Origin of the sequence: Bradyrhizobium sp. S3.3.6, from assembly GCF_040546905.1 — a bacterium.
GTDB lineage: Bacteria > Pseudomonadota > Alphaproteobacteria > Rhizobiales > Xanthobacteraceae > Bradyrhizobium > Bradyrhizobium cytisi.
Map to the genome: position 1 here is coordinate 1 of NZ_JBEPOT010000022.1, position 50,485 is coordinate 50,485.

Consider the following 50,485-nt stretch of genomic DNA (forward strand, 5'->3'; position numbering starts at 1 on the left):
CTTGGCCGGCGCAATCAGCGGCTCCACCAACGCCCATTCCTCATCGGTCAAGTCGCTGGGATAACGTAGCCGGCTGCGGTCGTAACGACTGCGGTTCTCCTTCGTCCACATGGGCGCCCCTTCAAATTCGGACCGCCTCCCTTGAATCACAAACGATTCCGATGATTCAAGATGTTCTCGGACAGACACTTAGAGATCGGTCGCCCTTCGCTCGATCACTCCGTACCTGAGAAACGGACTTCCCGCTCATCCTACTCGCTCGCCCCACTATTTTGAAAGCGCTGCAAGCGAGCGTAAAAACCACTTGGCGGGTGCGGCGTAGTCATTCGCTGAGCCCCGCGGCTCAGGCGCGCGGCGGTGCAGGCCGCCGCGGTTTCGAGAATTCGGGTGGGCCGTTCGAACCACGGCGGTGCCGGCAAGCGGCTGGGCTCAGGCAATCGATTATCGCGCACCATGCACGCCGGTAGGGAGCATAGCTTCGCCTAAGGGCCAGCCCGAACCAAACAGATGCGTCCTCGATCATCCATGCCGCAAAACAATATCCATGAACCATTTAGAAAAGATGCCGGCTGTTCCCGATCCGTAACTGATCTTAAACGGTGCGATGGCAACAAACGGCCATGGAAACCGAACGCCCGCGCAGGCCGCTTTTTAATCAGTATCACCGGCAAATGCTCGACCCTCTTCGTGACCGCGATTGGGTGTCTTCTTCGAAGCTTCCCGACCACCCCGGAACAACGCTCGCTCTTTTACGAAACGGATGGATGGAGCGACGCTCAACCGGCGACGGTGTCGAATATCGTATGACCGAAGCCGGTCTGACAGAACTTAGCCGCCCCCGATAACCCGCAAACCGGTGGGAAACGACGAACGTGTCAAAGGCCATGGAATTGATCGTCGCGGGCTACGTGAAGGTGCGGGACCGACGCGCTCTAGCCGACTTGCTGGCGCATCGGCGCAAGGTGCTCGCCCAGCTGCAAGCCATATCGGGCATCAACCCAGAAAACGCAGTAAGAGCAATTTAAGAGGAATTGGCGGTGATCGAAGCCGACCTCGAAGCACTTAAACCTCCGCCCGGTTCGCTGCCTGAGAACGAGTTGAGCTAGGATGCGCGTTAACAAGATCAATTGGGACAAAATCGGCCGGGTGACGCAGCCGGGTCGATATAAGTGCTTTTTCGGATATCTAAACGTCACTTCAGAGGACATTGCGGTGTGGACGCGCTACCCCGATGCGACGTTCACTTTGATCCCGCGGCCGATGACTGAGCATTCGGTGGGTGAAGATTACCGTCTAGGCGCGTTCGACATCGGCAATCCTGAACAGTAGGACGGTCCGCCGCCGTCGCCCTGCGGCACAGCCCCGACGGGCGTTGTCTCCAAGAGGATGTCGTCCCGCGCTATCTCACGGGTCGTGAACGGACCGGTAGCGGTCAAGAGCCCCAAGCATTTGGCAGGCTCGCGCAGTCACAGCTCACGATGCATCTCGATGTTTCGCAGCTCAGTCAGGAATTCCGACGCAGTGGTTTGGTCAAAAAAATCTCTGCTGTCGCCTGTGTGGTCCATCACGATCTGGGTAGCCATGGAAGAGAACTCCGCAAGTCCTAGCCCCTCCCGCGGAAGAACCTCGCGGCGCCGGCTGGTGTTCCTAGTCCGGGGAAATTTGCTGTGTTTCCCATTAGGCGCCCCTGACCGGCATCGACGAGAGCCTGGTCCGCCGCGACCTGACCCCACCGCAGCGCACTGAGCTGATCGCGAAGCAGAAGGCGGCATATAGAGCCCTGCATCCGGAGACGAAGCACGGCGCGAGCGGGCGCCGCGGGAAAAAGACCGCCACAAGACAGGAAAACCAGAACGGACGATCCAGCGCGACGCGAACCGCGCCAAGGCCCTAGGCCCCGATCTGGACCGTGTTTCAAGACGTCGCGTACCAACCGACAGGAAAGTCGTCGTGCCCGCGATCCTGCTCTATTTGATCTTCAGCCCTGGCTAATCCGGCGCCCCTTAAATGGGGCGAGACACCTAAACGTCGTTGATTGCGCAGCCGTTTCCGCGGGAATGCGGGGCGGATAGACAAGATACAAGGCTGATCGTGCGACCTCAAAAGGAAGATCTGCTTCCAGGTGTTGTGCGGAGGTACCTAGCAGCGAATCGGGCCATCACGAATCGGAGATTGAAGGGGCGTTCGCCTGAAGAAATCGCCTTGCGCGACCCAGCGCTCGCTCGAGTGACGCTGCTGTTGGTCGGACCACCATCCAGCTGTTTGGATAGGGGCGGTGCCGTACCACGCGCATCGCGCTTGCCATGGAGCAGCGGACGCGCGCTGCGGCTGTCGGAGCCGTTCTGCGACAAATCGCGCGAGCTCCCCGACGGAAGCTATGTCGGGTTTGTCGAGTCCGCCCGCGGCAGTCTCGGGCACTGGATGGCGGTGCGCGACGGCAAGATCGAGCGCTACCAGATCATCGCGCCGACCACCTGGAATCTCTCGCCGCGCGATTCCTTCGACGTCGGCGGCCCGCTGGAGCAGGCGCTGGTCGGCACTGATGTCGGCGACGCCGGCCCGCGTGCGGTTGCGATCCAGCACATCGTGCGCTCGCTCGATCCCTGCATGGTGTGCATCGCGCATTGACCGGAAACTTCGTTGCCGGCTGCAAATCGAATTGTTTCCGCTTCTCGTGTTGGCAGCGTCCTCGCGTACCGTTCATGAAAGTGGTTCAAATTCGCAACGTTTTGGAATCTCTCCACTTTTGAATCTCTCCAGGCTGTTGGCCTGCTTCTTGCTACCCTTTGCGTCATCGAAAAGTCAAAGCCGAAGGCGGGAGGATTCATGGGCGCGGCGACGGAAACGTTTTACAGCGTGATCAGGCGGCAAGGCATCACGCGTCGGAGCTTTCATAAATTCTGCAGCCTGACGGCGACGAGCCTCGGCCTCGGAGCTCTGGCGGCGAGCCGCATCGCGAACGCGCTCGAACTTAAGCCGCGCGTGCCCGTGATCTGGATGCACGGCCTCGAATGCACCTGCTGCTCGGAAAGCTTCATTCGCTCCGCGCATCCACTGGTCAAGGATGCGGTGCTGTCGATGATCTCGCTCGACTACGACGACACCATCATGGCGGCTGCGGGCCACCAGGCCGAAGCCATCCTCGAGGAGACCCGCGCCAAGCACAAAGGCCAGTATATCCTCGCGGTGGAAGGCAATCCGCCGCTGAACGAAGGCGGGATGTTCTGCATCGACGGCGGCAAGCCGTTCGTCGAGAAGCTGAAGATGATGGCCGAGGACGCGATGGCAATCATCGCCTGGGGCGCCTGCGCCTCCTGGGGCTGCGTGCAGGCGGCAAAGCCCAATCCGACACAGGCAACTCCGATCGACAAGGTGATCACCAACAAGCCCATCATCAAGGTGCCGGGATGCCCCCCGATCGCCGAGGTGATGACCGGAGTCGTCACCTTCATCACCACCTTCGGCAAGCTGCCCGAGCTCGATCGCCAGGGCCGACCGAAGATGTTCTACTCGCAGCGCATTCATGACAAGTGCTACCGGCGCCCGCATTTCGACGCGGGGCAGTTCGTCGAGGAGTGGGACGACGAGGCCGCGCGCAAGGGCTATTGCCTCTACAAGATGGGCTGCAAGGGGCCGACCACCTACAACGCCTGCTCGACCGTGCGCTGGAACGGCGGCGTCTCCTTCCCGATCCAGTCGGGTCATGGCTGCATCGGATGCTCAGAGGACGGCTTCTGGGACAAGGGCTCATTCTACGACCGCCTCACCAACATCAAGCAGTTCGGCATCGAGAAGAATGCCGATCAGATCGGCATGGCGGCAGCCGGCGCCGTCGGCGCGGCGGTCGCGGCGCATGCCGCGGTGACGGCGGCGAAGCGCCTCGCCAACAAGCGCGACGATGCGAACCAAGATCACTAATCGAGTTCAGGGGAGATAGCGATGGGCATCCAGACACCCAATGGGTTCAAGCTCGACAATTCCGGCAAGCGCATCGTCGTCGATCCGGTCACCCGCATCGAAGGTCACATGCGGGTCGAGGTCAACGTCGATTCCAACAACATCATCCGTAACGCCGTATCGACCGGCACGATGTGGCGCGGCATCGAGGTGATCCTCAAGAATCGCGATCCGCGCGACGCCTGGGCGTTTACCGAACGGATTTGCGGCGTCTGCACCGGCACGCATGCCCTGACTTCGGTCCGCGCGGTCGAGAATGCACTTGGGATCACAATTCCGGAGAATGCCAACTCGATCCGCAATCTGATGCAGCTCGCGCTGCAGGTGCACGACCATGTCGTTCACTTCTATCACCTGCACGCGCTGGATTGGGTCGACGTGGTCTCCGCGCTCTCGGCCGATCCGCGGGCGACCTCGACGCTGGCGCAGTCGATCTCGAGCTGGCCGCTGTCGTCACCCGGCTATTTCAAGGATCTGCAGACCCGTCTCAAGAAGTTCGTCGAGTCGGGGCAGCTCGGTCCGTTCAAGAACGGGTATTGGGGCAGCAAAGCCTACAGGCTACCGCCCGAGGCCAATCTGATGGCGGTGGCGCATTATCTGGAGGCGCTCGATTTCCAGAAGGAGATCGTCAAGATTCACACCATCTTCGGCGGCAAGAACCCGCATCCTAACTGGCTCGTCGGCGGCGTGCCCTGTCCGATCAATGTCGACGGCACCGGCGCTGTCGGCGCCATCAACATGGAACGGCTGAACCTGGTCTCCTCGATCATCGACCGTCTGATCGAGTTCAACGAAATGGTCTATCTCCCCGATGTGGCGGCGATCGGCTCATTCTACAAGGATTGGCTCTATGGCGGCGGCCTTTCGAGCCAGAGCGTGCTCTCGTATGGCGATGTGCCAGAACATGCCAACGACTATTCCGCCAAGAGCCTGAAGCTGCCGCGCGGCGCCATTATCAACGGCAACCTGTCCGAGGTGCTTCCGGTCGACCACGCCAATCCCGACGAGATCCAGGAGTTCGTGGTGCACTCCTGGTACAAATATCCCGACGAGACCAAGGGACTTCATCCCTGGGACGGCGTCACCGAGCCGAATTACGTGCTGGGACCCAACGCGAAGGGCACCAAGACGGCGATCGAGCAGCTCGACGAAGGCGGCAAGTACTCCTGGATCAAGGCGCCGCGCTGGCGCGGTCACGCCATGGAGGTCGGCCCGCTGGCGCGCTGGGTCGTCGGCTACGCGCAGAACAAGGCGGAGTTCAAGGATCCCGTCGACAAGTTCCTTCGGGATCTGAACCTGCCGATGTCGGCGCTGTTCTCGACGCTCGGCCGCACGGCGGCGCGTGCGCTCGAATCCGTCTGGGCCGGGCGCCAGATGCGCTACTTCCAGGACAAGCTCGTCGCCAACATCAAGGCCGGCGACAGCTCGACCGCCAATGTCGACAAGTGGAAGCCGGAGAGCTGGCCGAAGGAGGCCAAGGGAGTCGGCTTCACCGAGGCGCCGCGCGGCGCGCTCGCGCACTGGGTCAAGATCAAGGACACCAAGATCGACAACTACCAGTGCGTGGTGCCGACGACTTGGAACGGGTCGCCGCGCGACCCCAAGGGAAATATTGGCGCCTTCGAGGCGTCGCTCATGAACACGCCGATGGTCAATCCCGAGCAGCCGCTGGAGATCCTGCGCACCATCCATTCCTTCGATCCGTGCCTGGCCTGTTCGACGCACGTCATGAGTCGGGACGGCCAGGAGCTTGCCAAGGTCAAGGTCAGGTAGGAGAGGATCATGATGGATGCAGTTGCTCCCGCCTCGGACGCCAGGCCCGACCTCGCAGCGATCGCAGCCGATGCTTCCGGAGAACGTGCGGTGGGTCGTCCTAGCGTCTATGTCTACGAAGCGCCGGTACGGATCTGTCACTGGGTGAACGCGTTCTCGATTATCGTGCTTATGGTGACCGGCTATCTGATCGGAACGCCGTTGCCGACGGTCGCGGGCGAGGCGTCCGACAACTTCGTGATGGGCTACATCCGGTTTGCCCATTTCGCGGCGGGGCAGGTGCTGGCGGTGTTCTTCCTCGCCCGCATCCTCTGGGCCTTCGTCGGCAACCACCACTCCCGGCAGATTTTCTATCTGCCGGTGCATCGCAGGCAGTTCTGGAAAGAAGTGCTGCATGAAATCCGCTGGTACGCGTTCCTGGAGCGCGAGCCCAAGATGTATGTCGGCCATAATCCTCTGGCGCAGATTGCGATGTTCACGGGATTCACGCTGTTCGTGGCTTTCATGATCATCACCGGGATTGCGCTCTATTCGGAAGGCACCGGCATCGATAGCTGGCAGCATAAGCTGTTCGGCTGGGTGTTTGCGATCTGGCCGAACAGCCAGGACGTGCACACCTGGCATCATCTCGGCATGTGGGCGCTGGTCGTGTTCGTGATGGTGCACATCTACACCGCGATCCGCGAAGACATCATGTCGCGCCAGAGCATCATCTCCTCGATGATCTCGGGCGAACGGCAATTCCGCGGCTGAAACGGGAACGCCAAGTGAAGCCGACATTCTCGCAAGACGATCGCATCCTGGTGCTCGGCATCGGCAATATCCTGTGGGCCGATGAAGGGTTCGGCGTCCGGGTGGTGGAGGAATTCCACCGCCGCTACGCCGTACCCGACAATGTCACCATTCTCGATGGCGGCACGCAGGGGCTCTATCTCGTCAACTATCTGGAAGAGGCGGACCGCCTGATCGTGTTCGACGCGATCGACTATGGCCTCGAGCCCGGCCAGTTGAAGCTTGTGCGTGACGACGAGGTGCCGCGTTTCACTGGCGCCAAGAAGATGAGCCTGCACCAGACCGGCTTCCAGGAAGTCATCAGCGCGGCCGACCTGCTCGGCCGCTGCCCGAAACATCTGGTGCTGATCGGCTGCCAGCCGCTCGATCTCGAAGACTGGGGCGGGCCGCTGACGCCGCCGGTGCGCGACCAGATCGCGCCGGCGATCAATCTCGCTTGCGCCATCCTGGCCGAATGGGGCCTCACGGTGAGCCAACGCGCCGAGCCATTGGCAGATATCGAGCGGCTGCTCGCCAATGACATCGATCATCTCCATTACGAGACGCCGCCGGCCTGATCGGCCACACTTTCGGAGACTTGCCCATGTGCCTCGGCCTGCCCATGACGATTGTCGAGACCGACGGGATCTCGGCGCTGTGCGCGTATCGCGGCGAGCAGCGCCCCGTCTCTGTGCTGCTGCTCTCGAATCCTCCGGTCGGCGCCAAGGTGCTGGTCTATATCGACACCGCGATCCGGCTGCTGGACGAGGACGAGGCACGCCTGATCGCGAATGCGATCGAAGGTCTCAGCGCGGCGCTCGACGGCGAGGATTGCGACCGCTTCTTCGCCGACCTCATCGACCGCGAGCCGCAACTACCCCAGCACCTGCGGTCCGACTAGGATCGCCGCTGCTTCTCCCGTTTGATGCGTTGACGACATCAGTGACCGGCCGGCCTCGGCGGCCGCTGCGCGCCTGGAAGATCGATTTCTACCTGCAAAGACAGCTCTCACCAGATATGGCAAGTATCTTTCCATTGAAGCCTGGCTTACAGTCGGCGCCAAGAAATACATGATCTGGATCAATGGGATAAATCCGAACATGTGATAACCGATCCTGGCACGTGGCTTGCTAACCTTTAGTTCGGCAAAAACACAAGCTTGTCAGGAGAGGTTCGATGGAATTCCAGGTGGGAAAGCATGATCTGGCGCGGAGTGGTCTGCCCGAGGTCGATGCTGCGACGGTCGATCATTTTCTTGGCGGAGCGGACGAGGCCGGTGCGGTCGCGGTGCTGCTGTCGGCGGGCGATCCCAACCGCTTTCCGGAGGCAATCGATGTCGCCGTGGTGCTGCCCGAGCTTATCGCAGCGTTCGGCAATCGGCTGCGCGGTGCGATCATCGCACGCGACGCTGAGCGTGTGCTCGGCGAGCGCTTCGAAGTGCGGGTGCAGCCGACGCTGATCTTCGTCGCCAACGGCAAGACGCTGGGGTTGATCGCCAAGATCCAGGACTGGTCGGTGTATGCCGACCGCATCACCAAGCTGATCGACCGGCCGCGCGGGCAAGGCGCCGCAGTCGCCGTCACCATCGTTCCCCAGCATCGCGCACAAGAGGTCGGGCTATGAAGGCTGGCTTCTGGGATGCGCCCGAAGGCGCCGGGCAACCAGTCAACGTGTTTCCGATCGGCGACGAGAGTCTCAATGCAGCGAAGGGAAGCCTGACGGCGGCCGGCGCGCTCGCAAAGCTTGCAACGCTCGACAGTGCGGAGCTTGCAAAGAGCTGCCCGAACGCGGTCGCGCTGCTCTCGAGGATCGCGGATGCCATCGTGGATCAAAAGGCGAACGCGCCGACAAGACTGTTTCGGCTGGCCAATCTCAACGATCTCGAGAGCAAGCTGGTGGCCGACGTGCTCGGCGAAGGCGAGGTCGCCGGCGTCGTCGCGCTGCCGGACGGATCGCTGGCGCAGATCCAGGAATCGGTGCTGGCGGGAATTTGGCGTGTGCGGCTCGAGACCGACGCCACTTCCGAATATCTCGAGATCGGCGCGGTTCCCGAGATCGTCAAGCGCGCGGCTGCCGACCTGACATCCGCCGATTTCGAGATCGGGCAGGTGCCGGAGGGCGCCATGAACGTGCTGCCGGTGCTCGCCGAAATCCGCGAGTGGGCACAGGCCTGGCGGCCCGGCATTCGCTCGCAGATCATCAATTTCACGCTGCTGCCGATGAGCCCGGTCGACATGAGCTTCCTGCAGGACACGATCCGGAACGGACCGATCCAGCTGGTGTCGCGCGGCTACGGCACCTGCCGGGTGCTCTCCACCGGCATCCGCAATGTCTGGTCGGTGCAGTTCTTCAACGCCATGGACACTATCATTCTCGATACGCTCGAAGTCGGCGGCGCGCCGACGGTTGCGCTGGCAGCGGACGAGGATTTCGAGGATTCCGCCGAGCGGCTGCAGGAAATCATCGAGGCCTACTTCAAATGAGCGCCTTCGAGAATATTGGCGTGCGCCAGGACGTCGCCGACGTCACGCGGCTGGAATGCGGCATCTGCTGGACCGTCTACGATCCGGCGGATGGCGATGAGGTAGCGCAGATCGCGCCGGGCACGCCGTTCGCGGCGCTGCCGGAGGAGTGGCACTGCCCGAATTGCGACGCGCCAAAATCCAAGTTCATGGCGATCGAAACATGATAGGCAGCGCGCCAGCGAGTGCGTCAGGTCCTGCCGGCGACCCCGACGCCGCGGCGTGGGGCGAGCTTCTGGCCGCAAGCTACCGCGAGATCGGCGAGCGCGCGATGCGCGATCTACCCATCTACAACGATGCGCTCGACGTCGAGCCGGTCGGTTTCCGTCCCTTCAACGGCACGATCGTCGGCATCATGGTCACGTCGTGGTTCATGAACGTGGCGATGCCGGCGGGCGCGGTGACGCCAGCCACCTCGGGCGCGACCGTGCGAATGCGTTTTCCCGCGGGCGATATCGAATTCACCCTCAGCGAGGTCGCCCGGATCGGCCGGATCGCGAGCTGCTCGCTGTTCTCGCCGATGTTCCAATTCGCCGACATGGATGCCGCGCGAGCGACGGCCGAAGCCGCGCTTGCCGAATTGATGCTGCCGGCGGACAGCGAGGAGGCGGTTCGCCGCCGCGAGCCCGCGACAAGCCCGATCGATCGGCGTAACTTCCTGCGGGGTGCTGCCTTGACGGAGCGGCATGGATGAGTCTCTCGTTTCGCAACGAGATCGATATTACGGTGCTGTTGTCCGGCGCCACGATCGCCGACGTCGCGATCAAGCCGCGCAACCGGCCGCCGCTGACGCGGCTGTTTGCGGGAAAGCCCGCGGCTTCGCTGCTTCCGGTGCTGCCGCGTCTGTTCTCGCTGTGCTCGATCGCCCATCACGTGGCGTTCCAGTCGGCGGTGGAAGCCGCGCAAGGGCGGGAGGCGGCTCCCGCAACGGTGCGGCGCCGCGTCACCGCAGTCGTGGTCGAGCGGCTGACCGAACTGCTGCGCGGCCTGTTCGTCGGACGGCTCGCGCTCGACGGCACAAACGCTCCGGCGGTGCGCGCCGTAATGCAGGCAAGCGCGCTGCTTGGGGGCGCGGACGAGGCCGTCCCGCCGGCCTTGCATCGCGACGCGGTGGTGCAGATCAAGGCCGCGCTCGGCGCGATGGGGATCGCCGGCGAAGAAGACGAGACGCTCGCGCCGGGCAGCCCGCTCGCCGCCTCCGTCGCGGGATGCCACGGCAAGCTGGTGTCAGAGCCCGAGGCCGATCCATCCTTCCTGACGGTGGCGGACGATTTAGACATCGTCACGCGTCTGCTGGCGGACGGTGCGGCCTATTCCGATGCGCCGGACCTCTGCGGCCGGATTCCGGAAACCGGCGTCTGGGCGCGCAGGGCACGCCGTGAAGCGGTCTCGGCGGCGGAAGCGGGCTCCGCCGCGCGTCTGAAGGCGCGGATTGCCGAGGTCGCGCGGCTCTGCGCCTGGCTCGATCGTGGCGATGCGAATCTCGATGAAGGCGTCGTCGCGAGCTACCGGCTCGGCGCGGGCAAGGGGGCAGCCGCGGTCGAATGCGCACGCGGGCGCCTCCATCACGCCGTCGCACTGGACGACGAGGATCGCGTCGTCAACTTCGAGTTCCTGGCACCGACCGAGTGGAATTTTCACGCCCGCGGACCGCTGGTCAGGAGCCTCAAGGGCGCGACGCTCGCGACCGGCCGGCAGGGACAGGACGCGGTTCGCGCGCTGGTCGGCTCCTTCGATCCCTGCGTCGGCTTCAGCCTGCAATTTCGCGAGGCCAGCCATGCATGAGATGGCGCTGTGCGAAGGCATCGTCGGTATCGTCGAGGAGGAAGCGCGCAAGCGCGCTTTCACCAAGATGAACGTCGTCTGTCTGGAGATCGGTGCGCTGAGCCATGTCGCGCCGGAGGCGCTGAAATTCTGCTTCGAGGCCGTGGCCGCGCGAACCATCGCGCAAGGCGCGCGGCTCGAGATCGTCGAGACGCCCGGCACGGCTTGGTGCATGGCCTGTTCCAAAACCGTTGAGATCGGGCGGCGTTACGAGCCGTGCCCGTCCTGCGGCGGCTACCAATTGCAGGTGACGGGCGGCGAAGAGATGCGCGTAAGGGAATTGGAGGTCGACTGATGTGTACGGTCTGCGGCTGCAGCGACGGCAAGGCATCGATCGAAGATGCGCATGGTCATCATCATGATCACGGCGATGGCCATGAGCACGGCGGGCACCATCATCATCACCGCGGTCATGGCCACGACCACGGTCACCACCATCGCCACGGTGGTGCCCACGACCACGCCCCCGATGAGGCCGGGCTGCTCGACTGCGGCGCCAATCCCGCGGGCCAGAAGATCGCCGGCATGAGCAGCGACCGCATCATCCAGGTCGAGTGCGACATCCTCGGCAAGAACGACCGGCTTGCGGCCGACAACCGCGCCCGCTTCGCGGCCGACGGCGTGCTCGCCTTCAACCTGGTCTCCAGCCCCGGCGCCGGCAAAACCTCGCTGCTGGTCCGCGCCCTGTCCGAGCTGAAGGTAAGCTTTGCGATCGGCGTGATCGAAGGCGACCAGCAGACCTCCAACGATGCCGAGCGCATTCGCGCGACCGGCGTGCCGGCGATCCAGGTCAATACCGGCAAGGGCTGTCACCTCGACGCCGCCATGGTCGGCGAGGCCTATGACCGGCTGCCCTGGCTGAACGGCGGCCTGCTCTTCATCGAGAATGTCGGCAACCTGGTTTGCCCGGCGGCGTTCGATCTCGGCGAGGCCTGCAAGATCGTGGTGTTCTCGACCACCGAGGGCGAGGACAAGCCGCTGAAATACCCCGACATGTTCGCAGCCTCGTCGCTGATGCTGATCAACAAGATCGATCTCGCGCCCGTGCTCGATTTCGATCTGGCGAAGACCATCGACTATGCGCGCCGGGTCAACCCGAAGATCGAGGTGCTGACGGTGTCGGCGCGCACCGGCGAAGGCTTTGCGGCGTTCTTTGCCTGGATCCGCAAGCGGATGGCGGCGACGACGCCTGCCGCGATGACGGCGGCGGAGTGACGATGGGCGGCGAGGCCACGGCGCGGGACGGACGGCGGCTGCGCCTGCACGTGCGCGGCGCGGTACAGGGCGTCGGCTTTCGCCCCTATGTCTACGGCCTCGCCACGCGCTACCGCCTCGGCGGCTTCGTCGCCAACGATTCCCATGGCGTCGTCATCGAGGTCGAGGGCGAGCGCGCGTCGGACTTCGTCAGGGCACTGCCGCTGGAAAAGCCGCCGCTCGCCCGGATCGACAAGATCTCGGTGCAGCCGGTCGGGGCGGTGGCGAGCGAGGGGTTTTATATCCGCGCGAGCGACCAGGGCAGGGTGTCGACACGCATCGTCGCCGATGCCGCGACCTGTCCAAAATGCCTAAGCGAGCTGTTCGATCCAGCCAGCCGGTTCTATCGCTACCCCTTCGTCAACTGCACCCATTGCGGTCCGCGCTATACCATTGCCGAGCGGCTTCCTTACGACCGCGCGACCACGGCCATGAAGCGCTTTGCGATGTGCAAGGCCTGTGCGGGCGACTATGCCGATCCCGACAGCCGCCGCTTCCATGCTGAAGCGATCGCCTGCCCGCAATGCGGCCCGCGGCTCAGCCACGGTATCGAGGACATCGCTGCCGCGATCGCCGCAGGCAAGATCGTCGCAGTCAAGGGGCTCGGCGGTTATCAGCTCGTCTGCGATGCCCGGGACGAGGCGGCCGTACAGCGCCTGCGCCAGCGCAAGCAGCGCGACCAGAAGCCGTTTGCCGTCATGGTCGGCTCGGTGGACGCGGTCGCCGGCATCGCCGACGCCGATGCTGCCGAGCTCGCCTTGCTCGAGACGTCGCCGCGGCCGATCGTGCTGATGACATCGCGCCATCGGCTCTCGCCAGCGATCGCGCCGGAGCTGGCGCGGATCGGCATCGCGCTGCCGGTCACTCCGCTCCTTCATTTGATCTTCGAGGCGCTGGATGCGGCCTATCCGCTCGCCGGCGAGAGCTGGGCGATCGTCGCCACCAGCGCCAATCCCGGCGGCGAGCCGCTTCTGATCGACAATCGCGAGGCCGAGCTGCGGCTTGCCGGCATCGCCGACCTCATCGTCAGCCATGATCGCGACATCGTCACCCGCGCCGACGATTCCGTGGCGGCCGTCGTCGCCGGCCGGACGCAGTTCAGCCGCCGTGCCCGCGGCTACGTGCCGGAGCCGGTTCGGCTGACGCGACCGGTGCCGCCGATCCTTGCGGTCGGCGGCGCGTTGAAGTCGACCGTGACGGTCACGCGCGGCAGCGAGGCCTTCGTTTCCCAGCACGTCGGCGACCTCGACACCGCCGAAGGCGTCCGTGTCTTCGAGGAAACCATCGGCCACCTGCTGTCGACGCTGGACGTCGAGCCGGCGGTTATCGCCCATGATCTGCACCCGAACATAGCCTCGACCCGCTTCGCCGAAGCGAGCGGGCGGCGGCTGATCGCAGTCCAGCACCATCATGCCCATGCCGCCTCCGTGATGGCGGAGCATGGCCTCGCGGGATCTGCGTTGGCACTGGTGCTCGACGGCTTCGGCCAGGGCAGCGACGGCGGCAATTGGGGGGGCGAGCTCCTGCTGTGCGAGCGCGCGCAGTTCCGGCGGCTCGGCCATCTGGCGCCGATGAAGATGGCGGGCGGCGATCGCGCCGCGCGCGAGCCGTGGCGCATGGCTGCAAGCGCATTGCATGGCCTGGCCCGCGGCAACGTGATCGCGACCCGGTTTGCGGCGCAGCCGCAGGCTGCGCGTCTCCATGCCTTGCTCGACCAGCCGGGCGTACCGGTGACGACCAGCGCCGGCCGGCTGTTCGACGCGGCGGCGGGGCTGCTCGGTCTCTGCCAGGTGCAGAGCTATGAGGGCGAAGCCGCGATGAAACTGGAGGCGCGGGTTCGCGCGCCGCGCTCCATGAAAGACGGCTGGAGGATCGAGGATGGGGTGCTGTCCCTGTTTCCGTTGCTTGCGCGCCTCGCGGCCGAGGGCATCGATCCGGTCGAGGGGGCCGGGCTGTTCCATGGCACGCTCGCCGCTGCCTGCGTCGACTGGATCGCCCGCGCGGCGCGCGAGACCGGCGTCACGACCGTCGCCCTGAGCGGCGGCTGCTTTCTCAACGCGATCCTCAGTTGCGAGATCGAGCGCGGCTGTATCGCCGCCGGTCTCTTGCCGCTGCTGCCGCGGCAAGTGCCGCCCAATGACGGCGGTCTCAGCCTCGGCCAGGCCTGGATCGCCACGCTCCAACTCGAACAGTACGGCCTGGAAGGAACCGCCTGATGTGTCTCGCGATACCTGCTGAGGTCACGCGGCTCCTGCCCGACGAGATGGCGATCGTCTCGATCGACGGCGTCAGCAAGGAGATATCGGTCGCCTTGATCGAGAATCTCGCCGTCGGCGACTATGTGATCATCCATGTCGGCTATGCCCTGACGAAGATCGATCCCGAGGAGGCAATGCGGACGCTCAAGCTGCTGCGCGAGCTTAGCGCCGAGGGGCAGGGAGCCGCGTCATGAAATATGCCGACGAGTTTCGCGACAAGGAGATCGCGCTCGGGCTTGCGAAAGCGATCCGCGCGGAAGCCGATCCGCAAAAGCTCTATCGCTTCATGGAATTCTGCGGCGGCCATACCCACGCGATCTCGCGTTACGGCCTCGAGGACATGCTGCCGAAGACCGTGCGGATGATCCACGGCCCCGGCTGTCCGGTGTGCGTGCTGCCGGGCGGACGCATCGACATGGCGATCCGGCTCGCCGAGCGGCCGGACGTCATCCTGTGCGTCTATGGCGACCTGATGCGCGTTCCCGGCTCGCAGGGCGCATCGCTGTTGAAGGCGAAGGCGCGCGGCGCCGACATCCGCATGGTCTATTCCACCATCGACGCGATCCGGATCGCCGAGGACAATCCCGGACGCGAGGTCGTGTTCTTCGCCATCGGCTTCGAGACCACGACGCCGCCGACTGCAGTCATGATCCGGCTGGCGGAGAAGAAGCAGCTCGAAAACTTCACCGTGTTCTGCAACCACGTGCTGACGCCGCCGGCAATGCAGAACATCCTGGAAAGTCCCGACATCCGCAACATCGGCCGGGTCGAGATCGACGGTTTCGTCGGGCCGGCCCATGTCTCGACGATCATCGGCACGGCCCCTTACGAGTTCTTTGCCGAGGAGTTCGGCAAGCCCGTGGTGATCGCGGGCTTCGAGCCGCTCGACATGATGCAGGCAATCCTGATGCTGGTGCGGCAGGTCAATGAGGATAGGCACGAGGTCGAGAACCAGTACAGCCGCGCGGTGAACCGCGACGGCAATCTGCGCGCCAAGGAGGAGGTCTCCGACATCTTCGAGCTGCGCGATCAGTTCGAATGGCGGGGGCTCGGACAGGTTCCCTATAGCGGGCTGAAGCTGAAGCGCGCTTACGCCATATACGACGCCGAGGTGCGCTTCGACATGCACGAGCTGCGCGTCGACGACAATCCCGCCTGCGAATGCGGCGCCATCCTGCGCGGCGTGAAGAAGCCGGTCGACTGCAAGCTGTTCGGCACCGTCTGCACGCCGGAGACGCCCATGGGCTCCTGCATGGTCTCCTCCGAAGGCGCCTGCGCCGCACACTGGACCTATGGCCGCTTCCGCGACCACCAGCAAAGGCGCGTGTCATGAAGGCCTACCAGCGCAAGCTCGACATCAGGAACGGCTGCGTCGACCTGTCCCACGGCTCGGGCGGCCGGGCCATGGCGCAGTTGATCTCGGGTCTGTTCCACGAGGCCTTCGGCAATGAATGGCTGGCGCGCGGCAACGACCAGTCGGCATTCGACGTTAGTGCCGGGCGGATGGTGATGACGACCGACGGCTATGTGGTCTCGCCGCTGTTCTTCCCCGGCGGCAATATCGGCTCGCTTGCAGTGCACGGCACCGTCAACGATATCGCCATGGCCGGTGCACGCCCGCTCTACCTCTCTGCAAGCTTTATCATCGAGGAAGGCTTCCGCTTCGCCGACCTCAAGATGATCGCGGAATCGATGGGCGAGGCTGCGCGCACGGCCGGCGTTCACATCGTCACCGGCGACACCAAGGTGGTCGAGCGCGGCAAGGCCGACGGCCTGTTCATCTCGACCGCCGGCGTTGGGGTCGTGCCCCACGGGCTCGATCTCTCGGCGGAGAATGCCCGCGTCGGCGATCGCGTCCTGATCTCGGGCACGCTCGGCGATCACGGCGTGGCGATCATGTCGAAGCGGCAGAATCTCGCCTTCGAGACCGAGATCGTCTCGGATTCGGCGGCGCTGAACGATCTCGTCGCGAAGATGGTCGAAGCCGGCGGCCGCGGCATCCGCCTGATGCGCGATCCCACCCGCGGCGGGCTTGCCGCCACGCTGAACGAGATCGCCCAGCAGTCCGAGCTCGGCTTCCATCTTCGCGAGGAGGCGATCCCGGTCAAGCCGGGCGTCGCGGCAGCGTGCGAGCTGCTCGGGCTCGATCCGCTCCATGTCGCCAATGAGGGCAAGCTGGTGGCGATCGTGGCGCCCGAAAATGCTGCTGCAGTGCTGGCCGCGATGCGCGCGCATCCGCTTGGCCGCGACGCCGCCGACATCGGCGAGGCCGTGGCCGACGATCATCATTTCGTGCAGATGGCCACGAGCTTCGGCGGCGGGCGGATCGTCGACTGGCTGTCGGGCGAGCAATTGCCGAGAATCTGTTGAGGCAAATCATGCGCATCCTGCTCCTGTCGCATTCCTTCAACAGCCTGACGCAGCGGCTGCATGTCGAGCTCAGGGATCGAGGCCACGATGTCGCGGTCGAGCTCGACATCCATGCCGAGGTCACGCGCGAGAGCGTGGCGCTGCATCGGCCGGACCTTATGATCGCGCCGTTCCTGAAGCGGGCGATTCCCAACGACGTCTGGCGCAGCCTGCGGTGCCTGGTCGTCCATCCCGGTCCGCCCGGCGATCGCGGTCCGGCGGCGCTCGACTGGGCGATTCTGGACGGTGCAAGCGAGTGGGGCGTCACGGTCTTGCAGGCGGATGGCGAGTTCGACGCCGGTCCGGTCTGGGCGTTCCGCAGCTTCCCGATGCGGCGCGCGCCTAAGTCCAGCATCTACCGCAATGAGGTGACGTCCTGCGCGGTTGCGGCGGTGCTCGAAGCCGTCGCGGCGATCGAATCCGGACGGCCTGCCCCGCAGCCGATGGACACGGACGACCCGCGCATTCGCGTGCGCGGACCTTGCCGCCAGGCGGGCCGGGCGATCGACTGGCAGCACGACACCACCGCGACCGTGCTGCGCAAGATTGACAGCGCCGACGGCATGCCGGGCCTGGTCGACAGTCTGTCCTTCCAGGAGGTCAGGCTGTTCGATGCGCATGAGGCGCACGGCATCTCCGGCGTGCCCGGCACCGTCGTCGCGCAATGCGACGGCGCGCTGGCGCGCGCCACGGTCGATGGTGCGGTCTGGATCGGGCATGTCAGGAAGCTCGCGCCGAAGAGCCTGAAGCTGCCGGCGGCGAAACTCTTCGCCGCCGAGGCGGCGCATCTGCCGCACCGTCCCGGCTGCGGCTACGCCCCGATCCGGTATCGCGAGCATCGCGAGGTCGGCGAGCTCGCGTTCTCCTTCTACAACGGCGCCATGGCGACCGCCAACTGTGAGGCCCTGCTCGAGGCCTATCGCGCGGCGCTGGCGCGCCCGACCAGGGTGCTGCTCCTGACCGGCGGCCGGGATTATTGGTCGAACGGCATTCATCTTGCAGAAATCGAGGCGGCCGACAGCCCCGCGGATGAGTCCTGGCGCAACATCAATGCGATCGACGATCTTGCCCGCGCGATCATCGAGACCACCGACCGCCTGGTCGTCTCGGTCATTCGCGGCAATGCGGGTGCGGGCGGCGTCTTCCTGATTCTTGCCGCCGACGAGGTCTGGGCAAGCGACCAGATCGTCCTCAATCCGCATTACAAGGACATGGGCAATCTTTACGGCTCGGAATACTGGACCTATCTGCTGCCGCGCCGTGCGGGCGCCGCGAACGCAACCCGGATCACGCAATGCCGGCTCCCGATGGGCGTGGCGGAGGCGCGGCGCCTCGGCATCGTCGATCGCGTGCTATCGGGCGAGGAGCTTGCCGATATAAGCCTCGTACAGCGCGGCGCCACCATGGCGTCGGATGCCGGCTTTGCCATGCGCCTCGCCGCCAAGCGGCAGCGGCGCGCCGCCGATGAGGCCGAGAAGCCCCTGCAATCCTACCGCGACGAGGAGCTGCGGCGGATGAAGCTGAATTTCTACGGCTTCGATCCGAGCTACCACGTCGCGCGCTACAATTTCATCCACAAGGTGCCGAAGTCGCGCACGCCGCTGACCATCGCTGGTCACCGGTCCCGGCGTGCGCCAGATCGGCCTGTCGGAATGGCGGTGCCATCGTGAGCATTCAGGGAACCATTCTCGTCGTCGACGACGAGGTCCGCTCGCAGGAAGCGCTGCGGCGCGTGCTCAGGGAGGATTTCGAGGTGCTCTGCGTCGGCAATGCGACCGATGCGGAGAAGCTGCTGGAGGGCGAGATCGTCCACGCGATCCTCTGCGACCAGCGGATGCCGCACGAATCCGGCGTGAGCTTCCTGAAGCGCGTCCGCGAGCTCTGGCCGGATCCGGTGCGGATGATCATTTCCGGCTATTCGGAGTCCGAGGACATCATCGCAGGACTGAACGAAGCCGGCATCTATCAATACATCACCAAGCCCTGGCAGCCGGACCAACTGGTCGAAACCGTCAAGGAGGCGGTTCAGCTCTATCGGCTGCAGAAGGAGACCGAGACCGCCGGCGTCGACGTCAAGGCGACCTCGGGGAACATCAAGAAGGTCGTCTCGGTCAAGCGCGGAGTAGCCAAGCAGCTCTGAGATTTCGACCGCATCGTGCATTCGACGGAAAGCCCGATGCACGCCGTGATCGAGCTCGGCAGGCGCGCCGCCGACTACGATATCTCGGTTCTGATCACCGGAGAATCCGGTACCGGCAAGGAGCTTCTGGCCAGCGCGATCCATTACGGCTCGGCGCGGGCCAACAAGGCGTTCGTGGTCGAGAACTGCGGCGCGCTGCCGGACGAGCTCTTGGAAAGCGAGCTGTTCGGTTGCAAGAAGGGCGCCTTCACCGGCGCCTACCAGGATCGCATCGGCGCCGATGGCGGTACTCGACGAGATGGGCGAGACCTCCGCGGCGTTCCAGGTCAAGCTGCTGCGTGTGCTGCAGGAGAGCGAGATCCGGCCGCTCGGCGCGCAGCGCGTGCGCAAGGTCGACGTTCGCGTGGTGGCGGCGACCAACCGCGACCTGGAGGCCGAGGTCGAGGCCGCTCGCTAATGCCGTCAAATTAGAGCTGCCCGGCAGCGTATTGATATCCAATGTCGCCGACGGCGGCATGCCACGGTTCTTGCGACGGCGCTTCGTGGTACGCGGAATTATCCGATTACTTGGACGGCCCTAATGCCGCGATCGGAGTCTTTTCGCCCTTGCCGCTCATGCCTCCGCCCCGAACGATAGTCGGTATGAGGCCATGAGATTGTAGGCTTCTCCGGCAAGAAACAAATATAGAGCGCAGGTATGACCGCTGGATAGCTATGGCGTACAAATAAGACGGATCGCACCCCTTTCTGACGCCCTCCGACATCACGCGATGCAAGCGATCGGTGCGGATCACGAGATGGATCAAGCATCGCGCGGCGACATTCGAGTCAATAGTGTCGCCTAGCACCGTGGTCCGCATAGCGTTAATGACTTTGATTTGCTCGATGTCCGTTATCAACTCATCCAGTGTCAATGAGCCGTAGAGCGATTTACGCGAACAGAACCAGTCCTCCACGCCATTTTCGGCAATGCCCACAACCTCTGGCTTGGAGCCGCGACCGATGTAGCTGGGTCCGCTCCACCTCCTTCGTGGGGTAATGCAGAAAGCCGCGCAGGAGCAAGCGCGGGACATAATGCTGGCGCTTACCAGCTATGAGGAGACCTATCCCAGGCCTAGGGTAGGTCCCGGAGGTCAAGTGTGCCGTTGTTGCAACCACTGCTGTCGCATTTACGACGTATGTCGCAATCGCTTCGATGGCCGATGGTGCTGCAGTTGGATCGGCAGCTGATTGGTGCTCCAAGGCTTGTGTTGGCAGGAGAGTTTGCGATCTCCGTCGCGTGGTACGGCACTTGCTGATCGCGTTCCAGTCGTCTCGGCTCCAGGAGCAACACATGATCGATGGGCAAGTCGTTGAGCTTTCCGCACGAGAAAAGCAGTGCCTGCAGTGGGTAGAGGAGGGCAAATCATCCTGGGAAATAGGCGTGATATTGAGAATCAGCCGGAACACCGTCGATTTTCACATCAAGAACGCCATGCGAAAGCTGGAAGTGACCACCCGAATCCAGGCTGCTATCAAAGCGCGCCGCCTCGGGCTTCTTTGAACTATTGGAGTGCTGCTGTTGTCAACTTGTGCCGACGGCACGTATAACATCCGGTGCTAGGACTACTCCATGAGATGGGATCCGCATCTGCCGAAAGTAGCGGCCCGTTGTGAGCGCAGCGGTATAGTGAGTCGGCCGTGAAGAATCCTGATTGGCAGGCTGATTGACCGTGGTTTCGGAGGGTACCGATGATTTGCCACAACAAGGGCCTGAGCCAGCAGATTAGGCGGCGGAAGTTATAGCCGACGGCGGCGAGAACGGCGTTGTTGGTGTCACCTTGGCGATGCCAGAGGCAGTTGTGGCCGATGCTATGCTCGGATTTGAGGTGGCTGATGACCGGCTCGATGGCGGAGCGCCGTCGCAGCTCGCGCTTGGTCTGTGGCGTCACCCGCCGCTTCTGTCCTGAGATGAACACGTCGAGGAGAGCGCGCTCGATAGTATTGCCGATCAGCGCTTCCATCTCTGGGATGACGGTTGCAAGTGTGTGGGCGTCATAGGGGTTCCCGGGCAGCGCCTTCACATGGGTCACGAACTGCCCGCCGCGGGCCGGCGCCAGCGTGTTGGCGACCGAGACCTTGACACCGAACTCGTAAGGCCGGTGCGCCTCGCCCTTGCCGATGCACTCCACCTCCGGCGCGTGCAGCGAGTAGAGTTTCGGGCCACGCTGGTGCCGCTTCTGCTCAAGCACTTGTCGCGCCCGCGCCAGCATGCGCTCCAACTCGACCACACCGAGCAAGTCGGTGTTGCCGCCGAGTTTGTGGCCTATGTCGCGGATGATGCAGCCGAGATAAGTCTTGAGTTTCTTCAACGGCCTGGTGTCGCGCTTGAACTGTTTGGCGTGGGCGTATCGCTGGTGCTTAATCAGCGCGATCTTGCCCACCCTGGCATAGGACTGGCGCAGCTTGACACCATGTCGCTTCTCCAGCCGGATCAATCGCGGGTGCGGTTCAGCAGCTTGGCACCGGCATCACATTCTTGGGTTGCACCGTCGTATCGTTCCCTTGGTTGCATCGCTCCCTCCAATGCGATCAGGGAATCTCGGCTTGCGATTCGACGGAATCCTCAAAGATGAAATTGCAAGCTTTTGTGCCGTCAAAGCCCGAAAGCTTGCAATATCAAAGTTAATCTCGCCCGGAAAATCGATTCTTGATCAACCGCTTGGACGGTTCTTCACGAACGACTAACTAGACACCCAGCAAAGACGGGCCGCAGGGCGTCGCATCGCTTGTTGTGGGCTAGGCTGTATCGCAATCGCCTAAATGATCCTAGACGTTCTGCTGGTAGTCGCGAGCGCTTCGAAGGCGCATAGCCCCGATTGTGCATCTGCGATTAACATCGCCCTTCATGTCTCCTCCTGCGGCTGCACTTTGGGAGCTCCAGGAGAGTTTTCTTGCGGAACCGAACAAGACCCGCTGCAACAGACCTTCTCGCCTCTATAGTTGGCCAAGGTTTGGAGCAGCCGCGGCATATAATACTGTTTTGTATCTTCCGGCACGATTTCCGGATCGTCTAGCCATGTCATTGCCCGCTCGATCAGCTCGATCGCGCGTTGCTTGTCACCACTCTCGTAGTAATACTGAGCGAGCGCCCCATGAGAATAGAAGTCGAGGCCATCGCTGGCTTGCCCAGGATTGAGGATATGTTCCGACACATCCCTGCCGATCGCAAAGCGTTCCGCACGCGGAAGGTGGGCCTTATCGTTCTCCGGATCAAAGAGTTGCCTCATCACGATATTCAGCCCATACACAGCCTCTGACTGTTTCTCGATCGCATCTCGAACCAGTTGGCGCAAGACCTGGAAGCCGGTCGCCGTGTCGCGCATTTTGTGAAGCAACAGATCCACATGAATCTCGCTGAACTCGAGATTGTCCGGCATTGCGGCAATGCCCTCTTCGACCGCTGACAGCGCTGCCGGCCAATCCTTTGCTTCCATCGCCGATCGAATTGTCCGGCGGATTGAGGATACGCGCGCCATGCGTTGATTTTTCGCAATCCGTTTCGCTTCGGCGGCTTTAGCTTGATCGCTGCTGCGCCAAGTGCCGTTGATAATTTTCGGCAAGACAGCGTCGATTTGGGTCGGATCACCGATAAAGGCAATGTGGCCGTCGCGGTCGACGACGAACGATGTCGGAATCAAAAGGGAAGAGCTGGCATCCATCCAAAGCTTGTTCATTTCGCCGGTACTGTCGAACCCGATTCGATAGTTCAGATTTGAGAACTTTTCGGTCAACCATGCGTCCAACGTGGTGCGAGCCTCATCCGCCGTTGGTGCTTTTTCATAAGCTGCGACCCCGACGACCTCAACCCCTTCGTCTTTGTATTTTGCTTGCAGCTCTATCAGATGGGGCATCATCCCCTCACATGGGCCGCACCAAGTTGCCCAAAATTCGACGATGTACACTTTCCCGGGCTGGAAGTTCGTGAGGGGCTCGCCACGCAGCCAGTTCTCGACTTTGAGCGAAGGAGCCGGGGACTCCGTACATCGCGCCATGATTATCTCCAAAGTTAGTTGTTGCGCGACCTTGTCGCTTTGGCTGAATTAGCAATCACCGTGCCAGGCAGTCCGCGCGCACTAAGCACATGACAAAGCTTTGAAAAACATCCACACGCCCTGTAGGGTCCCCTGTATGTAACCTGACATGCTTTGCGTCGGCGTCGGATTTCGGGCACGCATCGCGACCTTCGTGCCGCCAGAAGATCGTCTTGCGAATGCGCATTAGCGCGGAGGCGCGTGAGAAACCCGATCGTGCTCGCTGACCGACAAATTCCAAAGGTCAGGGCGACGATGAGCTTGCTTCGCTTTTTAGGATCGGCTGGTCCGTTGGTCGAGATGCGCCCTCTTTCCAAGCCGTTCGCAAGCTGGCGAGGAACGAGTCGATCGGCGGCCGGCAGTAGTTGAATCGCCCGCCGATTTCACGTCATCGGCAATCTGCGATCTCGTTCGTCTGGCATGTCCCCGCATTTTGCGACGAAGCCGCTAGGATACGTAAGCTTGAAGAGCTATACGGGGCTGTCGGCGGCCCTTCATCTTGCTGAAGGAGGAGCGCGTGTCGCGCTTTTGGAGGCGTCTGAAATAGGATTCGGCGGCTCCGGGCGGAATGTCGGGCTCGTGAATGCGGGCATGTGGCTCATGCCTGACGCGCTTCCGGACGCGCTCCGCGCGCCGTTTGGAGAACGGTTGCTTGAACAACTCGGGCGCGGACCGCAGAAGGTGTTCGAACTCATCGAAAAGCACGACATTGAATGTGAAGTGGAACGTGCCGGCACCTTGCATTGTGCGGTCGGACGTAGGGGCCTGGAGGAGATTGAGGCTCGTGCCGAACAGTGGCAGAAGCGTGGAGCGCCCGTCTTGGTGCTAAATGCGGAGGCAACCCACAGGAAAGTAGGCGGTGGCGACTACACCGGCGCGCTGCTCGATAGCCAAGCCGGCACCATACAGCCATTGGCCTATGCGCGAGGGTTAGCGCGGGCCGCGCTTGCGATGGGAGCCAGGACATTTACGCAAAGCGAGGCCATCGTGGCGCAACACAACGGTTTGCGCTGGAGAGTCGGCACCGAAAGCGGATCTGTAGAGGCCGACTGGGTGGTCGTCGCGCGGACGCTTATAGCAAAGGACTTTGGTCGGAGGTACGGCAGGAACAGATTCAACTGCCCTATTTCAACTTTGCCACCCCTTCTCTGCCCGCCGATCTGAGAAAGTCGATCCGGCCTGAGCGGCAGGGTGTGTGGGACACTCGAGAGGTCCTCTCTTCGTTTCGCCTCGATCGCTCCGGGCGAGCCGTGTTTGGCAGTGCTGGAGCGCTTGTGGGGATGGGGCAATCTATTCACCGGGCCTGGGCCCAAAAATCGCTGCGCAAGCTTTTTCCAGGACTTCGGGGCGTCCAGTTTGAAACCGGCTGGTTTGGCATGATTGGTATGACGTCGGACAACTTGCCCCGGCTTCACAAGCTGGACCACAACGTCATCGGTTTCAGTGGCTATAACGGCCGCGGAATCGCACCAGGCACAGTGTTTGGCAGTGTTTTGGCTTCGTACGTATTGGGGCAGATCGCGGAGAACGATTTGCCGTTGCCGGTCACTGCCGTTGAACGCCAGCGTTTTCGTGTAGCTCAGGAAGCCTTTTATACGGCGGGCTTCCAGCTTTTTCACCTGATGGATTCCTGGTTTTGATCGCCTGGGCAACTCGGTTGGCACTCTTTCTTCGCAGCAGTATGGAACGATGCCGCGATCTGAGTATCGATGCCATCGACTACATGTATGTTTGACCGAGCGAACGAACGAGTAATTACGTGGCAGTCCTTCTCTGCCGCGGAGTTGACGTCGGCACGAAAATGGGCTTGGGATGGCATGAAGAAAGCTGCTTCCGATATGTGAATCGGAGATGACAACCACGTCGGAGAACAGCTCATTCGGCGCGCTGGAGGCGGCACAAGAAGAGAGGCCGTCCCACGCTTGCCGGTCTTGGCGATCTGTCGACCGCAGCCATAATCTGCCGTCGCGTCAGGTCCCCCACGCCGCTATCGGCGTGATCCTTAAGCGCGAGCCGCAGCGCCGACATTGCTGGCTTCCAATTGATGACTTGACGTTCGATCAAGGACGTCTGGTGGGGACCACCTTCAACAATGAGGGTCGCAAGCGTGGTGCGCTGCTTCTTGCCGCCTCGCCTCGGGCTTCGCGTCGTTCCGGTCCAAGCCCTTGAAGTCCTCGCCTGCGGCGATGGTGGCGGCCTTGCGACAGCTCCTCGTCCCGATCTGTGTTTCGCTGGCCGCTACGCGCCGCAGCTGTCAAGGGTGGCCGAAGGCCCATCGGGGCGACTCGGGCGACAACGCCACGCGCCTTGGCCGGTGGCCATCGGGCAAAGGCCGCTAAGCTGCTTCAATCGCACAAATGATGGCCGTGCAGATACAAGGGCTACCCAGCGCAAGACCCTCGGCGCGTGGCCCAAGTATAATGAGAAGGCCGCGCGCAGCCCGGCCGAACAAGGAGATGGCCCACAACGAAAAGCCTTGACACCAATCGCCCCGTACAAGTCCTTTGACCCCTTGCAGACGCGGGGCGCCTATTGCTGCGATCTGTCTTCAAGTAGCCGGTCGCGGAGCTCCTCCGACACGAAACGCTCCGCCCTATCATTGTCGCCGCGGAATGCTGAACACGACGCGCTGGATGACGGCAGCAGTCTGCACCAGCGTGCTCATCTTATGAAGGCCGCCGATAATCAGGATCTGCGCGCCGGCCTATGATGCCGCGCGCGGCCGATCGCGCACCGCCGGTCCCTCGCTCGGACAATCTGGTGGCGGCACGAGCTCAAAACGGCAGTCTGCCGTGACATCGTCCCCCAGCTCGGTCATGAAAGCCCGCAATCGCTTTTCATGAACGGCCAGATACGTGGGGATCGTGGTGAGTGATCGACCAAATAATGGCGGATCACAGTTACGGCTGGCGACTCTCGTGAGCGGAGCGTGTGGACGAGGCAGTGATCGCTAGCGGAAATCTGCGCCTGTCAGGACAAAGAGCCAATCACGACTGAATGCGTTGGGCGGGCCTCTCGGCGCTTTCGCCGCGATTTCATTGATGTCAGTTCTGTTCGGATCGAGCGCACCGAACGGCCTCTTCGATGGAAGTGCCTCCCTGCAATAATCGGTCAAGCCGCGACGCTTGCACTACTCTGCGTGTTGCGACAAAGAGAGGACGGCGAGCGCTCTGGGTCCGTGATCCAGTCATCCTCGCTCGATGTGACGTTATCAGCCATCGCCAAACCTTCCGCGGGTCCGGGCGCGATCACTCTCCCCGCTCTGCATCGACAATTCCGACGACAGCGTGGCCGCTCAGACAATGGCAGCGGCCGGGCAGCTATCACCTTGCCGAAACAGGCAATTTCCTGTGGCCTGCGCCACCGGCGGATTCTGTCAGAATACAAGCGCGCTTAATGTCTGAAACCCGCCTTCGACTATGTTCGAAAGCCACGTTGCGCAAAGAAAGACGCGAGCGTGCCTCTTCTATCGTGCTGGCCCAAATCCTGCAGCGGCTCTCCGCGCCAGGAAGTTTGGCGGCGGCAACAGGATGGGAGTCGTGTTTGGGCATCGATCTGTCAATCGAGAATGCGGTAGCCGCACCGGAGGTCGCGTGCCTGCACCCCGCTGGGGCCCGGCCCTCTTCTCCAAACAGGTTTTCGATGAGCACCGCTACGCGCATTGATCCACAATGCGAACATTTCGCCATAGACACCGGACCGTACCCGACAGACGTCGTTGACGGCGTCAGTCGAAAGCCTGGCCGAGGCTGTTCCGCCTCAATCGGCTCGGCCAGATGCTGCTCCCGCAAGACCTCTTTCCCAATCTCAAGGCGACCTCGGTATCGATCTCGACATGACTTGATCGGCGCGTTGCCGCGCGCACCCGGTTTCCAGCACCGCCAATGCCTCTCGCGTCACGGCTGACGGTTGCTTTCTCAACTCTGAAGCGAGGCGTCGATAGATGATCGATGAACTGGATCTGCGAACCTTCAAGCCGCATCCGCAACGCGACGCCGTGCTCGGCGAAGTGAACGCGCGCCCTTTCACGCGCCTTGTCTCGCCATTCAGCGTGATCCACTTCGCTGTTCTTGCGCAAGGCGAGGCGGCCGCAAGCGATCGCTGCCGTTTTATCGATTTCTGCCTGGAGCGCAATCTGCGCCCGCCTAAGCAATCGGCGAAACATCATCAGATTGTCATCGGGCCCGCTATGCTACGCTGGGAGCAGCATTCGGAATTTACAACATTCACCTGGATCTGGACTAACACAAATGGTCCTGCCGCTCACCAATTCAGGAACGTTGATGATACCGTCCGATCGCTGATCCGAGCGTTGCGGCAGACGGGTCAATTGCTGGTCGCGATCAGGTTAGAAGTGGAGCAAGGCGCCGCGCCGACCAAGCGCGCCGAACAGATTTTTGACAAGAATAGCCTGGCCATGGTTGCCACAAAGAGCGGTGCAGGCGTTGTCGCCTCAGACTTCCGCGTGGACGAAAACGGCTTTACGAAAATCCTCGTCTGCGACCTCGGAATGACGTCGCACGATCTCGGAGCGCTGGTGCAACGGCTCCTGGAAATCGAGACCTACCGTCCGTTGGCGCTGCTTGGCCTGTCGGCGGCCCTTGAGCTTGCACCGTCTGTTGATCGCATCGACCGCCGTCTTGTTGAAGCGCTCGAAGAAATGCAAAGCGGTGAGGGGCTGCAATTCAACAACCATCTGCTTGCCGAGCTGACGGCGTTGGCTGCCTCCTTCGAAAGAGGTGCGACCGGTAGCCTGTTTCGCTTCGGCGCCAGCAAGGCCTATGACGAGCTGGTCCAATCGCGACTATCCATCATTGAAGGCAATGACATCTCGGGCTATCCGAGCTGGTCGTCGTTTCTGGCGCGCCGCATGGCGCCGGCGATGCGGACCTGCGCGACCGTGGAGGAGCGTCAGGCGGCTCTGTCGGTCAAGCTCGCGCGTGCCGCCGATCTGTTGCGAACCCGTGTCGACGTCGAAATCGAGCAACAGAATCATGACCTGTTGCATGCTATAAATGAGCGCACGAGGCAGCAACTTCGGCTGCAGTGCACGGTCGAAGGATTGTCGGTCGCGGCGATTGGATATTACGTGGTCAGTCTGTTTAAATATCTTGCCGAGGGCGCGCACGATGTCGGATTGCGAGTAGATCCCTCGTACCTAACCGCCGTCTTCGTCCCGATCGCCGTCGGCGTGATCTGGCTGGTGAGTTACAAGATCCGAAAGCGACACTTCAAGCACGACGACGCGCCCTCGGTGACTCGTGACTAATGCTCCTTGAGAGAATCAGTGCGTCCGTCCTACGAAGCTCGCATAGTTGGGGTGTGACGCTACCGCCAGAGCCCCGCGCTTCAATTGATCGGGAGGGGGACGTCTCGCGACGCCACCCTTCCCTCACAATCTGGCATACACGGGTCCGTACCGCGGCGGTTCGACTGAGTTAAGCTGGCCGAGGAACCAATATTCGGAGAGACCGCGAGCGTCAAAGAAGTGGTTGCGCAGGGTGTGCTGCACCGCCGGTTCCCGGACATTCGCCAGAGCCCGCCGGCGAACCGGCGGCAATCGATGCGGCGAACTTCGCGATGCCGAGGCGGCGAAGCTCCATGAATCGCTTGTGCCGATTCTGCCATTGTCGCCAGAGATACATTCGCTGTCTTCAGTGAATCCAGGCTTCCAAATTTGTGAGCACGCCAGCAGTCTGGCGGAACGCCAAGTACACGCGCCATCCGATGAGGTAAGGCAACAGGTCTTTGATCCTTTCCAGATTGATGCCCCATGTCCGGCGGTGATGTCCCACACTCGGCCTTTGAACTTAGCGAGCGATTTCGGCGCAGTGCGTCGTTGGCTCCCGTGGCGTTCGAAATACTGAACCCGAGAAACTTGCGCTTTTCCGGTCGTGCCACGTGCTCTTGGCCTCGTTGATCTTAGCTGCGGCCTATTGGTCAGGAACCGAGTGATTGAGGCCATGACCCGCTCGCCGGCGCGATGACTGCGAACATAGATGTTGCAGTCGCCTGCACAGCAGGCAGACCGACGCATCGTCAGCCGCATCATTCACAGGCTGCAATCGGGTGCACGATGCCGTGATTGTCCACGTGAATACGGCCCTTACACGACGATCCACAATCGCTTCAATCGCTAGGCCAAGCGAGGGCGATGGTGCGCAATCTTCGAAGCGCTGGCCAAGCCTGGCGAAGACGGTGTCGTGATGTCGCTCGACTCGACCTCGATTAAAGCTCACCGGTGTGCCTCCGGCGGAAAAGGGGAGAGCATAATCAAGCAATCGACCGCTCGCGCGGAGGCCGCACGACAAAAATCCATGCGCTGAGCGATCCGCTTTGCCGGCCGGTCGTCCATCTGACTCCAGGCCAGCATGCCAATATCGCTTCGGCTCCCGATGTCCTGGCGCTCGCGCCACCGATGAGCACGCTCACTCGTCGACAAAGGTATGACGGCGACAAGCTTCGCGGCGAAATCATTCGTCGCGGCGCCAAGTCCCGTAATCCCCAATAACTCTAACCGGGTCGTCATCCATCGCTTCAACAACGCGCCTACAAACGCCGCAATGTCATCGAGCGCTGCTTTTGCAGGCTCAAGGCCTTCGGCGCATCGCCACGCTATAAGACAAGCTCGCCCGTAAATTTTTGGCCGCTGTTCATCTGGCCGCCCTCCTCGCATATTGGCTCAATTGAGCCTGGACCCTAGTTGCGGAGATCCATGAAGATCGACAAGAGCGCAGGTACTGTTTTTCCGCCTGGCAGCCGGTTGCCCGACCTCAGGGTAAAGTATCGCGTGTACCCTATGGGCGAAGGAAACAGCAGATTCAGGTCCCTGGAATTATTGCCCTTGGCGCATCTGCCCGCCGGTTGATGCCGGCGTCGCCCGCACGTGGCGGCGGGCGCCTAGCAGGCTGCTGAAATATCTACGCTAAAAATAGACTGCCAATCCACCTTGGCGAAACGGTTCGATGCGCGGGAGCGACGTGTTCATGGAGCAGCTGTTCACGATGAAGCGGTTGGAGGATTTCGTTCCAAAGCCGCGCCAGTCGCGGCCGCTCTCCGGCTGTACCGGTTCCTACAGGAGATTGAGATGGACGATGAGTCCATCGGGCTCCAGCGCATCCAGCTTTGCCGAAGACATTTTCGAACCCCGGATCTTGACAGCCGAAAATCGGGGGCACTGCCAATGGCCTCAGACGAATAATACTATGTTCGCCTTGTTGTCGCGAGTCGGATCGGGCACGCCCACGCTGCGTGCGGCGCGAGCGATCTGCGCCAGGACGCGACGATGGCGTCGAGGAGAACGACAAAGGCGGAGAGGGTCTGTGACCCCCACGGCGATCCTCAATTTGGCCTTCTGGGGCTTGGCGGCATGCGCCGAACTAACAGAGCAGGCGGTTAGCGCCCATGACCAGCATCATTCGTGTCAAAACGTGCATGCGAACCTCCGTGGCTGTTGGGAGAGCGTTAGCAGGGTTCATCGGCAGGCGCGGGCCGCCAGACCACGAGCCGATCGGTTGGCGTTCCGCTCGCTGACCGAGAAGCTGGACACCATCGTGCCGACCGCGATCACCGGCGACATGCACAGCGTCAACAAGGCAGACTTCGCCGTCCTGCCCTGGTTCGGTCTGCGCTTCGATCCGCGCCTTATCAATCTCGAAGATCAGTTGCAGGAACTGTATTGCGTCCGATGATCCGGCGCCTACGAGAAGTGCCTGATCCGGCCTGCCGGGAGAATCGACGGCGCCTGATGGCGACGCTCGAATGCTACGAGCCTTCGCTCGTCGCTTGGCGCATCCTTTCGCGCACAGCGAATGTTTTAATGACTGTCGACGACGAGGACGCAATCAGCGTGATGAGACGTCTGGCAAATCCGAGGGTTAGCGATCCCGCTGTAGTTGCAGGCGAAAGTGGTGGTGTTGGCCTCGCAGCCTTACTGTAGGCTGCTTCTGACCCGACCTTGGTGGCAAGATTGGTCTTGGACCCAATTGACGGTTTTTTTTGATCAACACCGAGGGCGCGACATATCCTCTCGTGTAAGAACAGCTCGTCAGTGCGACGCCAGCGGAAGTGACCGCACGAACATTAAACTGGCCAAGAACATCGTCGGCCCAATTTCTCGAGCTCGTGCGGCGCGCGGCGCCAAGCTCTCCAGTAACAACGATGCGACAATCGGCGGCGTGACGTATGGGAACGGCCGGCCAGGGTCTTCGACCGGATACAACGACGCTGCGGCCCTGTCCGCACCCTTCGAAAAAACCACAAGCCCTCAACGCAACGCCGGTGAACTTACCCAGACAACTGGTCTCCACCAGGCCGTGATCCTAACCGCCGGTTCTGCACGACCAGTTTTGAATGTCGCTCGCAACCGAGACTAACCTGGAATCTGCACCGGCAGTGCCGAATAACCGTGCACAAAATTAGATTCAACTCGCTCCGGTTCGCCGACCACCTTTACCTCCAGAGATCGTTTCAGCATCTCCTCCCACAGGATTTTCAGCTGCAGCTCTGCGAGATGCCTGCCCACGCAACGATGAATCCCAACTCCAAATGAGAGATGCTGTCGTACATTTTCTCGATCAATGACGAAGCTGTTGGGGTTCGCAATGACTTCGCCGTCTCGGTTGCCAGAGATATACCACATCACAACTTTATCGCCTCGCCTGATTCGCTTGTGGCCTATCGTCAAATCGTCCACAGCCGTCCGGCGCATGTGCGCGATAGGCGTTTGGTATCGTATAATCTCGGATACCGCCCCGGGCAGTAGCGAAGCATCATTTCGGAGTTTTCGCAGTTCGGACGGATTTTGGCTCATGAACAAGACGCCACCGCTGATTGAGTTGCGCGTTGTATCGTTGCCTCCAACAATCAGCAGAATGAGGTTGCCCAGGAACTCGCGCGGCTCCATGTTTCGCGTCGCCGGCGAATGCGCCATCATCGAGATCAGGTCAGCGCGCGGCTCGCAATTGACCCGTTCGCTCCAAAGCCGTGTGAAATAGTCCAGGCACTCCGACAGCACCACCTTTCGTTTTTCCCAGCTGTCGATCTGGTCGCCCATTTGTGGCGTCAAGGCAGCTACGTCCGACCAGTAGGTCAGCAACCGTCGATCCTGAAATGGAAAATCGAACAGCGTGGCCAGCATTTGGGTCGTCAACTCGATCGAGACCCTGTCGACCCAGTTGAAGGTATCATTGCGCGGCAAACCGTCCAAGATCTTCTGAACCCGCGAGCGAATCAAGCCTTCAAGATTCGCCAGATTCTCCGATGCCGCTATCGGACTGATAGTCTTACGCTGCTGAGTATGGACAGGAGGACTCATTTTGATGAAACTGGGGGTCCAATACTCCTCCGGCGGGTCGACGATTGTGACGCTTCGCTCTGATGAGAATATTGTGTGATTTGAGTCCACGGCTATGATGTCGCGGTATTTTGTTATCGACCAGTATGGTCCGTATGGGCTGTCTTCGCAATAATGGACAGGATCCTCCCTTCGCAGCCGCTCGAAACAAGGCCAAACGGTATCATCCTTAAAGCGCTTGGGCTCGCTTACATCAAGGCGGCTCAGCGGGATATCAGCACTCTCGCAAGCGTTCTCTGCCGTTAATGCTATCATGGTTGCCTCGCGGAGATTGGCCTGCAATTTTGCTTGCTCAGCTGAGTGCGCTCTAGAGTTCGCTGGAAAGCTCGGTCGAAAAACAACGAGCTTGGGCGGTGCACTAACAATGTGTGACGCATGTCCATGGCTCGGGTTCGCGAGAGCTCTGAAATCTGAAATCATGTTACGGCGAAGTTGGGTCGACCTTGGCTCGGCCCCTGTCGATGCAGAATAATGGCAAAGCGGGCGAAGCTCCCCTATCGGATTTGGGAGGTGTACGAACGCGTGTTTTTGTCGTAGTCAATTCAGGACGCAAGCACTCGCAGCTGCACGCAGCCGCTTATCCTCATTCTCTCGGGCAGGCACGCCCTTTGCTGCGAAGGTGGCGCCGAGAACTGGGCGACCCTGGAGTCGATCGTGAACACAGCAAAGCTCCATGAGCTCGACCCGCAGGTCTACCTGACTGACGTGCTGGACCGCATCGCCTCGGGGGCAACCAAGAACCATCGGCTGCACGAGCTGCTCGCCTAGAACTGGAAGGCGGCCCGCCAGCGCGCTGCGCAGGCCGCTGCGTGAGCCCACGTCGCCATAAAGCATCGTCGATGACCGCCGCCGCGATGCCGATTGCGTTGCTCGAACGATGGCTCCGGGCTCGCGTCGATCAGCAGCCTGCCGCCACAAGTCTTCCCATGCTCGACGGTCACGTCGGCGCGATCGTGGCCTGACCGATGTCATGAGCCCGCTCGACTGGATCTGGCCGCTGCTCCCATTGATGCCGATGCTTTCAACCACGGCGGCACACCGGAGTTTGCCGCGATCTCCGCCGTTGCGCTGCGCCATAACCAGATCAGCCAAATCCTTTCGACCACGCATCGCCATTTCGAGCCGATGCACCGCCGCAAAGCCAATGGCGACGTCGATCCGCGTCCTTGGTGTCAGGATTTCTATGCCGCGATGCGATTCAAACTATCGGCGTGGGGGCCATTGCTGGACGCCAGCAACGTCAATCACGGCCTGCTTCTGCCAGTTCTGCTGCACTGTGCCGACGATCAGGGACAGCCGCTGCTCGGAGCACCACAAAGCGGCCGCGAGACGCGGCGCGCCTACGCCGATATTCCGCCGCCCGTCGAGGCCATCCGCCAGTACTAGTACCCGGAATCAGAGCTGAGTGATACAGCGGCCTTTAAATCGGCGTTGACGGACCTTTTTCTTGGTCCAGACGAAGGGCTGAGCTTTGTCATTGTAGGCTTTGATATAGGCATCGATGTGCTGCTCGAGTTGTTTGAGGCTTGTGAAGGAAGCGCCGCTGAGCGACTGCCCCTGCAAGATCGAGAACCAAACCTCGACCTGATTGAGCCAGGACGCGCTTGTCGGCGTGAAATGAAATTTCACATTTGGATGGGCCTTGAGCCAGTGGTCGTTTTTCTGATGGGTGTTGAGATTGTCGAGGATGACGTGAAGCTGACGGTCAGGAAAAGCCGAGGTGACGCTGTCCATGAAGTCGAGGAACTCGACACGCCGCCGCTGCTTTGAATGCGTCGCGATGATCTTTCCGGTGCCAACCTCGAGTGCCGCAAACAGCGTTGTCGTGCCATGCCGCTTGTAGTCGTGGCTCTGACCGGTCAGGGCGCGACCATTGGGCAACTTCAGATAGCCCTGCGCCCGCTCCAAAGCCTGGATCGAAGGCTTTTCGTCCACGCATAGCACAATGGCCCTCGCGGGCGGGGCGACGTAGAGGCCGACAACATCGGCAGCTTTGGCCGTGAAATGCGGGTCATTACTCTCGCACCAGGATTTGCGAACCACGAGGTCGATCTTGTGGTTGCGCAGGAACCGCCAGACATATTGGACGTCAACATCGCCCAGCTCCTCGGCCAGCAGCGGTCCCGTCCAGCGCGCAAACCCTTCCGGTGACGGTTTGTCCAACAGCCGCAGAATCCGCTTGTCGGTGGCCTTCGTATAGATCGGCTGCTTGCCAGGCCGCGGCTTGTCTTGCAGCCCTTCAAGACCATGGTCGGCATAGCGATGCCGCCACAGACTGACAATCCGCGGCTGGACCTCAACCTCCTTGGCAATCGACCGGGTGCTGCGCCCGGCCGCAGCCAACAGAACGATCCGAGCCCGCTTCAAATCGCGCTGCAATGTCACCGGCGAGCGGCAACATGCCTCAAGCACCTTGCGATCCTTCTTCGAAAGCTGGACTTCTCTTGCTTCGGGTATCATCCCGATGTTGAATCACGACTCACGCTTTATGAAAAGTGGGTACTAGATGCCAATCCGTTACGCGCGCGCCTGCTGATCACCGCAAACGTGGGACCTCTGGTCGCGTGCAAAGCTGGCGTGGGTGCCGGGTTCGGGCGGCAAATCCGGCGCCGTCGTTGCGATGGCCTGGATTCCCGGCTTTTCCTCGCACGACAGGATCGCCACCGCCTTTCCTCTCAGGCGTGATGGTTGCTTCCTTGCCGGGTCGCGGGCGATCGTCTAGGGCGGCCACCGGGCTATCGACCAGCGCGCGCTCGACACAGCGCTGCACCGTATGATGGATGCGACTGCAAGCCTTTGGCCCGCTGGGCAAAACGAAGGATTTTCGCGATACGCGAGCAGCATCTGCGCCCGCGATAACCGGCTCGCCAGTTCAGTTCTCGATCGCGAAGAGCCGCCAATGTTGCTATCTCTTCGTCGGTCATCGCCAACTCGACCGCTCACCGCCATCCAGCCATGACACTTCGCCGACCGCAAACCAGGAATCCGCCAACTTACCCGTCCGTTCCATCCAGCCTGCTCCTACATCGCAGCTTCATGGAATCGATCGTCTAGTCACGATTGGTGCATGATCGTTGGATCCGTGAGCCCTTCGGGCGAAGACTCGCATCGTGTTCGCGGAGAAGCGGTAAGCTCACGCCTGCGTTCAGTAAGTCCCTATTGAACGCCATTTTTAGCGGCAAACCACGCTATCCGCTTGCCGAGGCGGAGCATGGCCAGACGCAGATCGTTCGACAGGGGACGTAGTTGCGGGGTACTGGGGGTTTACCCAGCCCAGCAAGACAGGTCGCCGGTAGCTCTGCCGAGACTCAGGAAGTGGTCTGGCGATTTACGTGGGAAGATCCGATTGATCCAATTGACGGGTCTTTCTGATCAACACCGAGGGCGCGACATATCCTCTCGTGTACGAACAGCTCGTTAGTGCGAAGCCAGCGCAAGTGACCGCGAAGAATATTAAACCGGCCAAGAACAGGTCAACGGATGGGGCGAGCTCGTGAGCCTTTCGTAAGCCGTCCGATCCGTACGCCCTGGGAGACCGGCCAGCGTTCGGGCCTTACAGATGGCTCATCGCCGCGCAGAGGCTGGCCCCTGCGCGGCGCAGGGGTTCATGTCCCTTCGAGCTGGGCGCGCGGATCAGCTCACTCAGAATGAGGGGTTTGAGATGCGCCGGTGCTCTCCGATTTGTCGGGCGGACTTAAATCCGGCATTACCAAATCCATCGCGAGTCAACCGGGTGCCGGCACATCGACGCTCACGCAAATGTCGAAGACGAATCCGGGATACAGCGGCTTGGCTCGCGTTGCCGCCGAGGATCCAACCGCGATCTCCCCGCAGCACTACGTTTCGCACGATGACTAGCTAAGCCGCGTAACGGCAACTTGAGGCGTGGGCCGATCTCTGCAAAGCCGGCCTTCAAGTACAATGCTGAGCAGGGACTACGGCTCCATATGGGCTGCCTCGGCGCCCCCACTTCAAGCTGGCCCCAGCCCTTTAGCGTACCCAGGCCCACCGCAGCCTCAATGAGACGCATCGCGACCCCAGTCGAGCGCTGCTCCGGCACCACGTAGAGTTCGGTGATAATGCCGTAGGTTCCGCCCGCAAAAAGGGCGGCGCTTTCCGACAACATAATGAGGCCGACCGGGCGTAGCTCCGTGAATGCCAGAAACCCATAGACGCGCTCTTTCATGGCCAGTAGGTCGACGACAAGCTGGGTATCTAGTCCGCCCTGCTTTTGTCCGCCCTCAAGTTCGGCAAGTAGGGCGGCAACCATGTGGGTCACCGTTGTGGCGTCATCGATAGAGACTTCACGCGTGGTCACCATGTGATAACCTCTTCCAAGTTGAGTTGAGCCAACATACGACCTCGTCCGGCGGCGCATCGGAGCGGGGGCCGCCGCAGCACCGATTCGAACAGATATGCTGCACGGTTGACGGTCGGATGACGCCTTAGGTCACACTGAGGTGATAGCGTCTTCGTGTCGCTCCCAACCACAAATATCTCAGAAAATCGAAAGATAACTTGTCGAACATCGTAATGGTCGCACGGAGCGCTCTCTCCTTCTTTGGACCTGCGTATCGCCCCACATCGTGTTCAAACTCGGACGTTGCAGGAGTGCGGCTGCCCCCTTGCGAGCGATTGTCCGGTCCAATTCCGAGCAATGACGTTCAGCGGCCTCCTTACCATGACTGCGCGCGAGCATCATGAGCGTCGCTGACCAGCAGCATTGCCCGAAATCAATGCTCTCAGAAACTTGTCCAACGCGCGAGTCCAAGACAAACTGTTTTTCTTGTGTTCAGACAATCAGTTTTCTCTAATTTCTCATCGGACGCGCCATTTGTTGCCGCGCGACGTAGAACATCTCGGACGTCCGATGACGGGTGCAATTTGGTCGTTTAGCTCGCGATTGAGACCAGCTTCTCCCGTGTTCTTCGAATCGACAATGCCCCCTGATGAAGCCGGGTTCTCGGCGAGCCATCGCATTTCGGTTCAATGCTTTCCGAGAGTATCGTCAGGCTGTATCGTGCGAGATCGTCTCTATCATTCCCTTCGAATCTGCTGTTGGAAGACAGTTCTAATGCTTGCGGACACGGGTTACAGCGTAAGACGGTCTCGGCATTTCAGCAGAAGAAAGCTTAGGTTACCGATGACGCGGCGGGTTACTGCCATTCCAGAACACGTACTGCTGCACGATGGAGATGCCGGGCTATGCCCGCGTAGCACTCCTGCCAGCGCGCAAACGGCAAAGAATGAGGCAGACGTCCGAAATAACCTACTACGTCGCTTTGCGGTTCGTAGCCTTCCTCTGACAGAGCGGGCCCGAAACGGCTGAGGCGCGATTCGCCTCCATCACTGCGCCGGCTAGCATGAACGAAGGCTTAGTTTATTCGGGATTACTCCATTCTGCGGCCGCCGTGACATTTCCGTATCAATGCGTATCGGCATTCCTCTGCAGCTGCGCCGTCGGAACGATGTGAACGACGTGATGGCCTTTGTCGAGCGGCTACCGTGGGAAGACGGGCATCATCGCGGCGGTATGTGCCTTTGCGTCGTGAAACAGAATGATGCCCTTCCCCTCAGCGTTGAATCGGCTGACGATGAGCTTCAACTCCTGGCCTGGGGTCATTTCCTCCCAGACGCTGGCCCCCAGGTCCGCTCCAAACACGAAAATGCCCCGATGCTGGAGCAGATCGAGCGTCTTAGGCGTCGAGTCGAAATTGCGGAAGCGGAGGAACGGCGTCGAGGGCGCAATTGTCGATATGCCATGGAGCGCCATTTCGTCAGCCGCAATCCCGCGGTCGATGTCCTCTTTCGCCTTCTCGAAGCTGATCTTCGACGCCATCGAATGCGACCATCCGTGGTGCGCGATGGTGTGGCCTTGCGCGGCCAGCCGCCGCGCGAGCTCGGGAATTGGGCCGACGACTTGCCGACCAGGAAGAATGTGGCTCGGACGCGCCCCTGCGCGCGGCGCTGTCAGACTTTTTCCGTGTGCGGCGGCCGGGGCCCATCGTCGAAGGTCAGCACAATTTCGCGCTCGGCCAAGGGCGCGGTCTGAGGAAAACTCTTTGGTCCGACCCGCGAACGTCTCCCCTTCCGCGGCCAACTCAACCGGACGCCGCCGGATTTGCGCCGATTGATGCCTGAATCATCTTCGCCAGGCCGAGATGAGCTTTAGCATCTCATTTCAGCAAGGAGGTCGCCTCCCGCCTCTGCGGCGCGTTAGCTCATACCATCTAATTGCGCGTGGCGTCGTGCTCGATTTAATTGCGCTTCGCAAACATTAATTCGTGCGAACATGCGATAGGACCGGTGCATTATGTGAATTTGCCGCACACTGCTAGGCAACGTTCGTGGACGGGTGCTTCGTCGTCTTGACGCGCGTTACACTGCATCGACCATCGACGCTGACGGGCGCGTCACCATCGATTGTGGCACGATGGACGACACGATGCTGGTCACCGTAATCGTTGACCGCATAATGCAGTGTTGCGCGGTTATCCCAAATCGCGACATCGCCTTCTTTCCAGCTCCAGCGTACAGTATTCTCGGGCGCCGTGATATGGGACTGGAATAGATCAAACAGCTTCTGGCCGTCGCGTTTTGGGATATCGATAAACCGTTGCACCAGATCGCCGAGCACCAGCGCGCGCTCGCCGGTCTCGGGATGTACACGGACCACCGGATGCTCGGTCTCATAGATCGTTTTGGTAAAGACCTCATCAAAATGTTTCTGGTCGATTTCGCGAACACGGCAGGTCCCGGCGTAGTCGAAGGCGTTGCTGTGAACGGTCCAGAGTTCGTCGGCAAGCCGTTGGAGCGGCCTCGGCAGATCCAGATAGGCGGCCACAGCGTTCGACCAAACCGTATCGGCACCGGACGCTGGGATCACAACGGCTCGCAAAACCGCAAGTTTGGGATAGGGCGCGAGAAACGTTCCATCGGTGTGCCATACATCAGCCCGACTACCTCCGCGCGCGGAATCAAGCTCGATGATCGAGGTCGTTCCATTGATGGTACCGAGCGTCGGATGCGGCACCAGCCTTCCCAAACAAGCAGCAAAGCGCTCCTGCTCCGCGTCATCAAGATGCCCTTGATCGCGGAAAAAGATCACCTTGTGTTCGAGCAGCAGGCTATTAATCGCAGCGACGGTTTGGCTCGGTAAATCACCCGAGAACTTGACATTTCAGATTTCAACACCGATGCGCGCTGCGCGCTTGACGACGTCGGTCGGTTGAATGACACTATCAGTCGAAGCCGTTTCTTTCATTGCGAACTTCTCCAAGCGTTGCGGATTCTTCAATCGGACGAGGGCGCATGTCACTCGGTTTCGAAGGCGACCCACATCGCTCTACGGTACTCTCGAGCAAGCACCATGCCAGTCGGAAAACGAAGCTGTGAAGGTCCGTCAGCTAGCTGATCGGAGGATAATTCGAACAGTTGCCAGGAACTCGATGCTGCCCCCTCCTCTTTCCAACCCGAACCCGTCAAAAACCGGACGTAAGCATTTGAGGCGAGCGCCTGGGTCGGCGGGGAAAGGCATAGGGCGCATAATCGACAGGAATTGTACCGATCGGCACTCGAAGAGAAAGGCCGTACGGTCCTGGTGCAACGTCCGGCAACCAGCCGTGCGTGCCGTTCTCGTCCAGTATGCGCCTTCCACTCAACTGTTTGCGGCAATCGGCCAAGTCTCGAGCCGCGTCTGCGAACGAGCCATCACCGGCTCCCAAGGTGTCCGGGACCCGCCCCGCCCGTGATCACAGCCGGAACATCATCCGCTGGAAATGGAAGAGGAATAGACAAACTTGGAAGAGCTCCAAACGATTGAACTACGGTTTCATCCAGGCGAAAGCCATTGATCCGCGGCACTGGGGTCGCGATGTTCTCGATGCAGCGACGTCCGAGCACGGTAAGGCAGATGTCCTGCACGGTCCCGCTGGCTTTGCCTAACAAACCAAAGATATGTCCACTCCCAGTCTTTATAGGTGTTTCAATGTTGTCAAAGTAATTACCCTCGACCAGTGCTTGCACAGATGATCCAGCATCCACTGCATGGAAGAATCCGCCGCTTTGTTGCGCATTCGTGTTGTGGAAATAATTGTTAACGAGATGAATAACGGCGTGGGCCCCGTCGATGTGCGGCGCCCGCCCCGAAATCTCATGGAAATAGTTATTTGCGATGGTGATCGTCTGCGGGACACCAAGAAACAGGAGATTCCAATAGTGCTCCCCGTTGCAATACGAGGAATAGGTATCGCTACCATCGAAGTCGTTCCAGGAAATCGTAATATTCGTCGTAGGGCCAAAGCCGCCGGCAATCATCTGTCGCCCGATATTATGAAATCGGTTGTGATCGATCCAAACCAGGTCGGCTCGTGCAATTGCAATAGCATCGCCGGCAAATATCACGCCTTGATTGACATCACTGATGGTCAGGTTGCGAATAACGACATTGCTGACCCCATTCAGGCGCAGCCCCTTCCCTTTGATTGTAGCGCTCGGACCAACGCCGATCACTGTTTTGTTTGAGCCAATTTCCAGCGGGCGCTTGCCGGCCCTGTCGAAGCCGACCAAAGTCTTCCCCTTGCCATCGCAATGCGCGTCGTTGCCATCCATAAGGAGAAGGGACTCACGCTTGTAAGGCGCCGAACAAGTGCGGCCGTATTGGCATCCCTGCCCCTCGCCTCGCCCTTCCGTACCGGTAAAGTCTATGGTTCCGATTACCTGGATCTCGCGCGGACTATTGTCATTGCACTGCCCGAAGCTGTACGAACGACATAACTCATGATTCAGAGCTTCGGTTGATCTGACCTGAACTATCTCGCCTCCAAGTCCGCCCGTCGCTGCAGAGCCAAAGCCCTTGAGAGCTTCGGATCGCGCATTGTTCGATCCGAGCACGGAAGAGATGCCGAGGACGACAGCAAGTCCGCCGAGCACGCGCAACGAACGCTTGATGTGCTCCATCGTGTCTTTCCTAGACATATGCTCTCTCTGCTACCCGGAAATCCGCACGAGAAACTGAACTTTCGAACTGAGATGCTGAACTGGAATGGGCCATCAGCATGGGGCGTTAACGCCATCACATCGGCCTCAATAAGGCAGCAACGGAATATTGGAACCGTGCTAAACAACAGCCGAAGTGTGCAGCCGCAGGCTCCGCACCAACTGCGACGGATCTGGGTAGCCATTGAGCCACTCACGGCCGATGAAAGCAGCGGTCGATGCTTCGAGAGCTCAGTCAGAATGAAAGCAAGATGCTATCCCACGGCTGGCCGTAACGCGCACGGCTCGAAGACCACGGCTGAACCAGCTTGCAAACGCGCTCGTCGATCTACCCCCTTTGACACATCATCAGTTAGCTGCCCTCAGCGCGAGCGCGCGCGGAGGAATGAAACTACCCAGATTGGCTCTTTCTGTGATCCAGCATGAGGCGCACCCCCAGTTCAAATCAGGAGTCGCCCGGCTGTCGGCCGGGCTGCCGGGGAGCTTCGCCCATGTACACGCCGCCCGCCTTCGAGTCGTCGACGTCGCCGACCTTCATCGGAAAATGCGCGAGGCACGGTCAGCGACAGTGGTCACCGCCACTCACGAAGGGCTTGTTGGAGAGATGCTGCCCGTAGTATTCGACGAGCGAAGGCTCCATGGGCACCATTTGTGCGCGCCTGGCGCGTTCGAACCTGCAGTGGAAGCTGACGCCGACTGGCGAGGCCATGGCGATTTTCGCTGGAGCGCAGGCCTATATTAGCCCTTCCTGGTACGTGACCATGCACGACACAGGCGAGCCGTACCGACGTGCGACTATGTCGCGGTGCATGCCTACGATCCAGTTGAGTTCTTCGATGGCACGCGGAAGATGAGCCAGAATGCAATACGGCGGATCGCGCCGGCGTCATCGAGGCTTATCCAACAGCGACCGTGACGAAGAGCGTCGTGCGGCTCACCTCATTCCGAAAGGATGACGAACCCGAACGGCTTGCTGTAAACGAACCCGGCGCCACGTGGATTTTCTCGACTTCCTCGACTGCCCTCCGTCTGCACAACGACGTGCTGGCGCCGGTGGGTTTCTGCTCGCGTCAGGTGCCTTACGCAGCACAGAAGAGTGCATGATGCCATCGAACGCGCGGCGTCTAACGCGAGCGGCAGCCGTGGCGCCCTGGCGACGAGGCCAACTCCGGAGAAGAAAAACGATGCACCAGTGGCAGCCCATGGGATGGTTCGCAGCGCATTGCAGCAATGCTTTGCATTGAGATCGGAGTTACGAGCGCGGCGTCGGCTCTTTACTGTCAAAGCACCCTCTTCACAACCAGTTCAGCACGGACTCTTGCGATCGGGTTAACCTGATCCGCCCCCGAAGCTCTGCTCCACCTCGAGGGTTGCATGCAACTATTGATATCGCCCTTCCGGCTCAAACAACGATGCTTTGAATGACGATTGCCGTACGCATCTCGAACACTGCGTCTGCAGGTTTCGTCTGATTGTGCTTGATGGCTTGCAATTCTCTAGAGATTTGCAAAGGGCCAGCGAGTGTCTGGAATCTGACATTGCGGTCGGATTGCAGATTGTCTGACAGGTCGCGATAATCTGCGGTCGCGCCAACACTCCCGACGGGCCGCAAGAAACGCGAATGTCTCAAGTTATCAACGTCGCGCAGCTTACTTCTGTCATGATTCTCGGAGCTCCCGGAGCACCCCTGCTCGACGACGCACTCGCCCCAAGACGCTCAAGTGACCTGTTCCGCCCGATCCACGCCCTCCGGCGCAACGGGCATGCTGAACTGAAAGACGGCTCCGCGAGGATCATTGGCGCTTGCCCACATTCGGCCCCCGTGCGCCTCAATAATAGAATGGCAAATGGCCAGACCCATGCCCATGCCTTCGGATTTCGTGGTGTAAAACGCCTCGAACACGCGGTCTGCGCTGTTTGGATCGAGTCCTGGACCCGTATCCCGAAAAGAGACCAATACATTATTCGAGCCATCAGTCCGCGTAGCGATCAGTAATTCGCGCTCGCCTTCGTTGATCTCGCTCATTGCCTCGATGGCGTTCGTGATCAGATTGAGAATCACCTGCCGCACCTGAACGCGATCTGCTCGAACGAGCGGCAACGCCTCAGGCCGTCGGGTTCGTACCCACACATCATGTTTTGCGAGTTCCGCGCCAACTAGGGACAGCACCTCTAAGATCACTTCGTCAATTGCAAGAAGCTCCGTTTGTATCGGAGCCTTGTTCATAAGAGCGCGGATCCGGCGGATCACGTTCCCCGCGCGCATACTGTCACGGACAATCAAACCGAAGGTCTGCCGAACTTCTTCCAGGTTTGGGGGTTGAGCACCGAGCCAATTTAGCCCTGCCCCGGCATTGCTGCTGATCGCCGCAATCGGCTGGTTCACCTCATGGGCGATCGAGGCGGCCAGCTGTCCCATTGTCGTGATCCGATTGGCGTGTGCAAGGCCCATCAGAGTTTCGCGATACCGTCGTTCGCTTTCACGGGCTTCCGCTTCCACTCTCTTTCGCTCCGTCAGGTCGAGGACGAAGCCAACACCTTGGTCCTGTCGCTCATCGAATACGGCGAGGCCAATTAGCACCGGCACGCGGCTGCCATCCTTCCGAACATACTCTTTCTCGAACTGCTGAACAGCTCCGGTCCTTTTTGCTTCTATCCGAGCATCCATTGTGCGCTCGTGCCATTCTGGAGGCGTCAGGTCGAGACCGTTCACTCGCCCTGCGAGAAGATCCTCTTGGTCGTATCCAACCATCGTGAGGAATGCTTGATTTGCCTCGATGATCTCGCCCGCTTCGCGGATGATAAAGATTCCGATGATGTTAGCGTCGAGTAAACGCCGGATTTTCGCCTCCCGTTGCTGCACTTCGCTATACAACCGGCTGTTTTCCAGCGCTGTTGCAGCTTGAGAGGCAAGCATTTTCAGCACGGAGTTGCGGGCAGCCGAGAATATGCGCGGGGCGAGATTATTCTCCAGATAAAGTACGCCGATCAGCTTGCCCTGCGTGATCAGCGGCAGGCAAAGGATAGAACGTGCTTTGCGCTCGCGGATATACGGATCTTCCGCAAATGAAGGCTGGGCGGCAGCATCTTCGAGAATGACGTTTTCGCGGACACGTAGGACGAAATGCAGCACGGACTCGGGAAGAGCCATCGGAGTCACGGACTGTTCATCCACCTTTACAAGCAGTGCATCCGCTACCGTTGTGGCTTCCGCCTCGATCCGTGGCTCGCCTCCATCCAGCAGAATCAACAAACCTCGCTCGGCGCCAGCCTGCTCAATGGCAGTCCGCATAAGCGAGTCGATTAGTTTTTGAAGCACAATCTCGCCGGAAATCGCCTGCGACACTTTTGTCACCGTCGCCAGATCAAGATGCTCAACCGGAGCTCCGATCCTCATGCCATCCACGGCAAGAGTGGTCTCATGGTTGAGATGGGGATTCAGCTCGTCGAGTTGATGCACCTTACCATCTGCTCCCCAACGAAGGTAGCCATGCCGGGCGTCCTGCAGGTAAACCCGGGAGATCCTGTCAAAACCGCGCGCAGCATAAAAGCGCGCTGCAAGTTCACAAGCGACCCCCTCGTGATGGGCGAAACCGTTACGTCCTGCGGTCTGGATTGAGTGTTCGTACAGTCGCATTGCGTCTACATCTCGGCATTCCAACCTCGCAATTTCAGCCCCGACCAAGGAAGCCCGATTGTCAAAGTTTTCGGGGCAATTCGTGGCCCATATCTGCAGTTGTCTGTAATGGGCATCAATTATTTCTCGATGTTGCTGTTGCTCGCTTTCACACAGCCTGTCGCAGTAACACGAGTGAGACAGCGCACCATAGAAGTGAAACTCCGCGATCAAGGGCTCTGTCGGCATGGTCCATAATTGGGGCTCCGCCTTCGAGCGAGCACCAACAGCCGCAGCGTAATCGCCAGCTAGAAACCGCGCCTGAAGCTTGCGGATCCAATAGACAGTTTGGCTAGGCGACCGCTCTGGACTTCCGGCCAACGATCGTTCAACGTCCAGCTCGTTAAATTGTTGGTCATCGAAGCATCCGAATGAGCGCGTGAGGCCGCGCATCGTTCTAACGATTGCGAGCTGAGCATCTATGGTATCAGCAGCGAACTGCACCTTTCTGTTCCGTGTCGTGGCAATGCTCTTCTCTATCTCATTCTGCACCTCTCTCAGAGGATCTCCGGCCATGATCATGTTTGACGTTAGATGAACCAAACTGTACGCCTCATAGATGAGGTCGCCGCTAATCACCGCAGCTTCGTGCGCTCGCCGAATCAACACTCGGCCATCTCTTAAGGGATTCGTCCATGGGATCACGTTGCATCCAACGGCCAAATAGACTGGAGCCCGAAAACGAGAGAACTCACCGCGATCGACCAGGTCGCAAGCAAGACGGCCAAATTTGTCAGCCGCTTGGTAGTCACCGAAGCGCCCGGCCGAGATTCGGCCTAGCCACGCGTAATGGGTGCAAGAAGCATCAGTATTGCCGTATTCGAGGCTCATGCTGACGGCTCTGCAGATGACCAAAGCGGATAAATTGGCGTCCGTGAAGCCTGCGGGCGGAAGAATCCGAGTCAAGACGGCGAGCGTGGCAAGCGAGGTCTGATCTGTCATTCTAGGCAAACCAGCAAGATCCTCGATTGCGTCGGGCAGCTGTGACCACATCCGCTGATATTCGGCCAGTGCTTCCTGGTCCGTCGGATGCTGCGACCACTCGATCCCGACGTCGTGGAGATATTCGAGACCTATGAGCACCGCCCGCTCGTGCTGACCGAGCGTCAAGTAAAGATCGACCCGCAAACATGCGACCGTTGCTTGTTGGGGCGCGTTCAAACCCCGCTTCGACAGTGCGGACAAGAGACTCTCTGCAATCTCCAGCTGGCCTACTAAGAATTCGCATTCGGCCCGGCTGGTCTCCAGTGCGAACGCGAGTTCGTGGCGCCTTTGCCATGAATCCTGCGCGAGCAGCGCAGCACCGACGGTGAAATATGTGAGTGCCGAGGCGTAGGCCGCCGACGCCCTCGCACGCTGCCCTGCGATTAAATTCAATTCCGCGAGCCGCTCTCGCTCCTCACCGGAAGCGATTAGCGCGACACCTCGATTGAGTTGACTGACAACATCGAAGATAGCCTCTTCACGTTTGTGCGCAGGGACATGTGCCGCAAGCATCCGACCGATCCGCAAATGGGCAGGAGCGCGCGAGGATTCCGGCACCAGCAAGTAAGCCGCCTCTTGAACGCGATCGTGGACAAAGCGGTAGACTGTTCCCTGGCGCGCGATCAGTTCCTGCCGGATCGCTGGCCATAGCCTCGCATGCACCTGTTCCTGTGATGTTTCGAGCACGATCGCAAGCTCCACCGTCCCGGCCATGTTGCCGAAACAGGCCAGCTGTTGCAGCGCGTTCTGCGTTTCCTCGGGCAGCCGGATGAGCTTGCCGAGCATCAGATCGACGACGTTCTCGGTGTAGGCTTTTGCGTGAATGCGCTCGAGATCCCAACGCCAGCGCGCCGACTCGTGATCGAACGTCAACAGCGGCTCTTCGGCCAGTTCGGACAAGAATTGAATGGCGAAGAACGGATTGCCCATCGTCTTCTGATGCACCAACTTTGCAAGCGGGGCAGCGCGTTTTGGTCCGCAGCGAAGGGTATCTGCGACCAACTGCGCGACATCGTCTGCAGTGAGCGGCGACAGCGTGATCTCCTCTAGATTTACGTCGGCTCTCCTGATGGAGTCGAGCTTGCGTTTGAGTGGATGGCCTGCATCAACTTCGTTGCTGCGGTAAGCTCCAATGAGCAGCAGGTGCAGGTCCGACTGAGTCAGAAGATCCTCGATCAGGTCGAGCGTTGCGGCATCGAGCCAGTGCAAATCGTCGAGGAAGAGCACCAATGGATGGGTTCGCCGGGCGAACACACCAATAAAGCGGCGAAGCACGAGCTGGAAACGATTCTGCGCTTGCCGGGCTGGAAGCTCAGCAGGCGCGGGCTGCTCGCCAATGATCAGGCTCAGATCGGGGATCAATTCGACCATCAGCCGTCCATTCGCGCCGAGCGCCTCCCGGAGCGCTTGCCGCCAGGTCGCGAGTTCGCCCTCACTTTTGCTGAGAAGAGGACGCACAAGACTCTGAAAGGTCTGCACTAGTGTCGCATAGGGAACATCGCGCTTCAGTTGGTCGAATTTGCCTGATGCCAACAGCCCGCGCGAGGGCACGAGTACTTTGTGTAGCTCCTGGACAAGCGAGGACTTACCGACGCCGGAGTAGCCGGCAACCAGCACCAACCTCGGCGCGCCGCTCTTCACCGCGCGATCGAAAGAGGCAAGCAAGGTCTCGATCTCGCGGGCTCTGCCATAGAGCTTCTCGGGGATGAGCAACCGATCAGGTGTGTCGTCTGCGCCCAGCTCAAATGTGTCGATGCGACCGTGGTTCGCCCATGCTGCCAGACAGTGTTGCAGATCGTGCTCAAGGCCAGCGGCAGTCTGGTAGCGTTCCTCGGCGGTCTTCGCGAGGAGTTTCATCACAATCTGAGAGATTGGCTCCGGGAGGTTTTGCGATTTCTCGACAGGCGGTGTTGCTTTTCTTGCAATATGACAATGGATCCACTCCAAGGGATCTGAGCCCGTGAACGGCAGCGCGCCGGTCAGCATCTGATAGAATGTCACGCCAAGTGAATACAGATCACTGCGACAGTCGACTGAGCGATTCATTCGTCCGGTCTGTTCGGGCGCCATGTAGGGCAGCGAGCCGGCGATGAACTCGGCAGGCTCAGGCGGCACGCGCTCGCGGGAAAGACGGGAAGCCAGACCAAACCCAGTGAGTCGCACCTGTTCGTCAGGACAATTGACCAGAATGTGAGCGGGTTTCAGGTCCTTGTGGACCAAGCCGTTCCGGTGAAGCTTGCCCACGGCCCTCGTGATACCAACGGCGAGGCGCAGGAACGGCTTGGGCTCCATACGGATCCCGAGTAAATTTAGTAGTGGCTCGCCGGATGGATTCTCCAGGACCAGCATAGTCCGACCGGCTTCCCGGATGAGTTCCAACGGCCGCACCGCCCATGCCTCGTCTAGCTCCTCCCTCAGCTCAAACTCATGGGCGAGGCGGTCGAGCGTCGCTGGGTGTTCCGCGATGGGCCGCACGACAAGCACGACAGCCCTGCTGCCGTGGGTTTGCCGACGCCACGCACGGCAGAACGCGCGATCACCGTCCTCCCACAGGGGCTGGATGTCACTGTCGACATTTGAGCCGAACAGAGTTCGGCTGAGGGGGTCCCGCGGCATTTGCCCGCCCAGTCAATAAGGATTGAGCCAAAATCTGACACATATGGGGCGAGCTTGTGAAGGGACTTCGCAAACGGCGCGAATACCGATCAAGACCGCAAAAGACCGGACCGCGGCAATCAAGATGCGACTTACACACCCAATACGTCACAACCCGATCGTGTCGATCCACCCCAATCCCGCGCGCAGGCAGGCCTGCACAGCATCGGCGGCGAGCGCTCCCGACTAGCGCAGTGTATGGGCGAAGGATCCTTTTTGATGGAGCGGCTCGTAGCCGTTACCCGACCACCAGCGGCCCACTGCACGACGTGCAGCAGGGCCCCCAGATCGCTGCTACTGCTCAAGCAGGCAATGACATGTGAAAGCTGATCGGTTGCCCACGATCGGCGCAACGCGCGAGGCCATTGGACGCCGGCTTCTGACGGCTGCATCGGCCTGAGCGTCCGGGGAGCGATGCGCAATGCCATCCCCATGAGCTATCGCGAGATCTCCTGGCACGAACTGAAGTCCCGAGCGCCACAACTTGCTTCGCACAACGCCATCCGAGTATGTCTTTCGCGCAAGCGACCATACCGTCGACGCACACAGTCTTCAGCACCGAACTAATATGGCATTGGGCCGAGAGACGTGTCTTCACAAGTTCGAGCCGTCCGGCGCGCGCTGTCACCGCCTTAACCGTGCGCCCGGTCCGTACCGGCGTCACATGTGAAATCTTGATCATGCTGCCCCCGTGAAGCAAGTAGCGCGACGACACTGAGGTCGCCGTACCGAGCTAAGGAAGCACAGAGCCTGTGCATCCAACAGGATATTGAAGGAGTTCGCCGTACACAATTTTGCACTTGAGGAAGACCGCCCCTCCGACAACGCCTCTCAGATACTAGTCACGAGGTTGATTCACAGATCGCAGGAGAGACTTAGCTCGAACGAGACGAATCCAATGATGCGACGGCGCGTTTGGACATTGACCGATCAACAAACCAAAAGGCCTGATGGAGTGACTTGAGCCAATGAGGCAGCTTCTTTGTAAACTTGAGCCCCTCGAAATCGGTTATCCTAAAGCTCAGAGCGCTCGGTCCATTGCGGCAAATCGAACAGCTGGACCTTTTCGCCACCTCGGTGGCTGCCCCGCGGACATAAGCGCGGCCGATATTGCTTTTTCGAGCTGAAACCGCACTGGCGCAGTTTCAGCTCAGCCTGTTCCCCTCGAGGCCTGTACCGGTTCGCAGGAGGGCGATTTCCGGCCATGCGAAGCCGATCAATCCGAGAGAGATCTCGCTGCTTAAATCGCTTCAAGCAAGGCGTAAGCTACCCAAAACGGGTGTAAGAGAATTGCAATTGAAATGAAGAACAGCGGAACGCCTCTTCTCGCCACGCGCACTGTGACAGCATTTATCCAACCTCTGCCAACGAGAACTTTGCTGGATCGGACTTTGCCAATTCGATAGATCTACACCGGGATCGTACAACGTGATGCCACGAACGATTCAAGCCCTTCCTGGCCGGTGCGAAGTCGCAGGAAGTAACGACCTACTCTGCCTTGCTGAGCGAGTTTCAGTTTTGCCACGCTGGTTGCTTCATTGGAGGCAGCATCGCCACGGATGTACTGGCGATGTGGGGCGAACCCGGCGCACTTTCTTCTCGACGGAGTGCGTCGGGCCGCCTTTAATGACCCTGCCTGGGGGCCTTAGTGTCTGTCCGAGAACATCTTGAATCATCGGAATCGTTTGTGATTCAAGGGAGGCGGTCCGAATTTGAAGGGGCGCCCATGTGGACGAAGGAGCACCGCAGTCGTTACGACCGCAGCCGGCTACGTTATCCCAGCGACTTGACCGATGAGGAATGGGCGTTGGTGGAGCCGCTGATTGCGCCGGCCAAG

The 50,485-nt window shown here is 60.6% G+C and carries 35 protein-coding genes and 10 pseudogenes; 32 read left to right on the forward strand and 13 right to left on the reverse strand.

Features of this window, described 5'->3' with window-relative positions:
- On the reverse strand, positions 1-111 hold a 111-nt coding region (locus tag ABID59_RS36230), incomplete at its 3' end, for a transposase (RefSeq protein WP_502916856.1).
- 773 nt (positions 112-884) lie between these two features.
- Between ABID59_RS36230 and ABID59_RS36235 the strand changes: the two genes are divergently transcribed.
- The 23 genes and pseudogenes from ABID59_RS36235 (at position 885) to ABID59_RS36345 (ending at position 20,451) form a co-directional block, all read left to right on the forward strand.
- A complete protein-coding gene (locus tag ABID59_RS36235) occupies positions 885-1,025 on the forward strand; it encodes a hypothetical protein (RefSeq protein ID WP_354086528.1) in 141 nt (46 codons plus the stop codon).
- Positions 1,026-1,107: 82 nt separating this feature from the next.
- Positions 1,108-1,329, forward strand: coding sequence for a hypothetical protein (locus ABID59_RS36240; protein WP_354086529.1), 222 nt, complete (start codon positions 1,108-1,110; stop codon positions 1,327-1,329).
- 987 nt (positions 1,330-2,316) lie between these two features.
- A pseudogene (locus ABID59_RS36245) lies at positions 2,317-2,628 on the forward strand (nickel-dependent hydrogenase large subunit); the annotation flags it as partial.
- Between the two features lie 198 nt (positions 2,629-2,826).
- Complete coding sequence (locus tag ABID59_RS36250; protein WP_354086530.1) at positions 2,827-3,918, forward strand: hydrogenase small subunit; 1,092 nt, start codon at positions 2,827-2,829, stop codon at positions 3,916-3,918.
- A gap of 21 nt (positions 3,919-3,939) precedes the next feature.
- Positions 3,940-5,730 (forward strand): nickel-dependent hydrogenase large subunit, encoded by a 1,791-nt coding sequence (locus tag ABID59_RS36255; protein WP_354086531.1) that lies wholly within the window; start codon positions 3,940-3,942, stop codon positions 5,728-5,730.
- Positions 5,731-5,739: 9 nt separating this feature from the next.
- Complete coding sequence (gene cybH, locus ABID59_RS36260; RefSeq protein WP_354086532.1) at positions 5,740-6,483, forward strand: Ni/Fe-hydrogenase, b-type cytochrome subunit; 744 nt, start codon at positions 5,740-5,742, stop codon at positions 6,481-6,483.
- Positions 6,484-6,497: 14 nt separating this feature from the next.
- On the forward strand, positions 6,498-7,079 hold the full coding sequence (locus ABID59_RS36265; RefSeq protein WP_354086533.1) for a HyaD/HybD family hydrogenase maturation endopeptidase: 582 nt from the start codon (positions 6,498-6,500) through the stop codon (positions 7,077-7,079).
- A 26-nt stretch (positions 7,080-7,105) separates the two neighbouring features.
- Entirely contained in the window at positions 7,106-7,402 is a 297-nt protein-coding gene (locus tag ABID59_RS36270) for a HypC/HybG/HupF family hydrogenase formation chaperone (RefSeq protein WP_354086534.1), read from the forward strand.
- Between the two features lie 275 nt (positions 7,403-7,677).
- Positions 7,678-8,124: a thioredoxin domain-containing protein gene (locus tag ABID59_RS36275; protein ID WP_148756124.1), complete on the forward strand. Its 447-nt coding sequence runs from the start codon at positions 7,678-7,680 to the stop codon at positions 8,122-8,124.
- A complete protein-coding gene (locus ABID59_RS36280; protein WP_354086535.1) occupies positions 8,121-8,984 on the forward strand; it encodes a hydrogenase expression/formation protein in 864 nt (287 codons plus the stop codon). Before ABID59_RS36275 ends, ABID59_RS36280 begins: the two co-directional genes overlap by 4 nt.
- Positions 8,981-9,190: a rubredoxin gene (locus ABID59_RS36285; protein WP_148756122.1), complete on the forward strand. Its 210-nt coding sequence runs from the start codon at positions 8,981-8,983 to the stop codon at positions 9,188-9,190. Before ABID59_RS36280 ends, ABID59_RS36285 begins: the two co-directional genes overlap by 4 nt.
- Positions 9,187-9,717, forward strand: a complete 531-nt coding sequence (gene hybE, locus ABID59_RS36290; protein ID WP_354086536.1) for a [NiFe]-hydrogenase assembly chaperone HybE — start codon at positions 9,187-9,189, stop codon at positions 9,715-9,717. Before ABID59_RS36285 ends, hybE begins: the two co-directional genes overlap by 4 nt.
- The gene (locus ABID59_RS36295) at positions 9,714-10,808 is read left to right on the forward strand and encodes a nickel-dependent hydrogenase large subunit (protein WP_354086537.1); all 1,095 of its coding nucleotides are present in this window, start codon (positions 9,714-9,716) and stop codon (positions 10,806-10,808) included. The genes hybE and ABID59_RS36295 overlap by 4 nt, the downstream gene beginning before the upstream one ends.
- Positions 10,801-11,142 (forward strand): hydrogenase maturation nickel metallochaperone HypA, encoded by a 342-nt coding sequence (gene hypA / locus ABID59_RS36300; RefSeq protein ID WP_354086538.1) that lies wholly within the window; start codon positions 10,801-10,803, stop codon positions 11,140-11,142. The genes ABID59_RS36295 and hypA overlap by 8 nt, the downstream gene beginning before the upstream one ends.
- Positions 11,142-12,062, forward strand: coding sequence for a hydrogenase nickel incorporation protein HypB (hypB, locus tag ABID59_RS36305; protein WP_354086539.1), 921 nt, complete (start codon positions 11,142-11,144; stop codon positions 12,060-12,062). The genes hypA and hypB overlap by 1 nt, the downstream gene beginning before the upstream one ends.
- A 2-nt stretch (positions 12,063-12,064) precedes the next feature.
- Positions 12,065-14,317 carry a carbamoyltransferase HypF gene (gene hypF / locus ABID59_RS36310; RefSeq protein WP_354086540.1) on the forward strand — a complete coding sequence of 751 codons (2,253 nt, stop codon included), beginning with the start codon at positions 12,065-12,067 and terminating at the stop codon, positions 14,315-14,317.
- Positions 14,317-14,553 (forward strand): HypC/HybG/HupF family hydrogenase formation chaperone, encoded by a 237-nt coding sequence (locus tag ABID59_RS36315; RefSeq protein ID WP_354086541.1) that lies wholly within the window; start codon positions 14,317-14,319, stop codon positions 14,551-14,553. Before hypF ends, ABID59_RS36315 begins: the two co-directional genes overlap by 1 nt.
- Complete coding sequence (hypD, locus tag ABID59_RS36320) at positions 14,550-15,692, forward strand: hydrogenase formation protein HypD (protein WP_354086542.1); 1,143 nt, start codon at positions 14,550-14,552, stop codon at positions 15,690-15,692. The genes ABID59_RS36315 and hypD overlap by 4 nt, the downstream gene beginning before the upstream one ends.
- Entirely contained in the window at positions 15,689-16,729 is a 1,041-nt protein-coding gene (hypE, locus tag ABID59_RS36325) for a hydrogenase expression/formation protein HypE (RefSeq protein WP_354086543.1), read from the forward strand. The genes hypD and hypE overlap by 4 nt, the downstream gene beginning before the upstream one ends.
- A gap of 8 nt (positions 16,730-16,737) precedes the next feature.
- Positions 16,738-18,438: a hydrogenase maturation protein gene (locus ABID59_RS36330; protein WP_354086544.1), complete on the forward strand. Its 1,701-nt coding sequence runs from the start codon at positions 16,738-16,740 to the stop codon at positions 18,436-18,438.
- A complete protein-coding gene (locus ABID59_RS36335; RefSeq protein WP_354086545.1) occupies positions 18,435-18,908 on the forward strand; it encodes a response regulator in 474 nt (157 codons plus the stop codon). The genes ABID59_RS36330 and ABID59_RS36335 overlap by 4 nt, the downstream gene beginning before the upstream one ends.
- Before the next feature lie 36 nt (positions 18,909-18,944).
- Positions 18,945-19,365 (forward strand): annotated as a pseudogene (locus ABID59_RS36340) (sigma-54 factor interaction domain-containing protein).
- Positions 19,366-20,241: 876 nt separating this feature from the next.
- Entirely contained in the window at positions 20,242-20,451 is a 210-nt protein-coding gene (locus ABID59_RS36345; protein WP_502916855.1) for a LuxR C-terminal-related transcriptional regulator, read from the forward strand.
- A gap of 196 nt (positions 20,452-20,647) precedes the next feature.
- Here ABID59_RS36345 and ABID59_RS36350 read toward each other — a convergent pair.
- Both ABID59_RS36350 and ABID59_RS36355 read right to left on the reverse strand, forming a co-directional pair.
- Positions 20,648-21,446, reverse strand: a pseudogene (locus tag ABID59_RS36350) (transposase family protein); the annotation flags it as partial.
- Positions 21,447-21,793: 347 nt separating this feature from the next.
- Positions 21,794-22,942 carry a redoxin family protein gene (locus tag ABID59_RS36355; protein WP_354086546.1) on the reverse strand — a complete coding sequence of 383 codons (1,149 nt, stop codon included), beginning with the start codon at positions 22,940-22,942 and terminating at the stop codon, positions 21,794-21,796.
- 459 nt (positions 22,943-23,401) lie between these two features.
- Between ABID59_RS36355 and ABID59_RS36360 the strand changes: the two are divergent.
- Positions 23,402-24,621: pseudogene (locus ABID59_RS36360) on the forward strand (NAD(P)/FAD-dependent oxidoreductase).
- 269 nt (positions 24,622-24,890) lie between these two features.
- Here the strand turns inward: ABID59_RS36360 and ABID59_RS36365 are convergent.
- A pseudogene (locus ABID59_RS36365) lies at positions 24,891-25,187 on the reverse strand (tyrosine-type recombinase/integrase); the annotation flags it as partial.
- 1,737 nt (positions 25,188-26,924) lie between these two features.
- Between ABID59_RS36365 and ABID59_RS36370 the strand changes: the two are divergent.
- The 4 genes and pseudogenes from ABID59_RS36370 to ABID59_RS36385 form a co-directional block, all read left to right on the forward strand.
- Positions 26,925-28,250: a DUF3422 family protein gene (locus ABID59_RS36370; protein ID WP_354086547.1), complete on the forward strand. Its 1,326-nt coding sequence runs from the start codon at positions 26,925-26,927 to the stop codon at positions 28,248-28,250.
- A 751-nt stretch (positions 28,251-29,001) separates the two neighbouring features.
- Positions 29,002-29,671, forward strand: a pseudogene (locus ABID59_RS36375) (IS5 family transposase); the annotation flags it as partial.
- 860 nt (positions 29,672-30,531) lie between these two features.
- Positions 30,532-30,720, forward strand: a pseudogene (locus ABID59_RS36380) (Tn3 family transposase); the annotation flags it as partial.
- A 5-nt stretch (positions 30,721-30,725) separates the two neighbouring features.
- Positions 30,726-31,018: pseudogene (locus ABID59_RS36385) on the forward strand (diaminopropionate ammonia-lyase); the annotation flags it as partial.
- 334 nt (positions 31,019-31,352) lie between these two features.
- On the opposite strand, the gene ABID59_RS36390 reads toward ABID59_RS36385, so the two are convergent.
- Complete coding sequence (locus ABID59_RS36390) at positions 31,353-32,591, reverse strand: cytochrome P450 (protein ID WP_354086548.1); 1,239 nt, start codon at positions 32,589-32,591, stop codon at positions 31,353-31,355.
- 399 nt (positions 32,592-32,990) lie between these two features.
- Between ABID59_RS36390 and ABID59_RS36395 the strand changes: the two genes are divergently transcribed.
- Together ABID59_RS36395 and ABID59_RS36400 are read left to right on the forward strand one after the other, a co-directional pair.
- Entirely contained in the window at positions 32,991-33,104 is a 114-nt protein-coding gene (locus ABID59_RS36395) for a transposase domain-containing protein (protein WP_354086549.1), read from the forward strand.
- A gap of 93 nt (positions 33,105-33,197) precedes the next feature.
- A complete protein-coding gene (locus ABID59_RS36400; RefSeq protein ID WP_354086550.1) occupies positions 33,198-33,722 on the forward strand; it encodes a hypothetical protein in 525 nt (174 codons plus the stop codon).
- A 9-nt stretch (positions 33,723-33,731) separates the two neighbouring features.
- Here ABID59_RS36400 and ABID59_RS36405 read toward each other — a convergent pair whose 3' ends face one another.
- From ABID59_RS36405 to ABID59_RS36435, 7 genes and pseudogenes are all read right to left on the reverse strand, one after another.
- On the reverse strand, positions 33,732-34,796 hold the full coding sequence (locus tag ABID59_RS36405; RefSeq protein ID WP_354086551.1) for an IS630 family transposase: 1,065 nt from the start codon (positions 34,794-34,796) through the stop codon (positions 33,732-33,734).
- 57 nt (positions 34,797-34,853) lie between these two features.
- Entirely contained in the window at positions 34,854-35,000 is a 147-nt protein-coding gene (locus tag ABID59_RS36410; RefSeq protein WP_354086552.1) for a hypothetical protein, read from the reverse strand.
- Positions 35,001-36,087: 1,087 nt separating this feature from the next.
- Positions 36,088-36,657, reverse strand: coding sequence for a GNAT family N-acetyltransferase (locus ABID59_RS36415; RefSeq protein ID WP_354086553.1), 570 nt, complete (start codon positions 36,655-36,657; stop codon positions 36,088-36,090).
- Between the two features lie 1,179 nt (positions 36,658-37,836).
- On the reverse strand, positions 37,837-38,175 hold the full coding sequence (locus ABID59_RS36420; protein ID WP_354086557.1) for a polysaccharide deacetylase family protein: 339 nt from the start codon (positions 38,173-38,175) through the stop codon (positions 37,837-37,839).
- 6 nt (positions 38,176-38,181) lie between these two features.
- A pseudogene (locus tag ABID59_RS36425) lies at positions 38,182-38,436 on the reverse strand (hypothetical protein); the annotation flags it as partial.
- A gap of 234 nt (positions 38,437-38,670) precedes the next feature.
- Positions 38,671-39,600: pseudogene (locus tag ABID59_RS36430) on the reverse strand (TauD/TfdA dioxygenase family protein).
- 446 nt (positions 39,601-40,046) lie between these two features.
- Entirely contained in the window at positions 40,047-41,294 is a 1,248-nt protein-coding gene (locus tag ABID59_RS36435; protein WP_354086554.1) for a pectate lyase family protein, read from the reverse strand.
- A gap of 677 nt (positions 41,295-41,971) precedes the next feature.
- On the opposite strand from ABID59_RS36435, the gene ABID59_RS36440 reads away from it, so the two are divergent.
- Entirely contained in the window at positions 41,972-42,187 is a 216-nt protein-coding gene (locus ABID59_RS36440) for an FMN-binding negative transcriptional regulator (protein WP_354086555.1), read from the forward strand.
- An 863-nt stretch (positions 42,188-43,050) separates the two neighbouring features.
- Here the strand turns inward: ABID59_RS36440 and ABID59_RS36445 are convergent.
- Positions 43,051-48,609, reverse strand: a complete 5,559-nt coding sequence (locus ABID59_RS36445) for a trifunctional serine/threonine-protein kinase/ATP-binding protein/sensor histidine kinase (RefSeq protein WP_354086556.1) — start codon at positions 48,607-48,609, stop codon at positions 43,051-43,053.
- A 1,765-nt stretch (positions 48,610-50,374) separates the two neighbouring features.
- Here ABID59_RS36445 and ABID59_RS36450 point away from each other — a divergent pair.
- Positions 50,375-50,485, forward strand: a 111-nt coding sequence (locus tag ABID59_RS36450; RefSeq protein ID WP_502916857.1) for a transposase, incomplete at its 3' end; no start/stop codon positions are given.

Excerpts from the sequence above, each read along its gene's own strand:
- ABID59_RS36295 (WP_354086537.1), top strand. The coding sequence starts at position 9,714 with ATGAGTCTCTCGTTTCGCAACGAGATCGATATTACGGTGCTGTTGTCC.
- hypE (WP_354086543.1), top strand. The coding sequence starts at position 15,689 with ATGAAGGCCTACCAGCGCAAGCTCGACATCAGGAACGGCTGCGTCGAC.
- hypA (WP_354086538.1), top strand. The coding sequence starts at position 10,801 with ATGCATGAGATGGCGCTGTGCGAAGGCATCGTCGGTATCGTCGAGGAG.
- ABID59_RS36355 (WP_354086546.1), bottom strand. The coding sequence starts at position 22,942 with ATGGCGCGATGTACGGAGTCCCCGGCTCCTTCGCTCAAAGTCGAGAAC.
- ABID59_RS36275 (WP_148756124.1), top strand. The coding sequence starts at position 7,678 with ATGGAATTCCAGGTGGGAAAGCATGATCTGGCGCGGAGTGGTCTGCCC.
- ABID59_RS36240 (WP_354086529.1), top strand. The coding sequence starts at position 1,108 with ATGCGCGTTAACAAGATCAATTGGGACAAAATCGGCCGGGTGACGCAG.
- ABID59_RS36315 (WP_354086541.1), top strand. The coding sequence starts at position 14,317 with ATGTGTCTCGCGATACCTGCTGAGGTCACGCGGCTCCTGCCCGACGAG.
- ABID59_RS36345 (WP_502916855.1), top strand. The coding sequence starts at position 20,242 with ATGATCGATGGGCAAGTCGTTGAGCTTTCCGCACGAGAAAAGCAGTGC.
- ABID59_RS36255 (WP_354086531.1), top strand. The coding sequence starts at position 3,940 with ATGGGCATCCAGACACCCAATGGGTTCAAGCTCGACAATTCCGGCAAG.
- ABID59_RS36280 (WP_354086535.1), top strand. The coding sequence starts at position 8,121 with ATGAAGGCTGGCTTCTGGGATGCGCCCGAAGGCGCCGGGCAACCAGTC.
- ABID59_RS36420 (WP_354086557.1), bottom strand. The coding sequence starts at position 38,175 with ATGGCGTCGAAGATCAGCTTCGAGAAGGCGAAAGAGGACATCGACCGC.
- hypD (WP_354086542.1), top strand. The coding sequence starts at position 14,550 with ATGAAATATGCCGACGAGTTTCGCGACAAGGAGATCGCGCTCGGGCTT.
- ABID59_RS36235 (WP_354086528.1), top strand. The coding sequence starts at position 885 with ATGGAATTGATCGTCGCGGGCTACGTGAAGGTGCGGGACCGACGCGCT.
- ABID59_RS36405 (WP_354086551.1), bottom strand. The coding sequence starts at position 34,796 with ATGATACCCGAAGCAAGAGAAGTCCAGCTTTCGAAGAAGGATCGCAAG.
- ABID59_RS36370 (WP_354086547.1), top strand. The coding sequence starts at position 26,925 with ATGATCGATGAACTGGATCTGCGAACCTTCAAGCCGCATCCGCAACGC.
- ABID59_RS36270 (WP_354086534.1), top strand. The coding sequence starts at position 7,106 with ATGTGCCTCGGCCTGCCCATGACGATTGTCGAGACCGACGGGATCTCG.
- ABID59_RS36330 (WP_354086544.1), top strand. The coding sequence starts at position 16,738 with ATGCGCATCCTGCTCCTGTCGCATTCCTTCAACAGCCTGACGCAGCGG.
- ABID59_RS36250 (WP_354086530.1), top strand. The coding sequence starts at position 2,827 with ATGGGCGCGGCGACGGAAACGTTTTACAGCGTGATCAGGCGGCAAGGC.
- ABID59_RS36445 (WP_354086556.1), bottom strand. The coding sequence starts at position 48,609 with ATGCCGCGGGACCCCCTCAGCCGAACTCTGTTCGGCTCAAATGTCGAC.
- ABID59_RS36435 (WP_354086554.1), bottom strand. The coding sequence starts at position 41,294 with ATGGAGCACATCAAGCGTTCGTTGCGCGTGCTCGGCGGACTTGCTGTC.
- hypF (WP_354086540.1), top strand. The coding sequence starts at position 12,065 with ATGGGCGGCGAGGCCACGGCGCGGGACGGACGGCGGCTGCGCCTGCAC.
- ABID59_RS36285 (WP_148756122.1), top strand. The coding sequence starts at position 8,981 with ATGAGCGCCTTCGAGAATATTGGCGTGCGCCAGGACGTCGCCGACGTC.
- ABID59_RS36415 (WP_354086553.1), bottom strand. The coding sequence starts at position 36,657 with ATGGTGACCACGCGTGAAGTCTCTATCGATGACGCCACAACGGTGACC.
- cybH (WP_354086532.1), top strand. The coding sequence starts at position 5,740 with ATGATGGATGCAGTTGCTCCCGCCTCGGACGCCAGGCCCGACCTCGCA.
- hypB (WP_354086539.1), top strand. The coding sequence starts at position 11,142 with ATGTGTACGGTCTGCGGCTGCAGCGACGGCAAGGCATCGATCGAAGAT.
- ABID59_RS36440 (WP_354086555.1), top strand. The coding sequence starts at position 41,972 with ATGGGCACCATTTGTGCGCGCCTGGCGCGTTCGAACCTGCAGTGGAAG.
- hybE (WP_354086536.1), top strand. The coding sequence starts at position 9,187 with ATGATAGGCAGCGCGCCAGCGAGTGCGTCAGGTCCTGCCGGCGACCCC.
- ABID59_RS36390 (WP_354086548.1), bottom strand. The coding sequence starts at position 32,591 with ATGATAGCATTAACGGCAGAGAACGCTTGCGAGAGTGCTGATATCCCG.